Origin of the sequence: Aedoeadaptatus coxii, assembly GCF_001553115.1 — a bacterium.
GTDB classification, from domain to species: Bacteria; Bacillota; Clostridia; order Tissierellales; family Peptoniphilaceae; genus Aedoeadaptatus; species Aedoeadaptatus coxii.
In genome coordinates, this window is sequence record NZ_KQ960155.1 from 1 (window position 1) to 57,671 (window position 57,671).

Here is a 57,671-nt window from a genome sequence, read left to right on the forward strand (position 1 = left end):
TTGAAGGTTACTTTGTATTCAATGTCTTTCCAGGTAGCGGTTAGGGTTACGTCGCCAGAGATTTTTATTTTATCCTTGGCTTGTTTTACGCCATCTTCATTGTTGACTTGCCAACCGGCAAACACTTTGTCTTTCGGTGCTGTAAATGTTGGAGTCGGAAGTTCAAATTCGCTACCCTTTGTTACAGTTTTCTCTTCCATCGAGCCGGTCGCGCCTTCTCCGGGTAAGAATTTTGCCTTTAATTCAATGGGTTTCCACGAAGCTTTTATGACGGTGTCCTTGGTAATGGTGATGTCAGTTCCGGGTTTGGTAACTGTCGTCGCCCCATTAACTAACCATCCTGCAAATTCTTGATTTTCGTTTGGCGGGGTAAAGGCATTATCGGGAAGTTTATAGGTGCCGTTTTCTTTTACTTGTGCACCAGCCATATTTCCGTCACCACCATTAGCCTCAAGCGTTACATTGTATGCCTTTGTCGCCGTAGCGGTAAAGGTTTTGTTTGTTTTTGTTGCGGTGAAGTCTTCAGTATTCCATACGGGTTCTACATAGCCTTCTTGTGCCGAAAGTTTTATCGAATCTACCACGGATTGGTTAATCGTGGGAAGTTTGTAGTCCTTTAAGTTCGTATTGGGTTTTACCTTGTATTTTTGGTAAAGGGTCGGAGTGTCTTTATTTCCTTCAACAGCTCCGGATCCGACATTATTCACCTTCGTCCCTTCGCCTAATTGGAATTCTACTTCTAAAGCATCATCAGGTAAGTTTTGTGCATCCTTATTTGTTACATGGTTGCTGACGTACAGGGTTTGATTGTCGACAACAAGTTCAGAGTTGTCGTCAAACTTAACTTTTATCTTGCCCGCTCTTGTACCTGCTGAATCGGTTTTCCGAGCCGTATCAGTTGCATCTTCAAAGGTGGCGCCTTCTAAAAGCTTGTTGACTTCAGTTTCTTTTGTAGATTCTTTTGCCTTAATGCCGTCTTTCCAGTTTACGTCATCGCCGACCCATTTTTTTATATCTTTCGGGTCGAGACCGCCAAGGGCTTCAACTTTGTCAGCTTTTGTTTCTTCTACAGTTAAAGATCCCTGTTCTGATGTAAGTGGTGTTGTATCGTCATCTGCTATTCCACCCTTATCTGTTACTGTAGCTGTTACATCTGTTCCGCCTTTTACCTTGTCTTTAGGAATCGTTACAACGCCATTTTTATCGACGGAACCTTCGCCTTCAGTGATAGACCAAGTTTCATTTTTATCTTTTGTTGCTGTAGTCGTTTTTGTTTTACCATCTTTTCCTGTGTAGGACACAGAAATGCTATTAGCATCTGTATCTTTTTCATTTGGAGTGATTGTGATGCTTTTCTTATCTCCACTTAAGTCAACTTTAGGTGCATCCGGTTTAAGGTTTTTTAAAAGGTCTTTGGCCGGAATTGTTATTTTTGGTTCAGCTCCGTCTTTTACCTTGTATGAACCATCAGCATTTTTTTCCGGAACAAATTTATAATCATTTTCCAGAGGCCAAGTACCTGCTACATCATTACCGCTAAATATCTTAACATTTCCGCTGTCATCAATTTGTATAACTGCCGGTACTCCATCCCAGTCTCCGGTTCCGTTTGGTAATTTAGATTCGCCATTTACTGTATATCCTTTTCTTATGGCAGCATCAATTGCTTTTTTGTCATCAGCAGTTAATTTTCTAGGGTCTTTAACTTCTATTTTATCTACTTTTACAGGTTTAACAGTAGTTTGAGAACAAGATTTGAATTTATGGGGTTCTTTTACTGTAACACCAACTTTTTGATCAAGTTTTAAGTCAGGGTTTGGAATTGTATATGTGAATTCTCCTGTTTCGCCATTTACAGTTGCATCTACCGGATCAGATGTGTCTTTGTCAACTAAACACTTCCCTCCATCACAATAGCTATCTTTGACCGCATCGCTAAGTTTAAGAAGTATTTGAACTTTTATGCCGTCAAATGGTCCCTCTCCTGCTAGCTTTCCCTTAATTACATTGTCTACAATGGTAATACTGCCAAGAGTAGCTCCTCTCGAATGTTCTGTAACTTGTTTTATTTGTAAATTTGTAGCTTCTACTTTGCCTGATGTCGAACCATCAGTATAAGTTACTTCATAATAAGCATGGGCAGCAGTATCAATGGAAAACTTAACTGATTTAATATCACCAGCTATTGCAGTGTTTGCATTGTTAAACATTTCAACAGCTTCTGCTTGTTCGTCATCATTGACTTGGTTGGATGAAGTTTGTTCTATCCAAATTTCACCTTGCGGCATTTTTAGCTTGTCTTTATTTTGTATAGCAAGTGAGTCCATCGCATTTACAGTTACAGGCTCAGAATTACTTCCATTAAATTCTTGATAAGCAGTAACCGTATCTCCTTCTGCAATTGTAACTCCTTCAGGTAAGTTTACTGTCCAAGTTGTTCCACTTTTCGGTGTAACGAAAACAGTGGCTTTTTCATTCCCACTACTATCCTTTAATGTTACATGAACTGTTCCTCTTGCATTCTTGCCATTAATTTTACCTCTGTGTAAATTTCCTCCAGAGATAGTATTTGTTCCAATAAATGCTTTTGTAATTGTAGGTGCCTCTATCCCGTCGGCCGCATACACTTCCACCGCGCCCAACACATTGGTGAAGATCATGACGAACGCTAAAAAGCTTGCACATAAGGATTTATAAATCCTTTTCCTCGCTTCGCTTCCCTTCATTTTTCCTTTCCTCCTTTTTGTCTGTACTTTATCGGTTTGGAAAACTATAGAATCACTCTTATAACCCCTATCATACTTTGCTTTTTCAATAGAATCAAGGGTTCCGAGATGATTCTTTTTATGTCTCTTTCTGTTTTTTGATTTAATTTCCTTCTGTCCCTATAAAATTTATTTTATCCAAACCTTTTCCGTAACTTTCATTTTGTTTTGTATGTTTAATGTTGAGTATTCCTTTAAATAGCGATGCGAATAAGAAATTTTATTTTTAGTCTAAAATAATCTATTGCAAGAAAAAAGCCTCAACGTTCGGATCGTGAAATCCAACGTTAAGGGCTTTCTTTTTATTCCGGTTCGATGGGCGTATCGAATGTTTCGTTTTCAGAAAAATCCGTGCCGTCGTTTACGTTGCTTTGGAAGGTGCCGAAGGTGGAAATGTAGTTTTCCCCGTCGATGGTGTAGTGGATTTCCACTTGCAAGTATTCCAGGAAGTATTTTTCGTATTGGCGGCTATAGCGTTTGGTGGCGTAGCTGTAGCCTAAATCGCCCTCGTCTTTTAATTCGCCGGCGATGATTCTCGTTTTTTGAGGATCGTTATAATCCGATGCGTGGGCGATGATTTTTATGTTTATTTTTTCAGGCTTGACGGATTTTTTGTTTTTCTCGAATTGAAAAAACATGCGCGGATCTTTGTTGAGGTCGATGCAGGGTATATCCCCTTCGATTTTTCCGTCGATAATGTCGCGGACGCTCGCCAGTTCGTCGTCGGTTAAGGCGAGGTATTCTTTTTCTTTATAGGTTCTGATAATGGGCTTGCGCTCGTCCCACGCCACGACGGCATCCATGCGCACGCCGTCCACGGTTTTGTTGCGCACACTATTCGGCGTCGGCGAGAAGACATAGGACACAAAGACCGCAAAGGTCGCCCCCACCGCTAAGATAATCCAGAGAGCGATCAAAATTTTCTTTCTCATGCCACACCTCCTTTGGAATGATTGTACCAATTTCTTTTTTTCGCCGCAATAAAATACCGGCGCGAGGCCGGTGTTTTAAAGATTGATTAAGTGAGTTGCCACTTCAAAGTAGATTAATAATGCAAAGGTGTCCACGAGGGTGGTAATAATGGGCCCCGCCATAACTGTCGGGTCTACGTGGACTTTGTCGGCGATCAAAGGCAGGATGCCGCCGATGATTTTCGACAGGGTGACGGTTAGGAGTAAGGTCGCCGATACGGTTAGGCTAATGGAAAGGCCGTGGGCGCCGATGATCGTCATGCGAATAAAGTTGACGACGACGAGGATGCTGCCCGTAATCAGCCCTACTTTTAATTCTTTGCTCATCACGGCGAAGATGTTTTTAAAATGCACTTTGCCCGTGTAGAGGGCGCGAATAACAGTGGTGGACGATTGGGTGCCCGCGTTTCCGCCGGAGTCCATGAGCATGGGAATGTAGGCGGCCAGGGCGACGCTGGATGCCAGCAGGGATTCGTATCGCTGAATGATAAAGCCCGTCATGGTGGCGGTGATCAGGCAGATGATCAGCCATGTGGTGCGGTCTTTGGCGATGGCGAAGCAGGAGCGCTCCAGGTAGTCTTCGTCGGATGTGTCCTGTACCCCGTGGATATTGGAAAGGTCTTCTTCGTATTCTTCGTGCATAATGTCGATGGCGTCTTCTACCGGCACGATACCCAGGAGTCTGCCTTCGGAATCGGTAACGGGGATTTCCGAAAGATCGTAGCGGTAGGCGATTTTTGCGACGATTTCCTGGTCGTCTGTCGCCTCGATGGAGCCGGGCAAGGGCTCGAGGATGTCTTCCATTGTTTTGTCCGGCGATCTTAGGATGTCGGCGAGGTAGACGTAGCCGAGTAGCACGAGGGATTTATCCGTTACCCAAATTTGCTCCAGTTTGTCGGCGTCGAGATCCGATGCGATGACCCGTTTTAATACGGTTTCGCAGTTGCTGCCGGCTTTGGCGGAAAGGAATTCCACGGTCATAATGGAGCCGACGGAATCTTTCGGGTAGCCTAAGAGTCGGTTGATGACTTTACGGCGATCGCCGACGACGAATTCATCCATGACGCGGCGCACCATGTTGGCGGGGAGTTCCTGTAATGTGTCGACAAGTTCGTCTTCATCGAGTTCGGTAATGAGTTCTTCCACGTCGTCGTCGGAAAAGCGTTCGATGATTTCCCGCTTTTTGTCCCGATCCATTTCGGCGAAGGTATCCGCCGCCAGGTCTTTGTCCAAGAGTTTAAAGCGGAGCATAATTTCTTTGACGCTCATCTCGTCGAATGATTCCGCAAGGTCCACCGGGTCCATGTGGTTGATCTCCGATTTAAGAGAATTGATTTCGTCAATGTCGTAATTGCGTTTCACGCTATCCCCCCTTTTTTATCACGAAAAAAGGATCGAGGGTTCTCAATCCTTTTTGTTTTCTTCTTATTGTATAGCCAAATTATATCATAGCCGCGGAAAAGAAGATAGTTTTCATCTTTTGCGCAAAAAAACAGACCGATTTTGAATCGATCTGTCTTTTTTGATGCCTTTAGAGGTCGCCTAATTGGTAGATGACTTGTGCTAATTGCGCACGTGTAAAGGTATCTTTCGGCGCAAAGGTGTTGTCTTTGTTTCCGTGTAGGATTTCGTAGCGACTCATGTGCATGACCGCTTCTTGTGCCCATTTGGGAATGGTGTTGAAGTCGGTATACTTCGGTACTTGCTCCGCTTCTTTTAGTTTGATGTTTAAAGTGTTGGAGTATCTGTAGAGGATGGTCGCCATTTCCGCACGGTCTAATGTTTTATCCGGTGCGAAGCGATTGTCGCCGACGCCGTAAACGATTTTGTTTTCAGCTGCCCACGCAATGTAGGGGTTGGCGTAATCTCCCGCTTTCAAATCTTTGTAAGTGGGTGTTTGATATTTGCTGATATCCACTTTGGCGTGGCGTCCCAAAACGGTGACGAATTGCGCCCGTGTAATGGGAAGGTTGGGCATAAAGACCATATCCCCTGCAATGTCGTTGAAGTAGCCTTTTTGTAAGGCGATGCGAATAGCGGTTTCGCCCCAGTGTCCGGTAAAGTCGTCTTTTACATTGGGCGCTTTTTTGGATTCCTGAGGAGCTGTTTGAGTGGAGTTTCCACCGCTCGGCGTTAGGTTGATCCAGTTGCCGGTCGATTCGCCATTGCCGCTTTCGGTTTGCGTAGAGGGTGTCGGTTCGACGGGGGCAGGTTTTGCCGCGTCTTTCCATTTCGCCGTAATGGTCATGCCGTTTTTAACGATTACTTCTTGTCCGGGTTGCATAAGTTTGCCCGATACGTCCCAGCCTTCAAATGCTTTTCCGGCCGGTGCTTGCAATCCGTTTTTCGGCAAAATAATTTTATCGCCTTTTGCCACTTCCGTGGATTGTGTCATGCCTTGTCCGCCGTTTTTTTCAAAGTTGACGGTTACCTTTTCTACAGGTTTGGCGTTTTTGAATACGGCGGTAATGTCGAGGCTCTTGGTTGCGTTGAGGACTTCGCCCGGTTGGCGCAAACCTTTAAGGTCTTCGTTTACCGTCGAACGTACGCTGCCACGTGTTCTCGCCACGCCATCCATAAAGGCGTTAGCTTCTTCTACGCGCCATCCTGCAAATATTTTGCCTTCCGGCGCCGTCAAGGTGCATTCCGGCAAGGCGAAGTCTTCCCCTTGGGCGACTTGAATGGGCGCCATGGTGCCTTCGCCACCATGGAATTGAATGGTGACTTTTGCGTTTGGTGTTTCAACAAGTTTGTCTTGATCGGGATGGAAGGATACGATTTTCACCGTCGTGTTCCGCGCGTAGTCTTTTGCCACGACTTTGATTTCATAAGGAGCGTCGCCGTATTTTTCTAAGTTTGTGTCGGCGATGTAAGGATTGCCGTTAATGAAAATTTCTTTTTCTTGGATTTTTCCTTCTTTTCCATTGGTGCGCTTATCCGTTACGCCGACATAAAGTTTTTTGTCGGTGTCGTAGGGAATGGCTTGGCCGTTCTCTACGGAATCCTTGGAAATAGTGACCTCGGGTTTTACATCATCTAAATAGAGATGGTATTGGGTTTTGAGGGCTTTTTGAACGATATTGCCTTCGCCGTCTTTAATATTGCCGGGCATGCCGTTTCCGGAGTAATCTTTTGCCGCCCAGTCCAGGCGATCGCCGTCTTCGAAGGGTATTTTCACTTCAAAGGGTCGGCTGTTGTCGCTCTTAAGGTCGCCATAGATCAAGTGTTCGCCTACAATGCTTTCGTTGATGCGCAGGTGCCAGTTGAAGCCGCCTTTATCGCCGACGACACCTTTCATCACCAAGGGGCTCTTGCGAACGTAAAGATTATTGTCGTCGGTGGGGTTAAAGAAGTTTTTATCCATATTTAATTGCACGGCGTCTTTATCGAAGTAGACGCATTTGCCTTTTTCGGAAATGAGATTCTCTTCTTTCAGTTCCACTTTATCGTTCACTTTTATCGCGTTGCCCTTTTCATCTAAGGCAATTTTGTACACCTTGTAGTTGATGTGGTTAAAGCCTTGGAGAATATTGAAGCGGACATTTTCGTCTTTTCCGTAGTCCTCGCCCTGTTCGCAACGGGATGCGTCGCAGTAATATACGTCGGAGCTTAAGGGCTTTAAGCCGTTTTTGCCCGGGTTGAAGGATGTGATCTTTACGGCGTAGCCTTTATAAATCTTCAGTTCTTCCCGCATTTTAAACACGGTGTTGCCGTTAACGTCTTTTTCGGCTGTTACTTTTCCGTTTAAATCGCCGTTGCTAAGTTCTTCAATATCGCCGACTTTGGATTCGACGGGGTGGAATACTTTCTCGGCTTTTTTCTTCTTTTCGGGCATTCTAAAGAAAATGGGTTTGCTGTCGCCCTGTTGATCGACGACGAAGAGTTTAATATCCCGTTCGTAGTTGGTTCCCTTATCGTTATTGACGTCGTCTTTGTTGCCGTAGAAATCGAAGGAAAGGGTATTGTTTTTGTCGTCGTAATTAAAGGTCATGACTTCGGCCCGTTTGCCGGTTTTCATCATGGTCGCCGATTGATAGTAAAGTTTGGCTTTTTTCGATACGTTTTTCAGGGTACCGGATACGCGGAAGCCACCGTCTTCATCGGGGGTAATTTTGCCTACATAGCCTTTCTTGTTCAGACCCTCCATGGTTTCCTTGGCGTATTCCATAGAATCTCCGTTTTCATAGAAGAGGGGGTTGCCGTCGGCGTCCAGTTTGTTGTTGTAGTCGCCGTAATCGATGTAGGGCTTTTCTTCGCCGGTAACAAAGTCGTATTTGTTATAGGTCTTGGGTTTCGGCATTTTCCGTAAATCCGTATCTTCTATTTTTCCTGTAGTGGAATGTGTTTTGTCCAAGAGGATTTCAGGCGTACCTTCGACTTTTTTGTCGTCTTCTTGTTTTTCTTCTGCCGGTTTGTTTTCAAGGGGGGCAGCGGTCTTTAATTTGCTGCCGTCGATGGCGTACTTGTCATCTGCCTTGTAGCCATCTTCGTCCTCGTTTGCCTTTGCGTTTACTTCATATTTCAGCTTACCGTCGGTAAGGTTTTTGTCGAATTTCACGCGGAAGGTATCGGAGAAGTTGGTGGCGCCGTCGAGAGCCGCCAATTCCAAGGTTTTGCCTTGAAGATCGCTGTTGGCGCCTTTAATGACGTAGTGTGTTTCGCCGGTATTGGCATCGTAGCCTTTGTTGAGAACTTTTAGGTTCGGCTCTTTGATTAAATCGCCGTACTCATCCACAAAGGATGCGCCTAAGAACCAAAGTTTGTTGGAAACTTCTTTAAAGGCCTCGGGATTTTGTTTTTGATCGTAATTAAACCACGTCTTCGATTTGTCCGGGTTTTGGTGATAGGTGTCCTTCGCCACGACCTTAATTTCATCGGGGTTGGAGCAATCCACGGAAAGAATTTTCGGCGCCGTATTGTCGACCTTCACGGGAACATAGGACACTTGATAGGGGTAATCCGGCGTGAGGCGATATTGGAATTTGTAGTAATATTGCCCTTCCGCCAAAGGTGTCAGACCCGGCTCGATATAGTTTGCGCCGAATTGCACTTGTTTCGGCGAGTATACTTTGCCGTCCCATTGCATTTCGGGGAATACTTTCATCTTGGATTTTTTCAATCCCTTTGCCGTGTTGCTCTTACAGTTTAAAATGCCTTTTATAAATTGTTGTACGGAAAGGACTTTAAGGTTCCGTTGACCTGCTTCTTCCTGTTGGTTTACGATGGCGACTTTCGCATCGTAGGCGGAACGTAAAATAAGGGGCGTAGGCGTTACCATTTTATCGGTGGTGTAGCCGTCGACGATTTTACTGTCGCCTGTAGTTTGTTGCGTAAAGTCCATGCTGTTATTCAAGGAGAAGAAAGCGGGATCTTGTTCAAAGTTCGGGTTGCCGTCTTCGGTGTTTTGAATAACGCCTGCCGGGTTAAAGAGGTCGATACCGTGTTCGCCGCCGCGACCGCGGTTCATGGTGCCGGGGCGTTTTAAGTTGCCTTCGTCGTCGTGGCCGACGATGCCTTTGGATTTAGATCCATCTTCCCACGCCCATTTGTCGATAATGGTTTCTTTGTTCCAGTCCCCCGCAAAGCCCATGACCGGCATAGAAAGGGAAGGTTGTGCGTTTTCGTTTTTGCTGTCGGCAGCTTCTTTGGATTCAAAGCTCAAGAAACTTTCCACAAATTGATTGTTCGCCTTGCCCGTTTCCATTTTCGCCGCTAAGTTGTAACTGCTGTGAGCGGGAACGGTAATAGTTTCGGAGCCGAGGCTTACGCGTGCGCCCTCTACTTTTTTCGGGTGAATTTCCGCTACGATTTTTTGTCCGTCTTGGCTCTTTTCGTCTTTGTATTCTTCGTCCAGTTTTTTCACCGGCGTTTCCCCGTCGGTGGTGACCGGGCTTGCGGACACGTTAAATGTCAAATCGCGATCGGAAATATTGCGCAGGGTGACGGTGAAATCTTTCGATCCGTCTTTAATTTCTCTGAGGGAAGCGGAGCCGTAATCGTTGTATTGGCCGTCGCCGCCTTTGGCTTTTACCGACACGATGACGTTGTTTTTCAACGCTTTATCCACGTCGATAATCCCTGCCCCTTGTTGACGCGGCGATGCAAAGAGTGTTTGATTCTTTTCATCTTTCGTCGTCGGGTCTTTCATGGGGCGCGCCGTATTTTGAAGCATGATCTTCGTCAAGGATACGAGGTCGATGCCCGATCCTTTAATGAGGGGATCTTTTTCGATTTGTTTTAAGCGCGGGCGAATCAATACGGTGGATGCGGAGACCACGGGGGTCGCCATGGAGGTGCCGCTCATGTATTGATAGGTGCTTACGCCGTTAATAACATTCAGTGTAGAGTAAATGTTTTTACCGGGAGCGGACACGTCGGGTTTTAAGAGAAGGTCGGTACGGGGACCCCAGGATGTGGAGCCTGCCGGCACTTCTTCGTCGCCCCATTTGATTTTGTCATTTAAAAATTCCACGGGGAGACGTTTTTCCTGTCCGACGGCGGGTTTGTGCGCGTCGAATGCCTTCATGTCGATGCGGTAATCGCCTTTTTTATTTTGCTTATCCTGAGCATCGTGGAATTGCTTGCCGGTGATCATATCCCAAAGATCGCGGCCGTCGTAGCCGGATAGGGAGAAGACTTGTACTTGTGTACGCTCGTCTTGTTCGTATCCCATAGCAGGTACATTTTCCCAGTCGTCGCGGTTGTAATAGTTTACGGTGTTCACGACGATAACGCCGACGGCGCCTTTGTTTTTAACTTTTTGGAAGGCGTATTTCATGTCGGTGGAGAAAATACGATCCATGACGACGATTTTGCCTTTAACGTCTTTTCCGGCAATGTCTGCATCTTGGCATTTGCCTAAGTAAATAAAGTCGTAATCTTTTTGGGTGAAGTGTTTTTTGTCGAAGAAGGCGCCGATTTGTGCATAGCGCATATCTTTTCCGCCGATCTTCACGCCGTTAAATTCCACGACGGTGTTTCTCGACGAGGCGACGGCGATTGCGTCTTCGTGTGCCGCCGTACGGGTAACGTTCCCCGTGTCGGTCATGTTCAGGGCGTTGTTGCTGTAGCGATCCCAGGAGGAATCCGACGCGGATGTGGCGTAGTTCCCCGTGGCGACGCAAACGGGAATGTCGGCTTTTCTCAAGCCGCGAATGGCTTCCCAGTATTTCTCCCCTACGAGACCGGTTCCCGTAAAGCCCGACGAAATGGAAATAACGTCGGCGCCGTGTTGGATACAGTCTTCAAAGGCGTGGAACATGGTTTCGTCGCCGGCAAAGCCGTCGCTGGCGTCGGAGTACATTTTGTACGCCATTAATTGGGCGTTGGGGGCGATGCCGCGAATCCCGTTTTTAGCCTGTAGATCTTGTTCCGTAGCGTTGGCCGCTAAAATCCCGGAAATGTGCATGCCGTGGGGATCGTGATAATCGCTACCGTCGTCGTACATTTCCTTGGTAATGGCGCCGCCGCTTAAATAGTTGAAGCTGCGGGGCACTTTCGGGGATAAGTAAAAGGGCTTGTCTTCAGGCTTTAAATTCTTTTCCTGAATTTTTGCAGCAGACAAGGCTTCGTCATCTAAGCGCATGTCCTTGTGTTTGTAGTCCATCCCCGTGTCGATATTGGCGATGAGCATGCCGCGGCCGTCGTAATGTTTCCCGATTTCGGGATTGGTGGCATTAATGGCCTTTAAGTAATCGGTGGCTTTATCCACTTTGACGACTTTGCGCGCGTTTTCCATTAAAGGCTCGAGGGTTCCGCAACGCTCGACGCTCTTGACCCCCGGCAAGGTGCGAATTACTTCCGCTTGCTCGGGATAAGTTTGTATGGAAACAGCCTTAAAGAGAATGTGGTAATCGTAAAAGATTTTTACATCCTTCATCTTTTTCAATTTTTCCTTCACTGAAGCGCGCATCCCTTCTTGGGAAAATTCCACAATGTAGGAAAATTTTTCGTTTTTCACCGCCACATTATGTTGTGACGCCTCGAATTTTTTAACGATGGCGCTGGTCTGCGGCGTTTTCGTATGTACCGCCATTGGTTTTTCGCTGCCAACAGCCGCTGCAAGGGCGCCTTCCGCCGATGAAAAAACCATCGTCGCCGCCAAGAGCAGGCTAAGTGTCTTTTTCTGCATCCATAACCTCCTTGAATGGATCGTAAAACAATAAGTTGCATTGATAACAGTTATCGCACGAGTGTGATTATAAATTTAACGCTCTTCTCGCGTCAAGAAGATTTTTATTATATTAAAAAATAGATAAGACTTTTCGTTTTGGAGTTATAAATGAAGCGTCTTTTTTGAAAAATATTATTTTCGATTAAATTCTGCTGATATAACTTTATTTTTATTTTTATATGATTATCCACTCAACTTTTTCTGTTGTATGTAAAAGAAATAGTTTTCGAAAGGATCATCCTTTTCCAAGAAAGGAAAATATTCACCGCGTAAAAGTTAATATATTAACTTTTCTGGGGTGTATTTTAACTCCTTATGGAAAAGCCGTAATCGGCATCGAATGGAATTAGAGATTATGTTTAAAGCCATTGCTTTCGTCGCAATGGCTTTTCGGCTCTTTTCAATTAAAAATTCTGTCGGAAAAAAAACGGGATGTAGGTGTAGGAACACATTATGTCGCTCGCATATGGTTGTCATAGACCGATTAAGCGCATGAAAAAAGCGATCGGCTCTCACCGATCGCTTTTATTTTTGGTCGAGATGACAGGATTTGAACCTGCGACCCCATGTCCCCCAGACATGTACGCTACCAAACTGCGCCACATCTCGACGTCAACAAATAGATTATAACAAGTTTGTAAATTCTTTGCAACTCCTCTTTTAAAAATTTTTCCGTGTCATCCTATAGTCATCTGCCCCTATAATAGGATATAATTGTCTACATTCTACAGAACACAGGAGGGCTTTATGACGATAAAAGTTGACGGGGAGCGGATTTTGCATTTGCTCGCCCGAAATGAACGAGAGATCGCGAAGGTTTGTCGCCATATTCAAAAGGATACAGCCATGGGCGGCTCTTATTTTGAGCAGATGGCGAAGGACGGGGATCGCCACCGCGATGCCTTTTTGCAGCTTGCCGAGCGGGCGAAAAGTGACGGCGGCTGGGTCATCGACAGCGACGAGTATGAATTTTTCCGCTTGCGTTTTGAACGGAGTTTGCTCGCCGATCCGGATGATCTTTTGAAAATGGCGACAGGTATCGGCGATCCTTTGGCAATGTATGAATTTGTGGAGCGTATGAAACGTGAAGCTGTGGAGATCGTTCGGGAATTGCAGGATATTATTCCCCGCTTTGCGCCTAAGGTGTTAAAGAGCATCGAACAGGATGACAAAAATCATCTTAAAAAAGTAACCGAACGTATTCTCGATCATTTTCGCGCCAAGGAAAGTGTATAAAAAATGAGCGTCCCCAATAGAGGGACGCTTTTTTTATCCCCGATCCCGCTCTTTGCGATACCTTGTAAATTCGTCTTGGGTGTCGATGACGAGGAAGGGGTTTATTTGTTTTTCTTTGCCCATGGTAGTGGGGAGGGTTACTTTTCCCTCTTCCCGCAGTTTGCGCACCCGTTCCAATTCTTTTCGGGTGGCGTCGTTTTGCAGGTACTTGACGCTTTGTTCCAAATTGGAAAGGGAGTATTCGTGAGCGGAATAGATTTTAACATCGTCGTCCAGCGTCTTCAGTTTCTGCAGCGTTTCAAACATGGACTTGTAATCTCCCGTAAAGACGCGGCCGCAACTTGAAAGGAAAAGGGTATCGCCGATAAAGAGATCGTTCCCCTGCAAATAGGCCACGTGTTCTTCCGTGTGCCCCGGCGTGGCCATGACGCGAAATGTTTCACCGAGAAGGCTCAATGTTTCGCCCCCTTGTACGATGTTTGTGGCGATTTTTGTTTCGGCGGGTCCGTAAATCGGCGCAGGATGATGTTGAACGAGTTTTTCCACGCCACCGGTATGATCCGGATGCCAGTGGGTTAAGAGGACGGCTTCCAATGTGTAGCCTTTCGCCGCCATAATATCCAAGAGAAGATCGCTCTCTCCCGGATCCACGACGAGGATTTTATTTTCTTTTTCTATTAACCAAATGTAATTGTCCGACAGTGCCGGCACGGGAATAATATTCATAATGTCACCTCGTAAAGTGTATACCCCTTTCTTCTCCTTTTCAGCACGATAAAAGCTCCCGCCGTAACGGGAGCCTTTTTTGTGTTTAGAGCATTTCGACGAATGCGGTTAAGCGGGTATTGAGTTGGCCGACGTCTGCTTGGGAGTAGTCGGTTTCCACTGCAAGATAGGGAATGCCCTTTTCGTCGTTGCAGAATTTTTGAATCGCGGAGGATTCGATATTGTAGGTGTGGCATGCGGTCAAGACGATTTCCACTACGCCGCCGACTTTGTATTTGTCGATCAAATAGCTTAAAAGTTCGAAGCGGTTCGGGTTCGGCGTCATTACGGAGCATCCGATGTTGATGTAGCGGTTTGCCAATGCGTCGATTAAATCGTCTAAGGTTTCGCCGGTATCTTCGACGAAGTATTGAGATTGTTTTTCGCCGATGCAGTTTTCAAAGCTTACGACGACGGCGCCGTTGTCTTCTAAGGCCTTAATGACTTTTTGCGGTGCGCCGCCGGAGGGGCAGCCGGTAATTAAGATTCTCGGTTTCTTTTCCCGTTTGGAAGGATCGTATTCCTTCATGATCTTTTCTTTTAATTCGTCGAGCTCTCCGGGGATGGCTTCTTTATTGAAATTGTAGAAGTTGGAGTTTAATACGGAGTGGATGTCGAAGCCGTCCACGGGAGTCGGGTCGTTTTCCATGACTTCGCAAAGTTCTTGACGGGCACGACGAATGTCGTTGGTCATGTCGATGGCTTTTTTAAGATTGTCGTAGGTAAGTTCGGTGTCGAATCGTTTGGCTAAGAAATCGGCAACTTTGTAAACTTCTTTCTTCCAAAGTTCGCGGGCATCGGCGGATTGGGTGTTGGGAAGTTCCATGACGTAAACGTCTTTAAAGTCGCTCATCATTTCGTACATTTTCTTCTTGCCGTCGCAAGTTGTTTCGCCGATGACGACATCGGAGAAGTGGAAGAATGGGCATTTGTCGGTTTTACCGAAACCGTAACTGGATTTAATAAGGGGGCAGAGGTTTTTCGGAAGGTCTTTTTCCGCTTCGGCAATGGGTTCGTCGTTTGTGGAGCAAAGGCCGACGGTGGCAAGGCCCATTGCGTTGGCGATTTCTTGAGGGAAGTACGTACAATAAGTTCCGACGACGGGAATGTCTTGATCTTTGATCTTTTTAACATTCATGAAGCCTGTTTTTCTCGCATCTGCAAATTCATCGAAAATTTCCGGCAAGTCTTTAATGATTTTTTCCATGGTTTCCTCCTACATTCTGTTAACGTTGTTTCTTTTCCTTCGCTAAGCAAGCCGCTCCAATGGCGCCTGCAAATTGACCTTTTTCGTGATTGATGACGTGGCGATCCAATTTTTTGGAAAGCACTTCGGCAAAATAAGGCACATTGCTGAGCCCGCCGGTTAAAATCACGGTTTCCGGGAAATCTATACGCCCGGTAAGGGTCACTACTTTGTTCGCTACCGAGTCCACGACACCTGCGGCAATGTCTTCTCGGCTTCTGCCTTCGCCGATATAGGAAATAATTTCCGATTCGGCAAATACCGTGCAAAGGGAACTGATGGAAATTTCTTCCCCCACCTTTGCCAGTTCAAAAAGCGTGGGCATATCCACGCCCAGGCGATTGGCCATAACTTCCAGGAATTTTCCCGTGCCTGCGGAACACTTGTCGTTCATCAGGAAGTCTTTAACCATATTTTTTTCCACGAGGATCACTTTCGTATCCTGTCCGCCTACGTCGATAACGCCTACGTCGCTTCCGGCGAGTTCCCTCGCCCCGCGACCGTGACAGGTGATTTCGGTGATGACGAAATCGGCAAATTCCACGGCAATTCGGCCGTAGCCTGTGGCTACGACGCGAACATCGTCGCTGTGAACGTCGATTCCCATCTCCATCAGACGGCGGGCAATGTCGCGAGAGGTATCTACCGAACTCCATCCCGTGGGCTGTACGAAATGAAGCTCTTTATCGCCGAAGCCCCAAACTTTTGCGGCCGTCGATCCAATATCGATTCCAATGTACTCCACAGCTCAACGCTCCCATTCTAACAATTTGTCGTAGTCTAATGCTTTTTCCCCTATGAGCGCTTCCAACGGTTCGCGCTCAGCCAAAACATGTTTCCATGCGTAACCGCAACCGGCGGAAAGTTCATCGGGCAAGGGGATCAGCATACCGTTAAGCCCCGATCCTTTCACCGCTTCTTCCATGGCCATGGCGTCGGTTACACTTTCAAATGTGACGATAACGACTTTCTCACTCATTTCCCAACTCCTTTGCAAGCTCCTTTAACGCCGATGCGGCGCACTCAATTTCCTCTTCCGTCGTAAAATAAGAAAGAGAAAACCGTACCGCCCCTTGGGTTGTCGTGCCCATGGCCTCGTGGATTAAAGGTGCGCAATGGGCGCCTGTGCGAGTTAAAATGCCGTAGCGGCTTTCCAAAAGCTCGCCTACCTTTGACGAGGAAACCCCCTTAATATTCACACTTAAAACGGCGGTCTTCCTACTTAAATCCTTGGCACCGTAAAGAATAAGATTCGAAGTATCCTTTACGCTTTCCATAAGTTTTTCCAGAAGCTCCATTTCCTTTGCGTGAATTTTTTCCACGGTCTCCCGTTGAATAAAGGTCAACGCACCGTGTAAACCGGCGATGCCGTGGCCGTTTTGCGTGCCCGCTTCAAGGCGCGTGGGCATGGCTTTCGGATGCTCGTGATTATACGAATCGATTCCGCTGCCCCCGACTTTTAACGGCTCCACGTCGATGCCCGGCGCCACGTAAAGCCCCCCGGTGCCCTGAGGCCCCATAAGGGATTTATGTCCGGTAAAGGCGAGAATGTCGATGGCCGCCTTTTGAACGTCGATGGGGTATGCCCCCGCCGTTTGCGATGCGTCGACGATAAAAAGCAAATCGTGGGCTTTACAAAAAGCTCCGACCCTTTCCAGATCCAACACATTCCCCGTTACATTGGAGGCGTGGTTTACCACCACGGCCTTCGTGTCCTCTCGAAGAAAATCTTCGAGACGGGAAAGGTCGACGATCTGTTCGTCGTCTACGGGTAAAAAATCCAAGGGGCAGCCGATGCGGAAAAGGGGACGCAAAACGGAATTATGCTCCGTCACCGTCGTAATCACGTGATCCTTTTCAGTCAGCGTGCCGAAAAGTGCCGTGTTCAACGCCTCTGTGGCATTTAAGGCAAAAGCGATATGCTTGGCGCCTTCTCCGTGAAAAAGTTCGGAAAGCATTTGACGGGTACGATACTCAATGCGCGCCGCCTCCAGAGCACTTGCACCCGTTCCCCGCCCGGCATTACCGAGATGAGATAGGGCCGCTACCATGGCTTCCACAACGTCGTCGGGCTTGTGCATGGTGGTGGCTCCATTGTCTAAATAAATCAACGGATCCCTCCTTTCGAATCTAATTCCAATATAACAAATTTTAATCAACTATAGCTTAAAATCCTGAACTATTTAAAAATTCTATACGGCATTTATTTTTCTTTCGTTTGCCTATTACGCTGCATCAAAAAAACTCCCTTTCGGGAGTTTCCATTGCTTTTATTGTATGCGGTCCACCACGCTTTTTAAATATTTCCCCACGACGACGGAAAAGCGATTTAAGTCTTTAATCCGCACGAAGTCGGTGCCGAAGATTAATCGTTCCTGATCCAGTTCGTCGTCTTCGCCGGTAAAGACGCCGAGGACGGCTTTTTGTTTCAGTTTGCCTTGTAAGACTTCCGCCGCCGTATCGTAGACGGCATCGTCGCCGTCGTAATCCACTACTTCTCCTTTGGCGGCATCGAGGCCGATGGAAAGGAGATCGTTGGGCATGCCGTCGGATAAAACGATGAGCACTTGTGTGTCCGCGTCGATGGTGTCCATGGTGTCGAAGACGTAGCGCAGGGCGAAGCCGTCGCGGTTGGATCCGCTGGCTTTGTAGTTAAAGATTTCCTGATTTTCTTTTCGATCGTCTTTATAATCGCGGAAGATGCGAATGATTTGGTAATTGAAAAGATTGCAAAAGCCCATAACTCTTGTGGGGATGCGCAGTGCCGTAAGGGCTTCGGCGATTAAAAAGCCTTGAATGGCCACGGATTCCTGGCGATCTTGTTGGGAGCCGCTCATATCCAAAAGGATATCCACGGCGAAGGAGTTTTCTTCTTCGAAGTGGTTCTTTTTAAAGATGCGCTCGTCGTTTAAGATCAGATGTCGCCAAAGAAGGCTCGTGTCGATGGCGCCGTTGGCGGAGCGTATGGGCGCTTCCGAGGAATCGTCTAACAGGTTTTTCCTAAGGATTTCTCGAAGTTCGAAGATGGCGCGCTCGTAAAGGTGGCGGTTTTTTTCGTAGGCTTCTTCGGTTTCTTTTCGCTGGGCGAGGATTTGATCTTCGAAAAAGCGGGCGCCCATGTCGTTTTCAAATTGTCCGCGGGTAATGTGCAGGTGCATGGCCTTATGCATTCCCGTAGCGATTTTGTTTTCCAGGGCGCGTATTTGTCCGGGAGCGCCTACTTCCAAGCCGAAGTGTTTTCGCACGCGATCTTGAGTCTTGCTTTCCGTGTCGCTTTGGACGCGGGAAAGGTTGGCGTCGCTTTCCACGGCTTTGGAAGTATCGCGAATGACGCCGGAAAATTCCGCCGATTCGATGATTTCCGTGGCGGCGTCCTCTTCTTTCGGCTTCATGTCCACGATGCTCCGCGGCTTTTTCTTAGGCGGCTCTTTGTATTCCTCTTTTGGTTCGTCGGGCTCGCTTATTTTTTCCTTTACCTCGAAGGTGAGGGTAGGGTTTACGTGGAAATGTTCTTTCCATATGGCGGAGAGGGTTTCGTAAAATTCCCCTTCCGATTTTATCTCGCTTCCCTTTAAAAGTTTGCGCATAAGGGGCTCGAGGAAGGTACCCGCCGTCATGGGCTTGTGGATCCGATGGGCGGCGTATTGCATTTCGATTTCTTCGGCGAGATCTCGTTTGTTTTGAAATTCCAAAGCTCGAAAGCGATCGCGGTAAATGCGCTGCTCTTTCGACGCCACGCCGGGGCGTTCTTTAAATAATTCCCTTTTAGTGTATTCCAGGGCGAGGATTTTCGCCACGGCGCGCATATCTTTTCCGTTGCTTTGCTTTTCCGCATTTTTCGCCACGAAATTCGTCAGCCGATTTTTCGGAAAGGCGCGATCGATCATGGCCTGTTCCGCTACGGCAAATCCGTTGCCCTTGCCGTGGTAGCGTCGTTGGTAATTACCGCCTACGGTCCAATAGATATTTTGGCGACGTTTTTCGGAAAGTTTCATCGAAACAACTGCTCTTTCGTTACATCATCTGAGAACAAAGTGTCGATAACATCTTCTACCACTTCTTGTTCGAAGCGGTCGAAGGATTTGTTGACGATGCCCATGGTAAGGGCAGGTTTGACGCCGAGGCCTTTTTCGATCATGGTCAGGGCGCCGAAGAGTCCGCGCATATCCACGGCTTTTGAGGAAATTTCGCCTTCCAAGCTTTTGTTTTGCAAATCGGTGAAAAGGCGGGCAAAAAGGATCATTCCCTCTTCGTTAAGATGGGTTTCTTCTCTTAAAATTTGCTTGAGCCCTTCCCCTTCCAAAATGGGCATGTCGATGACCATAAAGCGGCTGATCAGGGCTTCGTTTAATTCCCGCGTACCCATGTAGCCGTAGTTCATGGTGCCGATAAAGCGGGTGGCGTCGTCTAAGGGGATGCGATCGTATCCGGAGACGTCGATCATACGGCGAAAGTCCAGCGCCGAGTGCACGACGGAGAGGGATTCGTTTTTCGCCATGTTGATTTCGTCGAATACGGCAAAGCCGCCTTTTTCCGCCGCCAGTGTGACGGGGCCTTTTTTCAACACGACTTCCCCGCCTTTAAAGGTGTCCACGCCGATTAAGGAGGCGCTGTCCACGTTCACGTTTAGAGACATATTCCACATGGGGCGGTTAAATAATTGGGCGAGGTTTTCGGAAAACACATTTTTCCCCGTGGCCTTAGGCCCGGAGAGGAGGATGTGGTAGGCGGATAAAATAGCGTAAATGGCTTTTTCCCAAATGGTTTTTCCGTAGTAGCGGTAAATGGATTCGGGAATCCGATCCTCGTAGGCCGGATCGACGGGATGTTGTTTAACAAATGCTTCCACGTCGTCCAGGAGTTTTTGATCAATGCCTTGTTTTTGTAAAAATAACAGTAATTCTTCTCTCTTCATCGCTTTCCTTTCCGTATCGCCGAGCGATCTATCGTTGTTTCTTTTTCGTTATAAAGCTTTTGACAGCTTCCAATTCTTCAAATCCCATAAGAAGGGCTAAAAGTGCGTAAACAGCTGCGCCGACGGCCATGGCCATAAGCAAGCTTATATTGGGAGATAAGCGACCCAGTAAAAGGCCTTCGGCGAATTTTGCGGCGAGCCCCATGGCGACCGATGCCAATAGGATTTTCGCCATATTTTTTCCGTATGCTCCGATGCCCAAGGTGGACATGGATTTTTTTAAATGAAGAAGCATGCCCACTCCCCCGACCCAAAGGGCGATGAGCGTTCCCATGGCGAGCCCTTTTAAGCCGAAGATTTTTCCTAAGATTATATTCAGCGCAATGTTGATGACCACCATGTAAACCGAATTTATAACGGGCACGGCGGCCTTTTTTTTGCTGTAAAAAATGCGGATGCCGATTTCTCTAAGGCCGATGGCTAAAAAGCCCAGTCCGTAATAGAGGAGTACTTTCCCGGTCACTGCCACGTCTTCCGCCGAAAAGGCGCCGCCTTGAAAGAGGAGCCTGACGATTTCTTCGTGAAATGCCACGACGCCGACGGTGGCGGGCAATATAAGAGCCGCCATGAGGGAAAGGCTTCTGCCGAAAACGTGGGCCAATTCCTCGCCGGCCTCTTCTTCCACAAGCTTCGCCATTTGGGGATAGATGACGGTAATAATACTCGTCACCACGATGCCCGTTACAAAGCCTTGTATTTTGGTGGCGTAGTTTATGACGGGCACGCCGGTTTCCACAATGGTAGAGGCTAGGGATTTACTTACAATATTGTTGATTTCCAAAACCGATGTGGATATAAAGATGGGCAGGATTAATATGAGTAATTTTTTCAATCCTTCATTTTCTTTATAACCTTTTAAGCGGAAGTGAAAACCGCTTTTTTTAATATAGGGCAAAAAGAAAATGTATTGGAAGGTAAAGGCGAAGAGAATCCCCAAGCCTAAAAGAGTAATGTCCCCTCCTCTTCCTAAAAACATGGCGAGAATTAAAATGGAATTCATGACCACGGAGTGGAAGATGGACACGATAAAGTGGTTGTGGATTTGCAAATAGGCTTTAAAAATGGAAAATACCGCCATTGCGACGATGCTTAAAGAAGTGAGCCGCGTCACATAGACCGTGCGCTCGAAGAGGGATCCGTGAAAGCCTCTGGCGAGAAGGCGCACCAACGCAGGGGCAAAGATCACGGTGAGTAAGCTTAATGCGAGGGCTGCAATGGCCAACATTACCGTTAAATGAGATGTAAATCCGTCGGCTTCTTCTCTTCCCTTTTCGTGGTTGATCTCCGTGTAAACGGGAATGAAGCCGCCGGCGAGGGAGCCGGAAATTAAATTGCTCACCATCATGGGCAGGGTAAAGGCGATGAGAAAGATATTGGCAATATCCGATGTACCAAAAAAATGGGCTAGGGCTTTTTCCCTAGCCAATCCAAAAAACTTCGTGCCCACGGTAATGATCATGAGCAGGATGGATGTTTTTTGCATATGCACCTACTTTAAAATTCCGAATTCGTAGCCTTCGCTTCGAAGGTGATCGATGATCTGGCCTACGGCGTTGGCTGTAAGTTGTTTGTTTTCAGCATCGTGCATTAAGATGACGATGATCGACGAGTCTTTGTTCGCTTTAATGGATTTGTCGAGAAATTCCACGAGGCCCGCTTCGGTGGTGGGGCGACGGCTTGCAGGTTCCGCATCGCCGTTTAACGCGTTCCAATCGATCCAGGTGACGCCCATGTCCTTCAGTTTTTGATCGGCAGCTTCCAGATTTTTCCAACTCATGTGGCCGCCGGGATAACGCCAAGCGCCGGCGTGGAAATCTTTCCCTAACACTTTTTGAAGAGCGGCTTGGGTGTCTTTCGCTTCTTTTTCAATGCGCGCAGTATCGGCTACCCGTCCCGGATAGAGGAGATGGTAATCGTGTGTATAGGAGTGCATGCACACGGCGTGGCCTTCGGCCAATTCGCGCATTAATACGTCCCGCGTCTTTTCCGACACGATTTTTCCTACGACGAAAAAGGATGCGTGGGCATTTTTTTCTTTCAGCGTATCTAATACTTGAGGCGAGATTTTATGATTGGGCCCGTCGTCGAAGGTTAAGAAGGCGATTTTTTTCGAACCGGTGTAATCCATTTTGCCTTCGATAATGTCCGCAACGTCTGCGGCGGAATAAGCATAGCTCTTGGCGCGGGTAATGTGGTTTTCCCCTTTTACCAAGCGAATGGCGATGCGATCGTTAATAATATTATTCCGTAAATTGCCGATCTCTTTCGGCGTGTAGGCATTTTTGTCGTTTACGGCACCTAAATTATTTAAGACAAACCATTCCGCCTGATCCCCATAGGCGAGGGCAACATTATCATCGCCGCCGATGTTTTTTAATTTATGAATGGCCAAGGTGCCGAGGACGAGAATAAGCGCGACGATACTGAAGGCTCTGATCCGCGCCTTGCGTCGACGGGCTTTAATGCGCTCTCTTCTTTCCCGTCTTTCTTTATCTCTTGTTTCTTTATCCATTTGATCCTCCTTATGGATGGACTGTGATACACTGGGCAATTTTTTTACCCTCGGCGTAAACATAGCCTTTTAAACTGTTTCCATTCCAAAGCCAATCGATATGTCGTTCTCGAATCGTCGGCTCTATGTTCATCATATCCAACAGACGCAAATTGGCGCTGTTTAAATCTAAAAGTTGCACCTTATTCCCCTGGCCTATGGCGATGTAGCGATCGCCTACGAGTCGAAGACTGCGATTTTTCGAGAGATCGTAGGCCAAGGTGTAGGCGATTTTTCGGCTGTTTAAGTCGTATATTTTGACGATGCCCATGTCCCCGTCGTCGACGACGAGGTAGGAGCCGCTTAAAATATAATCCCGCACATCGCCGTCGGGCAAGAGCCAGCCGCCGTCGTCTTCCTGTACGGACAGAAAGCCGTCGATTTCATAGGCCAAGCGACCTGATGACACGCTGTAACTTTCCACGGCGCGATGGAGCACGCGGCTTAAATTTTTCTTTTCCGCGTCGTAAAGGTAAATTCCCCTCGGCGTCTTAAAATAAAAGTTTTCGCCGTCGAGTTTAACGTCGCTCGCCTTTCGCATACTGTAGGGAATGGTGTATTTCTCGACGCTTCCCCTCCCCATATTATAACGATAGAGGGTGAATTTATCCATGGCCACCGCCGTCTTTGTTTCCTCGTCGTAATCCCGAGGCTCTTCTAAGGAAAGATCGTTGCGATACTGAAGCTGGCCGTTATTTAAGACGCTGAAAAAAGATCCCATGCCGCCGGGCACTTTTTCGCCCCAGCCCATAATATCTTCTCCGCTTACATCCAAAAGTTTCGTCGCCATGTTGCCGTCTACATAGGGAGACAAGCTGTCCACTTCGATTTGACGAAGGGGCACGATTTTTTCTGTGCTCGCAGGCGGAATGATGAGGGCGTTTCCCTCCGTGGAACTGAAGTTGACGGTGTAGCCCAGTTCTTCCAGCAAAAAGCGAAGGGGCACATAGAGGATGCGGCCGCAATAGGTAGGATAAATCGTAATGCCTCTGCGTTCCGATTGCTTAATGTACACCGAGCGGTTCAACCCCATTTGCACGCGATTGATTTTGTTGACGGAAAGTATTTTCTCCTTTTCGTCGTAGGTGACGGTGTCTTTTCCCACGATGGACTGAAGGTCGTCCAGGGCAATCAGGTAGCCGCCCTCCGCTTTTCGCGGCGGATGTTTTAAATAGACTGTCCCCGTTCCCTTTTTCGGCGAAAGGTAAAGGTTCAGGGAAAAATTCCAAAGAGGTTCGGAAAGCTCCAGAGGTTTTTCCTCGACGCCGTCAAAATAAAAATCGCCGTTATCTACGGGAAGGGCCGCCGTAGCAAATAACATCGCCAATAAACTGATGACGAGTAACAATTTTTTCTTCATGGCCTCACCTTCTCGTTTCGGGAATGCGCTCCTCTTTTAACCAAAGAGCGATACGACATTGTCTTTTTTTAATGCGCCGATGCGACGAAATACCGCATCGCCGAGGGGCGTTAAATCCACTTGATACTCGCCGGCATAGACCAGGCGGTAAAGTTGTAAATCCTGCCCCAGCTGCGCCGTAAGGGATTGAATCCGATTCTTTTTATCGGCAGCCTGAGGTACGGTTAAAAGGGAGGTGAGGTATTTTTTGTCGAATAATTTCGCCCACCATTTCCCCACGGGCCATTCTTTAAAATAAGGCGCCGCTTGTACCAAATTCGGATGGAGAAGGGTGCTGAGCCAAAGGGAAAGTTTTTCCTGATGAGAAAGTTCCAAATAGCGTTCCATGGCCGTGGTGTGCATGTAGCGTCCTTCATCCAACACGATCATATGCTTCAGCTCCGCAAAGGCACGGTAAAATACGAGTTCGGGATAGGTGCCTTCTCTTAAATGGGTGCTCCCCGGCGATGCCATAACGCCGATTAGGGGAAACACCATATCCAACGATTTTCGATTGAGGGCGCCGGTTTGAGTGGCTTCCATTTTATGGTTCATAAAGCATTGCAAATAGCGATCGTATTGGGCAATCCATGGAATGTATTCCTCCGGCATGGTGCTCAATGCTCTGTCGAATTCCGAGGCGCGGTAAAATCCGCCTACGGATTGTTCCAAATGGGCCTTTAGACTCAGGAGACGTTGTTGGGATTTCATTACCGAGTAATAGGCTTCCCTCTCCGTTCCCGCCTTCGTCCACACTTTCAAACATTCCAACACGCGGAGAAGCTGTTCGTCGCTTGAAAAAACGCCTTCTTTTGCGGCTTCTTCAATGAGCGGATCGTATTCCGTAAATTCGTCTTCTTCCATGGATTGGCCGCTCGTGATATATAGGCGGGATTCCATCCATTCCAAGACGTGAATATCTTCCATAACTTCTTCCCGCGTAACGCCTAAATGGGCGGCGAGACTGTAGAGATCTTCCCCTTCCTCGCCGTCATCGTCTTCACCGATCCAACCGTAGTAAAGATCTTCATTTTGATCTTCTCGCGATTGTTCGATGCCCAATGCGTAGAGAAACATTAAATCGGGATTGCCGTCTTTTAAGCTCTTTAAATAGCCGTCGGGATCTTGGCTTAAGAGGGGTTGCAGATTCAGCATGGATTTTACTTTTTCCGTAAAGCGCTCCTCCAAATCTTCCGGCACCATATTGGCGATGTGGAAGGCGTAATGTCCGCTTTCCGTGTGAAGTACGCGGCCGAAAAATAAACTGCCTTCTTTTAAAACCTTCGTCACGTCGGTTTTGCGGATCATGACCGCCGGCTCCTGAATGACGAGGTTTTGAATGTAGATCCCCTTTTCCGCCACGTGATTGACGCGATAAATGGAAAGATAGGAATCGAAAAAGGGCTCTAAATAATAGTCCACGCTCCTCACTTTATGGAGATGGCGCCAAAATTGATGCATTAAGCCGCGGGTGGTCTCCCTGTTTTCCATGGTGTCGAACATAAGCCAGCTCGCCATGTCGAAATCGGAAACGGCTTCGCGAATAGGCTCGTAAAGCGCTTCATCTTCAAACATTTCGTCCATGGAGATGCTGTAACGGGCGGAATCGACGATGGTTGCAAAATCGTCCAGTGTCTTGATCCAGCTGTTTTCATTAGACATGGGTTACTCCTTCGTCGTACAGATGTTGAATTTCTTCTAAATGAGTGAGTATATCGTTGACGTGGTAATTTACCATAAAATCAGGTACGGTTTGATCCTTACTCTGAAACATTTCCGTGTAATGGAAAATGTCTTGAACCCTCAATTTATTTTCCACGGTAAACCTGGCATCTGCAATATTAAATTTAAGCAATACTTGCAGGTCTACGAATACTTCTGTAAAAAGTTCCAGTAAACGCTCCACACCCTCGATGTTTACGTCTCGAGAAAAGGGCTCGTCGATTTCTTTTCGAATCAATTCGAAGGAATCTTGAGCCTTGTTCAGCTCCTTTTGAAGGCCGTCCAGTTTCGGCTTTTCGTCGGCGAGCAAAATGCCTTCGGAAAGATAAAAAATATCGTCGTAGGTTTTTTCCAAGAGCGCCTCAAAACTTACTTTGGGCGTGGGTCTGGCGATGAGGTAATTGATGATCATGGACACGGTGATCCCAAGGAGCGTACCGAGCAATCGGTTGACGCCGTAAACCCATTGGGATTGTGTCGATGAAAAACTCGCCACAAAAATAATATTGGTTAAGTTGATATAGCGATTTAATTTAAAATGCAGGAGAGTGAGGATGATAATAATAATCCCGATACCCGCAATCAAAGGTCGAATGTAATGATTGTCCGTAATCAGGGACAAAAAATAACCCAAGACGACGCCGATGACGCAAGTAAACATTCGTAGGCGCACGGCTTTGTGGGTTTCGTGAACGGATGGCTGCATGGTCGTCATAGAGGCTATGGCGACGAAAAGCGGCGTATTGAGGCCGATCACATTGGATATAAACAGACTCACCACGACGGAAAGGGCGGTTTTAAAGGTGCGCATTCCGATGAGGGGAATCTTTTTTTCTTTTGGCATATTGAACTTGTATCCCTCCAGAATCGAGTATAGGAAAAGTATAGCAAAACCAATGAATACTTCAAGTTAAACCGACGTTTCAATTATTTAATATAGGGTACATAATAAAAAAGAAGTGAGAGGAGTTGTTTATATGCGTATTGAATTTTACGGCAAAAACATCGAACTGACATCGGCTCTTAAAAATCAAGCCGAAAAGAAGTTAGCGAAGCTGGACAAATATTTTACCGAAGAGGTGAAGGCGAAGGTTACGTTCGCAGCGGTAAAAGGCGATCACACCACTGAAATCACCGTCTTTTTACCGAACACCATCGTCCGCGCAGAAGAAACGACGGAAGATATGTACGCTTCCATCGATCTCGCCGTCGACGCTTTGGAACGCCAAGTTCGCAAATATAAAACACGTTTGAAAAAACGCCAACACGATACGGCATCCATTCGTTTCGAAAACTTCGAGCAAGCTCTTCCCGAAAATGAAGAGGATCACCAAGGAAAGATTATTTCCAAGCGCAAGGAATTTCATTTAACGCCTATGCTTGAAGAGGAAGCTCTTCTTCAAATGGAACTCTTGAACCATAATTTCTTCGTATTCCTAGACGGCGACACCGGTGAACCGGCTGTCCTTTACAGACGCCGCGACGGCAATTTCGGCCGAATCGATTACGATTACACACGCTAAACGCATAGAAAGTTCCCTGTACCGATCGGTCAGGGAACTTTTTTTACGGGTTGATTTCTTTCGGAAGCTCGACAAATACTTGGAATTGATCGTCGTCGACGACGATGCGAAATTCTCCGCCTAAAATTTCCACGAGGTTTTTGGCGATGTAAAGGCCGAGGCCGCTGCCTTCAGTAGTACGGCTCTTGTCGCCGCGAATAAATTGATTTTGGAGCTCCTCTTTGGAGATGTTAATTTTGTTTTTCGATTGATTCTTTAAACTGAAGAAGATTTTATCTCCTACGACGGAAACGTGTCCCAAGACGTCGGTGTCGGGCTTAGCGTATTTATACACATTGCTGAATAGATTTTGAATCACGCGGCTCAACACATTGCCGTCGGTGTAAATGGGAATATCCTCCACGTCGGTTTCGTAAATAAAATTCAGATTTCGCGATTCGTAATCTGCAGCGCTGTCGCCGTAAATTTGATTTACAAGTTCGTTAAATTCGATAATCACAGGTTCCAGCGTAATATTGCCGCTTCCCGTTTTCGACGCGTCGATTAAGTTGATGATCATGCTTTTAAGGCGCTCGGAGTTGTTGCCGAGAATGCGAATATAACTCCGGGCCTCTTCGTCCATAGTTTCTTTTTTGCTCAAAATATCGGCGTAATTAATAATACTCGTCAGCGGCGTCTTTAAGTCGTGGCTTAAATTGGTAATCAGCTCCGTCTTCATCTTTTGAGACTTCACCTGATCCTGAGCCGCCTGATACATAGAGTCTTTAATGCGAGTCAGATCCATTAAACATTCGTAGGTTTTCTCTTTCATCATGGGAGAAAAGGCCGTAATGTCCACGTAACTTTGGGTTTCGGCGATGGCGGCGCGCAGAATTCTGTTTTGAATGACTTCGTCTTCCCCCATGATCATGAGGCGAAGAACGGGCATGAGAAAAATGCCGTACAAAATAGGAAAGCCCCAAAACACCATCATGCCGTAAAGGGCGAGCACCATGTTCACCAAGGCGAAGTATTTGTAAATCTTCTCTTTCTTCCGCTCCCGAACCAAATAGCCAAAGAGCCACGTGCGGGAGGTGGTGGTCATAAATAATTTAATCAGCCAAAAAACGATGACCACCATGGTGGCGATAAGCAAATACCAGGGGGACATGGAAGGATCATATGCCGCCTGATCGCCGAAAAAAGTGTCGAGAATATTAAAGAGGGCAATTAAAAACCACGTGTCCAGCCAGACAATTTCCAAATAGCTTTCTCGGCTGTATTTAAAAAACCATCGCTTAAAGCGTTCTTTTAATCCGAAGCCGTCTTCAGACATTAATCCAAGTCCTCAAATTTGTAGCCCATGCCGTAGACGGATTTAATATAGTCGGGCTTTCTCGGATTGATTTCCACTTTATCCCGCAAATGGGAAATGTGAACGGAAATGACCTTTTTTACGTCGTGGGCACTTTCTTCCCATACGATTTCGTAAATTTCGTCGCTTGAAAATACGCGCCCTTTGTTGCGAATTAAAAGTCGCAGAATCTTATATTCGTGGGGCGTGAGATTGGCGATTTTGCCGTCGACTCGCACTTCTTTTGCGTGGTCGTCTAATGTAATGCGGCCGCCGGTATAATTGCCGTCGTCGATTTCCGCTGCGCCTAAGGATGTGTAGCGGCGAATACCGGAATTAACTCTCGCAATAAGTTCAACAGCGTTAAAGGGCTTGATGATGTAATCGTCGGCGCCCATGTTTAGGCCGATAATCTTGTCGGTGATTTCGCTTTTCGCGCTTAATATGATGATGGGAATATTACTCGTCTCGCGAATTTTAACGATGGCGCTCATGCCGTCCATTTTCGGCATCATAAGGTCCATCAGGATCAAGTGAATATCCTCGTTTTCCATAATGTCGATAGCTTCCAGGCCGTTGTACGCTTCAAATACTTTGTAGCCTTCAGCCTCTAAGTAAATTTTGATTGCGGAGACGATATCCACCTCGTCGTCACAAACTAAAACATTGTATTGCATATGTCCTCCTTCATTATATTGCCTCTATTTTATCACAACTATGGTATAATCGCTCTATGGAGGAATTCGTAAACATGAACTTGTGGAAAAGAAAACTTAAAGGTTTGGTAAGAAAAAAGCCCTTCGCTTTTTTCGATATTTTTTTATACCATACTTTACATAATGATTTGTTCCAGCACGCCGCCGGTCTGTCTTACTTTTTAATTTTGGCCATCTTTCCATTTTTTATCGCCTTGTTAAATATCGTAAGTTACATTAACGACGGTTATCTGAAAAAAGTTTTCGACGGAATCAATCAACTGCCTCCCTCGATTAAAGATATTATCTTCGGCTTTATCCGCGATCTTCAGTTGAATTCGTCTTCCACATTGCTTTCCATTTCCCTTATCGGCTCGGTGTATATTGCCAGCAAGGGCATTAAGCAGCTCATTCGTACCATTAACGATGTGCTGAATCTTACGGAAAAGCGCAATCCCCTATCCCTTATGGCGCTGGCTTTTGTAATGACCATCGCCCTATTTGCCCTTATTATTTTAGTCTTTGCCACGCAAGTCGTAGGAAGCAATCTTTTGGAATTTATCTTTAATCTATTGGAATTCCCCCCACGACTTTATCGCGTGATTAATTTTTTAATGAATCTCGTACCGCTGATGTTTATGTTTATCAGCTTCTTCGTTCTGTATTATCTCTCGCCGAAATGGCCCGAAGGCTACAAATCGTCGAAGCGCATTACGGCCATTAGCGCCGGCTTTACGACGCTGGTCATTATTTTGGCGACACAGGGTTTCAGTTTTTACGTATCGAATTTTTCGAGCTACTCCAACACCTACGGCTCTCTCGCCGGAATGATCATTTTTTTAGTTTGGCTCTATTTATTCGGACTTATGCTTTTATTCGGAGGCGCCCTTCAGGCGACGCTCTACACCATAGAAAACGGCGGCAATACCTGGCCGCGAAAAGAAACGTTATTTGACGGTATCGTGTCTCAACACGAACGTATATGTTAGGAGGATCTCATTATGAAACAATTTATAGTCGACGCTTTTACCGATGAAGTGTTTAAAGGTAATCCCGCCGCCGTCTGTCTTCCCGATCGGCCGGTTACCGACGACACCATGCAAAAAATCGCCAAGGAAAATAATCTTTCCGAAACCGCCTTTATCGCAAAGGAACGTGACGAGTATTTGCTCCGTTGGTTTACGCCGAAAGATGAGATCGATCTTTGCGGCCACGCCACTTTGGCCAGCGCCTTTATCGTCTTAAACATTATCGAGCGGGATCGGGACGATGTCGTATTTAATACGAAATCGGGAAAACTGAAAGTAACGCAAAAAGGCGATCTCTACGAATTGGATTTCCCCGCTTACGATTTGAAAAAAGTAGACGTGACGCCGGAAATGGAAGATGCCGTCGGCGGAAAGCCTTTAGAAGCTTACCTCGGCCGTGATCTCGTCCTCGTCATGGACGAGGATTTCGATATTCCCGGCGCCGATCCGGACATGCGCAAAATCGAAAAACTCGACGGGCTCATCGTCCACATTACCCAAAAGGGCAAGGGCGATTACGATTGCATCTCCCGCTCCTTTGCGCCGAAACTTCTCGTCGCCGAAGATCCCGTTTGCGGATCGGGCCACTGCCACATTTCCGTGTACTGGTCGAAGGTGCTCGGAAAACCCGACATTCTCGCTTATCAAGCCAGCCCTCGCACCGGCGTTTTGCACACGCGTGTGGAAGGCGGTCGTGTGTTCCTCGCCGGAGAAGCCGTGCTCTATTCGAGAGGACAAATTCATTATTAATATAGTTTTGCAAAAATGCCGAAGTCCAAAGGACTTCGGCATTTTTTACAACTATTAACTTAATTGAAAGTGATACACTTTTTTACTTCAAATCAAGGGTAAACTCGCTGCCCATAGCCTGTTCCCCATGGGATTCCTTTCCGCTATGGTCGGCAATTTCCGATCGATACAATTGACATTTTAATGATGCGATGTCGTTTAATAATTCATCGGCAGTCACTTCGCTGATAACCGGCGAGAAGTAGAGGGTCGATGTGTTTTTGCTTGCTTCGATCGTTTCAAAATATACCAAGCGACCTTTGGAATCTCTCGCCTTTACCGAAAAAATAGTATCCTTTGCCGATGGCGGGTAGGTGAGTATCATTTTTTGCGAAGCCGGGCTCATGGCGAATTCCTTAATCATCATCCCATTTGAATTCGGTACGGCAAGATCTTTTGCGATGATCCTTTTTTCCATTTTCATCTTCCCCATATCCACAGGGGTAGCGATGGAAATTTTTTTGTTATTTCCCAAAAGTTCATTAAAGGTAAATTCCAATTGTGCAGTACCTTCTTTAGGCAGGGGATTGTTCAAAGAATACTTTAAAGATATGACGTTAACATTGGGATTGCCCGGCAAATTTCCTACCTGGCCGCTTGAGCCGAGGACTTGTACCTCTTTGCCGTTTACTTTAAGTTCCGTTAAGTGGGCACCCTCCGACAGCTTTTCACCTGGACCATTGAAGCTCAAAAGCACGGCGTATAAATTATTGTCCTCTGTCGTGATTTTATCCAAAATATATTTTTTGCCGTCGATCTCAAAAGGTTCGCTTATATTGACGCTGTACTTGTCTACATCGGCTGAAAGACCCATTGTGCTCGACAAACTCAAGGTGATGTTGTCGGTGATCTCCCTCGTCTTGGCCAAAACGTAGCCGTCGGATGCGTAGTTCGTGACGCCAAATGCCAACAGTAATACGGCCGCCGTCGCCCCTATTTTTCTCGCGAAAAGCCGTCTCCTATTTTTGTATTTTAAACGCTTCACCGTTTCTCTCAACCTTTCTCTTTCGACATCTTCGAGAGGAACTTCTTCGTATTTTATTTTCATATTATTCAATTGATCGTACAGATTATCTTTCATATATTTTCACCTCGCCATCTCCTTAAAAACTTTCTCGCTCTGCTGACTTTTTGATAGGCATTTTCCGTAGAAATATATTGTTCCGATGCCGCCTCCCCGTAGGAAAGCCCGCGAATAAAAATATTTTCAAAGAGTTTTTTATCCTCGTCGTCTAAGGCGGATAGAATTTCTTCTATTTCTAAATTGGAATGGAAGTCAGGATCATTTGTCATAGAATTTTCGTCGAGAATGACGTTTTTAAATTTACTTTCTCTTCGGAGCAAATCGATAGCTTTGTATTTTGAAACCGCAGCGCACCAATTTTTAAAAGAAGACTTCTGCGGATCAAAATGGTCGATATTTTGCCAAATACTTAAAAGAGCATCATTCATCGCCTCATCCCAAAGGCTCGGATATTTCCAAAGTGTTTTTGAGATAACGCCTTTTAACACTTTCCCATACACTTCGATGACGACGTACAAAGCGTCTTCATCTCTATTTTTCAACCTTTTTATCAACTCCTTGTTCTCCATATTTCCTCCTTTCACTAATGTATTCGTAATGCCCATTGTGATTCTGACATTTTCCCCATAGGTTTTTCAAACACGAAAGACTCATTTATTTTTAAATCAAAAAAGACGAGTGGCCCTCGTCTTTTTCATTGCGTAAAATTTTCAAATTCCCGTTTTTGTTTCGCCCTCTCGTCGAGCCAGCGATGATCTTTCGCTCCCTTACGTTCCATTCCCTTTTCTTTCATCTTCTCGACGAAAAAGGCAGTGAATTTTTCTCCCCCTACGGTGTTTAAATGGTAGCCGTCGTAGTAATCTTTCGGTGTTAAACCCATGGCTTCTTTCCGGGGATTGAAGTTCATGTACGTAAAGCCTTCGTCGTTTATAAAATCTTCCAGCTCTTTTAAGGGCTTTTCGTAGCTTGCCTCTTCCCAGGTCGGCGTCTTTACCAAAATCAGTTGAATATTTCGCTCGTTGCAATAGGTTCTCATGGCGAGAAGTTCCTTTTTTACCTCATCAGAAATCCTCGGCGCCATGAGGTTTCTAAGTCCGCCCTTCATGTCCTCCCGAAATTTGTCGCTATGGCCTTCCAAGGCCACATAACCTCGATAGGGATCGCGATAATCTCTGTAGCGCACGTGATAATCCTTCGGCTCCAGCTCGCCCCAGCGATCGTGGTATTTGATAAGGGGCAATATGGCCTCGGCCTTCATTTCCCGCGGCACCACGCGGTAAATCATGGCCAGCTTGTTGAAGCTCATGGCCATGTCGTCCACATAAGAATGAACCACGCCCTCGTCCTTTTCATTTTTTAAGAGACAGCCGAAGACGTCGACGACGATGTATTTCGGCTTATGTTTTTTAATGACGTCTTTCATGTAGTAAAACGTGGCACCCAAAGGTTGTCTTTGCGTGGCGAAAACATAGGACTTCATTCCCGTATTGTCATAAATCGCCAAGGGGTTAAAGGAGCAGTAGCTGTGGCTCGTGCCGAGAAAGTAAAGATCGTAATCGTCGGCGGAATTATAAAAGCCGCCGATTTTATTGCTCATATCCCAGGGCTTTTCCAGAGATTTGCGGATGAAAATCCTATTGAGTTGTAAGACCATGCAAAAAACGAGAAGGCAAAAAAGAAGGGCTCTCCCCATTTTATAAAGCTTTCGACTCATGGACATCTCCTAAAATTGAAAATAAATAAATTGCGATTCCGAATACCCCGGCCCGTACACGCCGAAGACCAATGTGCAAAAGAAGAGCGCCAAAAAGAGCGCCATACGCAAAGGCCACGACGTGTTGGCGATTTTTTCCCGCAAATTTACGCCCTTGTACTTCATAGCATCAACAATGACGAGTAAGCCCACACCGCAGAGGGCGGCGTAAAGCCCCCTCGTTCCCATTTGGCTCTTGGCGATTTCGTTTAAAAACGTTCCGCCGCTCCATGTGCCGGTGACCATATTCTTTATAAGCCCCAGCCCTTGAGATGTAGAATCGGCGCGGAAGAAAACGAAGGCGAAGACCACGACGGCGAAGGTATAAAGATGTTGAATGGCCGCCACCAAAATATTCCCACGCTCTCTCTTCCCTCTCTTCTTTTTAATCACCGCCTCGAGGGCGTTAAAAAATCCGTGGATCATACCCCACAAGACGAAGGTCGTAGCCGCTCCGTGCCAAAGACCCGACACGGCGAAGACGACGAGGATGTTCACCAGATGACGAATGTTTCCCTTGCGATTGCCGCCGAGGGGAATGTAAAGATAATCTCGAAACCATCCGGAAAGAGATATGTGCCAGCGTCGCCAAAATTCCACAATGGATTTAGAAAAGAGAGGCTCTTTAAAATTATCCATTAAGTCGATTCCCAACACTTTCGCCGAACCCTTGGCGATAAGGGAATAGGAATAAAAATCGCAATAAATTTGCACGGTGAAAAAACAGGCGGCGAGCAGTAGGCTTCCCGAGGAAAACTCCCCATACCGCGGAAAGACTTCGTTGACGAATATGGCCACTCTGTCGGCGATGACGAGTTTTAAGAAAAAACCCCAAATTAAATCGACACCGCCTAAAATCAGATTATCGTAAGTAAAGCTGTGATCTTTTTTTAGTTTAGGCAGCAAATGGGTGGATCGCTCGATAGGCCCCGCCACCAGTTGAGGGAAAAAGGAGACGAAGAGAGCGTAGTGAAGCAGGTTTTTCTCCGCCTTTAAATCGCCGCGGTACACGTCGATGGTGTAGCCCAGCGCCTGAAAGGTATAAAAAGAAATTCCCACGGGAAGCAGGACGTTAATGCCTAAATTAATAGGCGATGCGCCCCATAGGGTTCCGATGCGGTTCGCGGTTGCTACGGCGAAGTTGAAATATTTAAAGATAAATAAAATGCCGAGATTGGCGGCGAAGCACAGGAACACGTAGAACTTTCGCCTGTTAATATTTTCCGTTCCCTCCACCATGCGACCGGTTAAATAGGTGAGCACAATGGAAAGCATCATGAGAAGCGTGTATTTCACATTCCAGCAGGAGTAGAAAAAGAAGCTCGCCCCCAATAAAAAGGCTTTCTTTATTTTTCGCGGGCACAGAAAATACAAGATCACCACGAGAGGAAAAAAGATTAAATACTGAATGGAATTAAATAGCATAAAACCTCCCACGGTTTTCGTCTAAAGGATGTCGTCCTGTGGTACTTCCGCCGCTTTCATACATACAAAGCCTATGACGTCATGGGCGCCTGATGCCAAAAGCGCCTCTCCACACGATGCCAAGGTGGCGCCGGTGGTGTAGGTGTCGTCAACCAACAGCACCTTTCCCTTGACGGGATCAGCGCGGAAGCCGCCGCGAACATTGTCTCTCCGCTCTTTCGCCGAAAGGCCGATTTGATCTTTCATCTTTTTTTGAAGATGCAAACCCTCGAAATAAGTTAAATTTAAATCCGACGCGATTTTTCGCGCCACAAGCTCCGGCGGATTGTAGCCTCTAAGACGCCGCTTTTTCGGCGATGTGGGCACGGCACAAATAAAATCCACCTTATGGAGCTTTTTGCGAATTAAAAAATCCGCGCCGAGCCCTCCGAACACATCTTGCCAGTAACGCTCTTCTCTGTATTTCAACCCCTGAATCATTTTCGCCGTCAGGGGATTTTCTCTAAAAAGAGCGTATACGGGAAGTCGCTTTTCTGTCAAGAGCCTTTCCCCTAAAAAGGGAAGAGCACTCAAACATTCCTCGCACAATCGAAAGCGGCTAGCCTCACGCTCCATACAGAGAACGCAGCCGCCGCGATAAAATAAACCCCTTACCACTTCGATTTCTCCTTGAGCAAATAATCTAAATCGGAATAACGCCATTCGATGCGATTATTTTTAATCATATTGGCCATCATATGGCGACTGCCTACGAGTACCACCGCCTTTTTCGCCCGGGTGACGCCGGTGTAAAGGAGATTGCGGGTGTAAAGCATGGGCGGCCCGGGGAGCACGGGAATGATCACCACGGGAAATTCCGATCCTTGGGATTTATGAATGGTGGTGGCGTAAGCGGGCTGAAGCTCGGAAAGATTTTCGCCGCCATAGGTGCAGACTTTGTCGTCGTACATAACGTTTAAAAAATTGCCGTCGCCATCCGCCACCGTTACCCTGCCTAAATCGCCGTTAAAAACGCCGGTGCCTTCGTTGTCGAAAACCGAGGAATGGGATTTCCACTCCATTTGGTAATTGTTTTTTATCTGCATGACCTTATCGCCGACGCGATAAGAAAATCCTCGGTAATCCAAACCCTTTTTCCTGTCGTTTAAGGTTTTTTGCAGCGCGATATTTAAGTTTTCAATGCCGCACACCCCTTTTTTCATAGGCGCCAACACCTGAATGTCGTCGAAGGGATCGATGTCGTAAAAATCGGGCAGACGATTTTTCACGAGGGAACAAATTAAATCCACAGCTCGCCCGGCGTCCGGCTCTTCGATGAAAAAGAAATCGCCGCCCTTTTCGTTGACGATCGGCGCCTGCCCATGATTAATTCTGTGGGCATTTTTGACGATGTAAGAGGTTTCCGCCTGGCGGAAAATTTCATCGAGGCGCACAGACTCAATGGTTCCCGACGACAGAATATCCCGGAGCACATTCCCCGCCCCCACCGGCGGAAGCTGATCGCCGTCGCCTACGAGGATTAAGCGTGTATCGTCTTTCAGGGAATCCAGGAGATCCCGCATGAGCAAAAGATCGATCATACTCGCTTCGTCGACGATGACCACGTCGGCGTCGATCTTATCGCCGGATACTTGGGAATCTGTGCCCTCTTCGTCGATATAATCGTATTTCAAAAGTCTATGAATGGTGGAAGCCGATCGTCCCGTCGTCTCTTCCATGCGCTTCGCCGCCCTGCCCGTAGGCGCCGCCAAGGCGATTTTAAGATTGAGCCTGTCCATGGCCTCCACAATGGCCCTGAGCGTCGTCGTCTTCCCCGTACCGGGCCCGCCGGTGATGACGAGGAGATTGGAATCCACCGCCCGCGCCAAAGCTTCTTTTTGCTTGTCCGCAAGTTCCATGGATAAATTTTCAGAAACCGACGACACCATATCCTCCGCCATGCCCTCGGCGAGATTGACTTTGCCCCGCTTTTTAAGCGCTTCGGCGACGAAAGTTTCCGCGCGGTAATAGGTGAGAAAATACACCTTCACCCCTTGGCGATCGGCAATGTAAATATCGTGATCCACGGCGAGGCGGGTAACGTAATCCTCTAAAAATTCTTCGGTTACATTGAGCAGCTCTGCCGAGAGAGCGATGAGCTCGTCTTTTGGCAAATAGGTATGGCCGTCTAAGACGGCGCGGGAAAGAATATGCTTCATCCCCGCCACCATGCGCGTGCCGTCGTCTCTGGCGACGCCGACTTTTTCGGCAATGGCGTCCACCTTTAAAAAGCCCATGCCTCGCACTTTCCCCACTAATTGATAGGGATTTTTTTCCACCATGTCCATGGCGCCGTCGCCGTAGACTTTGTAAATGGCCAGGGCCTCTTTCGTCGACAAATCGAAATTCGCCGCATCGAGCAGGAAATTGCGCATATCCTTTTGCTTTTCCAGGGATTCCAAAATAATGTCGAGCCGCTTTTTGCCGATGCCCTCCACTTCTTTCAGCCGTTCGGGATGCTCTTCGATCACATCCAGGGTTTCGTCGCCGAAAGTGTCCACGATCCGCTTCGCCGTCACTTTTCCCACATGTGGAATAAGGCCACCGGAAAGATAGCCGATAATCGCCGCCTTTCCCCGTGGCCTTATTTTTGACACCGATTGAAATTGAAACTGCTCACCGTATTTCGGATGGTAAATCAATTCCCCTTCCAAACGTAAATGCTCTTGTTCATGTAAGGCAATATGGGATCCCACTACGACAATATCGCTGTCATCGGTTATGAATTGAGCGACCGTGTAGCCATTGTCTTCATTTCTGAAAATAATGTGATCCAATACACCTTCAATTACCAAAGAATGCCTACTTTCTGTTTTCCAATGCTTTTTTAATCGCGTCTACTTTATCCGTGCGTTCCCAAGGTACATTTAAGGATTCGCGACCGAAGTGGCCATATGCCGCTACGTCTTTGTAAATGGGGCGAAGCAAATCTAAATCCTTAATAATGGCCGCCGGACGAAGATCGAATACTTCATGTACCAGGTCTTCGATTTCGTTATCCGTTAAATCGGATGTGCCGTAGCTTTCCACGTAAACGGAAAGGGGACGGGCGATGCCGATAGCGTAGCTCAAGCCGATTTCGCATTGATCGCAAACCCCTGCCGCTACTAAGTTTTTAGCCACATAACGAGCGGCATACGCTGCGGAGCGGTCTACCTTTGTCGGATCCTTGCCGCTGAAGCAGCCGCCGCCGTGGCGAGCGTATCCGCCGTAAGTATCGACGATAATTTTTCTACCCGTTAGGCCCGCATCGGCGACGGGGCCGCCGGTAACGAAACGTCCGGTGGGGTTCACGTAAATCTTCGTGTCCTCGTCGATCCATTTTTCGTCGACTACCGCTTCGATAACGTATTGTTTCATATCGCGACGAATCGTTTCCAGATCCACTTCTTCGTCGTGTTGCGTACTGACGACGATGTTTTCGAGACGCACCGGTTTGCCGTCTTGGTATTCCACCGTCACTTGCGTCTTGCCGTCGGGGCGAAGGTATTTAAGCGTGCCGTCTTTACGCACGTCGGAAAGTTTTTTCGCCATTTTGTGGGCGAGACTAATGGGAAGGGGCATGAGCTCTTCCGTTTCGCGGCAAGCGTAGCCGAACATAATCCCTTGGTCGCCGGCGCCGAATGCGTCTAATTCTTCCGTGTTCGCTTCCTTAAAGCGGTCTACGCCCATGGCGATGTCGCCGCTTTGTTCTTTAATGGCGCTGATAACGGCGACGGAATCTGCTTCAAATCCCGTTTGTACCCCTTGGGTGTAGCCGATATCTTTAAGCGTCGAGCGTACTACATTTGTAAAATCCACGTACGCTTCGGTGCTGATTTCGCCGGTAATGACGACCATGCCCGTGGAAACTAACGATTCACACGCCACGCGAGCGTTGGGATCTTTTTCGAGAATTGCATCTAAAATACCATCGGAAATTTGGTCGCAAACCTTATCGGGATGCCCTTCGGTTACCGATTCCGATGAAAATAACCATCTATCCATAATTCCTCCTCTTAAACATTAAAAAAAACCTGCGCGCGGCAGGTTTTCTTCTTATCTTTCAGACCTGACGCGCCTGTAGGATGTAGCACCTTTACAGGTTGCCGGGTTTCATAGTGCCTAGTCACTCCACCACTCTTGATAAGAAATAATTAGTGTCTAATATTATAGCCCTATGGCTATAGAATAGCAAGAATAATCTACCGCCACACGCCTTTTGCCTTTGCCCCGCGAATTAATTCTTCTCTGCATTCCGGGTGAGCGATGGCGATTAATGCTTTCGCGCGCTCGTAAGTAGACTTGCCTTTTAAATTGGCGACGCCGTATTCCGTAACGACATATTGGGTCACCGGCGCCACCATGGTAACGATGGTTCCTGCGGAAAAATCCGGCACAATATTGGAATGACGCACGCCGTTTTTATCCACTCGCGACGAATGTAAGCAGATAAATCCCTTCCCATCCGGCGCGAGGTAAGAGCCTAATGCGAAATCCAATTGTCCGCCGGCGCCGGAAATATGGCGAAGTCCTACGGTTTCGGAACTTACTTCGCCTCGTAAATTCACGTGGAGCGCCGTGTTAATACTCACCATGCGGTATTGATCGGCGATCACGCGCGCATCGTTGACGTAATCCACCGGCGCCGACATGAGCTCGGGGTTTTCGTCGGCAAAGCGATACAGTTTTTCGCTGCCTTCTATAAAGGCGAAGACCTGCCGCCCCTTGTCCCGCGTCTTCATAGCGCCTGTAATTTTTCCGGCGAGGGTCATGTCCATAAAACTGTCCACGTACATTTCCGTATGCACGCCTAAATTCTTCAAGCTGCTGGAGGCGATAGCGTCGCCTACGGCGCCGGGAAGGGCGCCGATCCCCAGCTGAAGAGTGGATCCGTCTTCAATACGCTCCACGACGAAGGCGGCGATTTTTTCGTCCACTTCCGTGTAGCTTCGAATGGGAAGGGCGGCGACAGGGTATCCCTCCGTTTCGATAATAAAATCCACATCTCGCAAATGGATTTCGCTCTCGCTTCTCCCCGCCACTCTCGGCTGGAGGGGATTCACTTCCACCACCACCGTCTTCGCCATGCGGGCTTGATCTAAAAAGTGGCTGGAATCTAAGCCGAAATTAAAATAGCCGTGTTCGTCCATTTCGCTTACGGGAAGGACGAGGATATCCGTTCGTACATTTTCCCGAATATAGCGGGGCATTTCGCTGTAGCGAATGGGAATGTGATTGGCCGTTCCCCTTTCAATGGCGCGGCGCACATCGGGGGTGGCGTGCCAACTTTGCCATTCAAAAGGCTCCCCGACTTCCAAAAGTTTCGATGGGTTGGATAAAATGCCGTTTCGAATCACCACGTGGCGAAAATCATCTTTCCGCGCCGCTAAGGCTTCGTCGAAATGCACGGGGAAAATAGCGGCAAAGCCCAATTCTAAAACATCTCCCTCTTTTACGAGAGCCGCCCCTTCTTCCGCCGTGATCACTTTTTGTCTGTATTCTTTTTCTAAATCCATAATCGTCCTCGCTGATTAAAAAAAGCCGACCCTCGTCGGCTCTTTTCTATCGTTTATTGCTCTTGCGCCAAATATTCATTTCTTCGGCGTCTCGAATTAACCCGTCGCGGAAATCCGGGTGCGCTAAGTTAATAATACCTTCCGCTCTTTCCCAGGTCGATTTACCCTTGCAGTTGAAAATGCCGTATTCCGTGCAAATATATTGGGTGTTCGGACGTGCCACGGTAATGGCGGATCCGGTTTTAAAATTGGGAAGAATTCTGGATTCCACTTCGCCTTGTTTATTTTTAAATGTGGAGCTCAAGCAAATAATACTCTTGCCGCCCTTGGCCAGGTATGCGCCGAGGGCGAAGTCCAATTGTCCGCCTGCACCGGAGATATGTTTCATACCTGTCGATTCAGAGGAAACTTGTCCCCAAAGGTCGACGTTCAATGCGTTGTTAATGGAAATAAAATTATCGATTTCTTTTACTACGTCGGCGCCGTTGGTATAGTTGACGGGAGCCGCCATACATTCCGGGTTTTGATCGACAAATTCGTAAAGCTCTTTACTGCCTGCAGCAAAAGCGTAAACTTGGCGATATTTATCGATGGTCTTTTTAGAGCCGTTGACCTTGCCCTTTTTCGACATTTCCACGAAAGCATCCACGTACATTTCCGAGTGGATACCTAAATCCTTTAAATCACTGTCGGCAATTAATGCGCCGACGGCATTGGGCATACCACCGATACCTAATTGAAGGGTGGCACCGTTGGGAATTTCATCGACGATAAATTCAGCAACGGCGCGGTCTACATCGCCGAAGCCCGCCACGGGAATTTCAAATAAAGGCATGGAGCCCGCTTCCACGACGTAATCTACATTGTCGATATGAATTTCAGATTCGCTTCTGCCGTAGCAATAAGGAAAGGCTTCATTGACTTCCACAATAACCGTCTTGGCTTTTTCTAAAATCGCCATTTGATGCGACGCATTTAAACCGAAGTTAAAATAGCCATGTTTATCCATGGGGGTTGTCATGACGATGGCGACGTCGATGTCCACTTCATCGCGATAATATTTGGGAAGTTCCGAATAACGGAGAGGAATATAAAAAGCACCGGATCCTGCGTTAATGCTTTTCCGTTCCGGTCCGCCGGCGTGCCACGTATTCCACGTAAAATGTTTCCCTTCCGGATCCGCCTTCATGACTTCCGGCGCTTCGAAAGTAAGGCCGCCATAAAATAAAACATTATCCAATTCGTCGACACGTTTGGCGAGCTCTTTGTCTACAGCCTTGCTGATACCCGCTGCCCAGCCCATTTCCACGCGATCGCCGGATTTTACGACACCGGCCGCTTCTTTCGCCGACACTAATTTTTCTTTATATCGTTTTGAGTAATCCATTCTATCCTCCATGCATGCCATGTAGTAAATTGTTCTTATAAAAACAATATACACGATACTATATAATTTTTCAATTTAAAGAACACCCTTCAACGAAAAACTTTCCACAGAAAAACGCCTCGACAAAAGTCGAGACGCTTTCCTATTTAACGATGTTGATCGGCTTGGCGTACTAATTGATCTAAAGTATATGCCAGTTCCGCTCTAGTATATTCTCTCTTGGGTTGAACCTTACCGTTGGTATCGGTTGACATCAGGCCGAGTTCCACCATGTGCATGACGGATTCGCGGCTCCAGCCGGCGACATTAGCAAAGTCCTTTTCGTTAACTGCCTTCACCTTATTAAATTGAATGCCATATTCTTTTAGGAGGCGATCGAGAAGAGAAGCAAATTCTTCGTAGGTGAGTTTTTGATTAGGCTTAAAGCTGCCATCGGGATATCCTGCGACTAAACCGTTGTTGCTTGCCCATTGAACGGGATCGGCAAACCAATTGTTTGTATTAACATCTGCAAAGCTTACGGAGGAGCCTACAGCTTTATCTTTCGAAATCATTCTGAATACTTGGGTTACCATCGCTCTAGTGATCGTCGTGTTCGGCTCGAATTTTCCGTTGCCCATGCCTTTTAACACGCCGCGGCTTACCATATGGCGCATAGCGTCGCCTTCAGCACCTGCGGGAATATCCGTAAGGTTTACGGGGAAATCCGCCTTGGGTACGTAAATACTGTTGCGTACCTTTGCTTCGGGCTTCGATTCGGGAGCTTTTGCCTTGGGAGCTTCCACTTTATTCATCGGCATTAAGGTGATATAACCTTTCGATTTGGGAGTGGAAGGCTTCACATCCGGTTTTGCTTCCGGTTTTGTGTCGGGTTTTACTTCGGGTTTCTTGTTTTCTTTTAATACTAATTGAGCCATGCCTTTTTTAATATTGGCAATATGCCCTTCCACATAATAGGGAATGGTTTCAGCTTTTTTAAGTTCCTCTTTACCGCCTTGAACAAAAGTTTTTAACGCTGCCACCGATTCAGGTGTATAGTCGCCACTATTAATACGTTGTTCCGCTTCGGCAATGATTTTTCTTAAATCATCTCTCAAATAATTTCTGTCATTTTTGGTTACTCTAAAGATATTTTCTTTATTGGGGTTACCTTTCGAATTTAAAATTTCGTAATGATCTTCATAAACTTTAACCTCGATTAACTCGGGTTCAAACTCCCACATAAATTGTCCGTTCTTTGAAACGGTCATAGCGTAGATTTTACCGCCTTGCACGCCCTCTAGTTGGAAATGAACATTTCCATGCTCGTCAGACGTCGCATTACGATAAGAACTCAAATTCGGATTGATTTGATTGGCGGTGATTTCTACATCCTTCGCCGGTTGTCCATCCTTTTTGTAAACAGTCTTGAAGTCGATAGAGACTGTCTTCTCTCCTTGTGACCGTCTATCTTCGGCTTTTACAATAAAACCGTCTGCATATTCAGAAGCATTTTTAGACCCTATGGTCTTAATTTTTCCGTTCTCATCGGTCTTAAATTCAAATTGATCCGGGTTAAAACGGTATTCTTTAGTCTCTAATACAACAGTGTATTTCGTATTTTTCTCTAAATCCTTTAGCGTAATCGTGCCGTTGCTGTCAGTTTTCGGTTGAGCAATAACGGAAGGAATTCCACGTTTATCCCATAAGTTCAATCTGATTTGAATGCCTTCTTTCGGCTGTCCGTTGTATAGGACTTTAATTTTAAGTTCCGAAAGAGCTTTAGAAGTTTCAGGTTCCGATGGCGTCGTATCAGCACGATCTTTTAATTTTAAAACTCCTTCGTTATCTGATGAAATAGCTTCATCTACGGTTTTTAAAAAGTGAACACCTACGTTCCCGTTGCCTTCTACAATTTTTGCATAAGGCGTTACGAGTTCCAATTTGTCATTGTTTTTAATGCGAAGAGTGTAAGTTTTTCCTACTTTATATTTTCTAAGAATACCCATGGAGTTTTCAAGCGTAATAGTATCAAGTACTTTATCGCCATCTAAGACTTCGATATCAACCGGAGAATTTAAAATATCATTCTCTTTTGAAACCATAAATAGCAAAGGATTTTGAGGTGCTTCCGGCTCGGTCACTTTATCTTTTACTTTAATAACAGAAGCATTTTCTAAACCCAGTGCTTGATCTTCTGTTTCTAAAAAGTGGACACCTGGCATTCCAGGCTCACCTACTATTTTGGCAATACCTGACACAAGCTCATACTCGTCGCTTCCTTTTATGCGTAGCTTATAGGTCTTCCCGACTTCATACTTTGTCAGTGAGCCCCCGCCATTCGTAATTGAAACTGTTTCGATCACTTGATCTCCATCCAAAAAATCTACTTCGAACGTCGGAGAAATGATATCTTCACCTTTGGCGACATAAATAGGTAACGGTTCTTTTGCTTCTTCTTTAGGGACAACTTTGATATTAACCACTACGAATTTTCTAGAACTGTCGGAAAAAGTAATCTTTACCTGCTGTTGCGTGGTCCCTTCCTTGGACATATCGGCATTTTTCAATCCATTTTGAATTTCAACTGTGGCATCACTTGGCAAATTTTTAATAGCAGGCTTTAATAAATCTGCTGTTAACTCCGTTCCGAGCTCAAGCTCAATCGTTTGAAGTTGCGGAACAAATTTATCCGATTCAGTTTTGATAACTTGATCGTTTTTTCCATTAACATTTTTTACGTGGTCAACAGGCGAGAAATCTTCAATTGCGTTATTGTTCAGATAAACCGTCCCTAAATCCTTCATGTTTTTTAGAATCGAAATATCTGAAATATCATGTCCTGTCGCATGAAATTCTTTTAACTTCGTCAAGTTCTTTAGCGGTTCAATGGATTTTATCTTCTCCGGATGAATATTTAAACCATAATTTTCCGCTTTGTTATTGATGTTTAATACTTCTAAATTGACTAACTTGCTAAAGGCTTCAGCACTATTTTCTTTAAAAATATTTTTGTCTAAATTTAAATACTTTAAATTGACTAAATTGCTCAAAGGTGAAAAATCTGAAATCTCGCAGGAATCGGCATCTAAAAAGTAAAGCTTCTTATAATTTTTTAATGCGTCAATGGTTTTTACTTTCGCCATGCGAACATGGAGTTCTTCCACATTGACCAGCTTATTTAAAAAACTAAAATCTTGTACTTTTCCGTTGCCGGTAATATTGATGTAGCGAATTTTTGTCAAATTGGCCAAGGGCGACAAGTCTTCAATCGGCTGATAGGGCAATGAAACATATTGGAGATTTTCCGCATACTCCATTCCCTTGATTGATTTACATTTATGAAAATCTTCTCCGGGATTGTGCGGCAGACATTTTTCCGGACTTAAAGTGATGACGTGTTTCAGCATCTCCTTCGTTACCGGTTGATCTGCCGTGCGTTTATAAGACGCATTGATCGCTTCTTTCAACACGGGATCTTCAATTACATTTTCTCCTGAAAAAAGCGTGTCGCTATTTTTCTTAATGTACTCTTCGTTTATATCCAGTATGTTTGGAATTTCCATTTGCCAAGCATTGCTACCACCTTGTGCAAAAGCATGGGGTACATTGCCAATTAGCATGACAAATGCCAATATTAGAGCTAAAAATTTCTTCATGATTCCTCCTTAAAAATCTGGTTTCAACTAACGTTTTCATCTTATCTATTTGATAACAATAACACCAATAGAAATTCTTAGAACCCTTATCGAAATTTTCTATATAAAGTTCGTTAAATATCATTTTTAAATTTATGCTTTTATGTCTGAATCGTTAAACTAAAAAAGAACACATTGCGCGTTCTTTTAAAATCCGTATTTGCGGTAGAGATCTTCTCTTCTGTCATCTAAAAAGTGTTGCCATTTTCGCGCGGCCATTAGTGTTTCTCTGTCCGCTTTTCCCGTCAACACGCCGGGTTCTTGTCCCGCTTTTTTTATAAAGTCGCCGTGGGGTCCGGCAAGGGACGTGCCGCCGCTTCTGTAATGTCCGTCCCCGTCGGATTTGCACAGGCCGGCGCTTGCGACGAAGCATTGGTTTTCCAGCGCCCTCGCTTTTTGCACCATATCCAAATGATGCATCCACTTGCTGGGCCAGGCGAAGGGGGCGAAGAGTATGTCCACGCCGTGTATGCCGTAGCAGCGAATCCATTCGGGAAAATCCATGTCGTAGCAAATGGCCACGCCGCAGGAAATGCCGTCGAGGGTAAAGAGGCCGATGGCGTCGCCGGCGGCATAATAATTTTTCTCCTGCTCTTTGTAAAGATGAACTTTGTCGTAAACGAGAACGTCTTCTCCTTCCCGATTAAAAACGTGGCAGGTGTTGTAAAGTTTGTCTTCTCGCTCCTCGGTAATGCTTCCGCCGACGATGTTGACGTGATGTTTTTTCGCCAGGCGGCTCAGTAACTTTTTCGTCTTGTCGCCGCTCGAATCGCTTTGTGCTCGGTGGGTCGTCGGATGACCGAAGGCGTTCCATTTTTCCGGCAAGAGTATGGTGTCGGGATTTTCTTTTGCCGCCTCCTCGATCATTTTTTCCGCGTATGCGTAGGGATCTCCCTCGGCGGCCAATCGCGCGTCCAATTGTATGCAGCTTATCTTCATGGCATATCCCTTTCTATGTAATAAAAAAGACCCGCGCGGGTCTTTTTATTATTCTTCGTCGTCTTCCCAGCTTTCCTCTTCTCCCTCGTCGAGAGGTTTCATCGTGGGGAAGAATAGGACGTCGCGAATGCTCGATTGATCGGTTAAGAGCATGATCATTCGATCGACGCCGATGCCGAGTCCGCCTGTGGGAGGCAAACCTACTTCGATGGCATTGATGAAGTCGTGATCCATGGGGTGAGCTTCGTCGTCGCCTTTTTCCTGATCTTTGACTTGCTCTTCAAAGCGTTCACGTTGATCGATGGGGTCGTTCAACTCGCTGAAGGCGTTGGCAAATTCCCATGTGTTGATGAAGGCTTCGAAACGGCGGGTAATGCGCGGATCCTTGGGATCTCTCTTCGCCAAGGGACTTACTTCTACCGGGTGGCCGGTGACGAAGGTCGGTTGTACCAGTTTTTCTTCGCAGTATTCTTCAAACATTTCGCTGATGACGTGGCCGCGTGTCCAGAAAGGTTGTACGTCCAATCCCTTTTCTTTGGCGAGTGCTAATGCTTCTTCGTCGGTTTCAATTGCGGAAAAGTCGATTCCTGCGTATTCTTTAACCGCATCTTCCATGCTGATGCGTTTCCACGGCGGCGTCAAGTCGATTGTCGTGCCTTGGTATTCGATGACGGGAGAGCCCAATACTTTTTCGGCGGCGTAAGCAAACATGTTTTCGGTGATGAGCATCATCTCGTCCATGTCGACGTAAGCTTGGTAAAGTTCGATATTGGTAAACTCGGGGTTGTGGCGCGTATCCATCCCTTCGTTTCTAAACATTTTGCCCATTTCGTATACTTTGTCGAAGCCGCCGACGATGAGGCGTTTCAAGAAAAGTTCGTTGGCGATACGCATTTGAAGGTCGATATCTAATGCGTTGTGGTGGGTTAAGAAGGGTCTTGCGTTGGCGCCCCCTGCCACATTGCCGAGGATCGGGGTTTCGACTTCGAGGAAGCCCTTGTTATCCAAAAATTCGCGAATGGCTTTAATAATGGCGCTGCGTTTAAAGAAGGTTTCTTTTACTTCGGGATCGACGATAAGGTCAACATAACGTTGGCGATATCTTAAATCCATATCTTTCAAGCCGTGGAATTTTTCCGGAAGAACTTGAATGCTCTTGGATAAAAGTTCCACTTCTTCCGCTTCCACGGAGATGGCGCCGGTTTCGGTGCGAATAACCTTGCCTTTTACGCCCAGGAAATCCCCTACGTCTGTAGCTTTTACCACTTCGTAGTTTTCTTCCATAATGTTTTTCTTGGCGAAGATTTGAATTCTTCCGTAAGTATCTTGTAAATCTAAGAAGGCGATTTTTCCGTGGCGACGCTTACTCATAATACGGCCGGCGACGGATACTTCTTTTCCTTCCATGGCGTCGAAATTGTCAAGGATTTGGTTGGTGTAGGTATCGACGTCGTATTTTTCCGCCAGATAAGGGCTGTTGCCTTCGTCGATTAAGCCTTGAACTTTTTCGAGTTTTCTTTGTCTTACTTCACTGCTCTTTTGGCCTTTTGCCATTGTCATCCTCCTGACTTTTATTGGACCGAAATTTTCTTCACTTTCAGTCGAACTTTTCCTTGAGGTACGTCGATTTCGGCAATTTCATCCACGCCTTTTCCCATAAGGCCTGCGCCGATGGGGCTTTCGTTGGAAATTTTGCCTTCCAAAGGATCGGCTTCGGCACTGCCTACAATACTGTAGGTGTCTTCGTCACCGTTATCTAAATCTTCCACAACGACTGTGGAACCGACATTGACTATTTGATCATTTAATTCGTTGCCCTTAATGACTTTTGCATTGCGCGCCATGTATTCCAATTTGGCGATGCGCTCTTCCACTTGAGCCTGTTCGTTTTTCGCTTCATCGTACTCAGAGTTTTCCGATAAATCGCCGTAGCCTAAAGCCACTTTAATACGCTCTGCTACTTCTTTTCGTCGAACGGTTTTTAACTGCTCGATTTCGTCCTCGATTTTTTGTAAGCCTTCTTCTGTAATTAATACTTCGTTATTATTTTCCGTCATAGCGTCACTCCCTTAATGTGGTTGTTCTTATTTATGAAGAAAGGACCCGCATCGGGTCCGCATAATCATTCGCCCTATTATATAAAAGTTCCCTTTTTCTGTCAATTCCGAGGCTATATTTGTAATAGATCGTCGAGATAGCCTTCGATTTCCTTAGGATCGGTTAATTGTAAAATGGCACTGCGATGGCGCTTGGCGTGTTCAAATCCCTTTAAATAGCCGATGAAATGTTTCCGCATTTCCACGACGCCCAAGTGTTCGCCTTTTTCTTCGATGCTCATGCTTAAATGCTCTTTCGCCACCGCGACGATTTCTTCTTCCCGTAAAGGGGTTATGTCCTCGCCTTTTAAAGCTTCACCGATGTTGCGAAAGATAAAGGGATTGCCGATGGCGCCTCGCCCGATGGCGACGCCTAAAATCCCTTCCTCTTTAAAACGAAGGGCGTCTTCTCCCGTCGTAATGTCGCCGTTGGCGATGACGGGAATGGAAAGATGTTTCGCCACGCGATCAATAAAATTCCAATCGGATGCGCCGGAATAATAGGCTTCTCTGCTTCTGCCGTGAACGGTAACGAAAGCTGCTCCCTCTTCCTCGGCGATTTCGGCGATCCTCATGCCCTCTTCATCCCCTTCTAAAAAGCCCTTGCGCACTTTCACGCTTACGGGCACGGGAGAGGTTTGAACCGAGGCGCGAATAATGTTTCGCGCCTTCTCCGGTTCTTTTAAAAGGGCGCTACCGCTGCCGGTTTTGACAATTTTCGGCGCCGGACACCCCATATTAATGTCGATGCTTCTGTAGGCTTTCAGCGTATCTCCCAAGGATTCGATGACCGACGCGAACTGATCCCCGTCGTCGCCGAAAAGTTGCAGGGAAACGGAGGCTTCCTCCGGCGAAACGGTCATTAATCGCTTGGTTTTTTTATCGCCGTAAAAAAGGGCTTTGACGCTTACCATTTCCGTCGTGGAATAATCCATGCCGAAACGGCTGCAGATGACGCGAAAACTTCTGTCGGTGTACCCCGCCATGGGGGCCAATGCAACTGTAAAACCCATTAGTTGTTCATATCGTAAAGGATGCGCAACCCGTCCATGGTCAGATCGCGATCGATGATAATGTCGTAGGCGCTGTCGGAGACGAGGAGATTGGAAAAGCCCCCGGTGGCAATGACGTGCACGTCGGAAGGATCCATTTGAATTTCGTCGCAAATGTGTTTGACAATGCCGTCGATCATGGAGGAAAAACCGTAGTAAAGCCCGTTTTGCATACTGCTCACCGTGGTTTTGCCGATGACTTTTTCAGGCTTAATGATTTCGATTTTCGGAAGCTTCGACGTTCTGGAGACGAGGGCGTCGGCGGAAATGCTGATCCCTGGCAAAATAAGGCCGCCTAAGTAATTTTTCTTGTCGTCTACGACGCAAAAGGTAATGGCCGTTCCGAGGTCGATAATAATACAAGGCCCGCCGTAACGTTCCACGGCGGCGATGGCGTTGACGATGCGATCGGCGCCCACTTCCCTCGGATTGTCGTAGCGAATGTTAATCCCCGTTTTGACGCCGGCGCCTACGATCATCGGGTATTGATGGAAGTATTTTACGATCATGTTCTGCATGGTATGCATAATGTTCGGCACCACCGACGACATAATGACCGCTTCGATGTCCACCGGTTTTAATTGAACATTGTTGAGCATTTCCGTCACCAGCATGCCGAATTCATCGCTGGTCTTTTTTTGATCCGAGGCGATGCGCCAGTCGTGGATCAGTTCGCGGCCCTTAAAGGCGCCGAATACGATATTGGTATTTCCTACATCGATTGCTAATAACATAATTCACCTGATTCTTTAGATTTATTTTTTAGCATACCACGCGCTCACCACAGCTGTGGAGACGATGGTTGCGATAATGCCTTCCGGCACGCCCGATGTGACGATAGTTCCGAAAATCACTGTGTTGACTAATTCTTGGGAAGCCCCCATGGCTTCCACAAATCGCTGAGCGAAGAAAATGTAAATGCCGCTCATAACCATGGCAGAGTGGATCACCGTGGCGAGAAAAGACGCCAATACCACCGCCGCGCTTTTCGCTTCGGAACGGGCGAGCAAATATAAAAGCCCGAAGGATAATAGGAGGAAGGCGACGTTCAAGGCGAAGCCTGCACCTAATGTATCTGCCGCCACATTTTTTACAATGCCCACCACTAAAAAGCCGATGACCGCCACCCACGCCGCCATGCCCAACATTTTTAATCGCTTGCCGTCGATGCGTTTAAATGCGGCAAAGAGACCGTAGGCGATAAGACCCAATAAAATGCGAGGGGCGATGGAAATCAAGGGATTATAAAATACAAATGAAATCGGCGTCGGCCGCGTAATGGCGTTAAATAGAGAGCTTAAACCGAATATAAGCCCGACGAAGGCGCCCACGACGGGTCCTTCGATAAAGGCGGCTATTAAAACGGGAATGTGCATGGTCGTAGCATTTAAGGGCCCGATAGGCACAAAGCCCAACGGTGTCATGCCGAGCACCACGGTAATGGCGCCGAGAATACCGATGACGACGATCTGCCTCGTGGACAGTTTATTGGATTTTTTCTTCACTTGTTACCTCCGATCCGGCTCGTTCCGATGCCGGTCATATACTTAATAAAGCGTTGGCCACCGCCCGTGCGAGTACTTTCGGCATATAGACTTCCGCCAATTGTACGTCACATTCTTTTGCATTGGTGGCGACTGTAAAAATCGTGTCGCCGTCCAGGGATGTATGCACGGGCACGATGGATCTAGCCAAACCGTTGTGACTAATGGATGCCAGCTTGCAAAGTTCGGTCTTTGAAAAGGTTCCGTCGGTAGCGACGACGGCGAGCGTGGTATTTTGATGTTTGCCTTTTTCAAAATCCACGCGACCTTTGGCGAGAGCTTCTTCAATAGAAACAGCTTTTCCGTCCACTACGGGCTCGGCGAGCCATTTCTCTTCTTCCACATCGTAAATATTGCCGAAGGCATTTACCGCTACTATGGCGGAAAATGTAACCCCTTCCACTTTTATAGAAGCACTTCCAATCCCGGATTTTACGGCGTGTTCCACGCCCATGCTTTTGGCGACAGTCGCTCCCGTTCCCGCGCCGACAATGCCCTGTCTGTTTTCTTCCGTGCTCGCTTTCTTATGAGCTGAAAGCCCCATAGCCTGATCGGGCCACACATCAGCTGATTTATACGTAAGATCGAATAACACCGCCGAGGGCACAATGGGCACGACGCCTACGCCGACATCGAAGCCGATGTTGTCTTCTCTCAGTCCGCGCATCACGCCACTCGCCGCTTCCAAACCGAACGCGGAGCCGCCGCTTAATACGAAACCGTGTACTTCATCCACGGCGTAGGCGGGATTTAAAAGCACACATTCCCGTGTGCCGGGCGCGCCGCCGCGGACGTCGACGCCGGCGGTATTTCCTTTCGGCGGCAAAATCACCGTAACGCCCGTTCCCTTTTCTCTATTTTCTTCGTGACCTACGGCTATGCCTTTAACATCGGTAATATACCCACTATACATGGAATCCCTCCAAACGTTTCGATTATATCAAATTATAAAAAACGCCTGCAACCGTAAAGCTCATGGCATTTTCACAATTATAGAGGATAATAAGCCTAATCATCTTACCATTTTTGAGAGAAAAAAGTATTTTTTTATCTAAGCTTTAGAATTTGTCGGAATCCCTCTACTCTTCAAGGCGCCTTTTGGTATAATAAGACATTATAAAGGAGGTTTCTATGCCTAGAAAACGCGGACAGACGAGGCGCGAAGATCATAATCTGCGCTGGAGCTCTGCCTTTAAAATCATCTTTTTATTATTTGTTATTGCGGGCATTACATTAGTAGGCATCGCCTTTTCTTATGCCATTACCGCCATTAGCGAATCCCCGGAAATCGATCCGAAAAATGTTCGCGCCGCCATTGCCGAAACGTCGGTGGTGCGGGATAAAGACGGTGAAAATGTAGAGCGGCTCGTTCAAAATGAATACAGCCAATGGGTCTCTATCGATCGCATGCCCGACCATTTACAGGAAGCCGCCATCGCCATCGAGGACCAACGTTTTTACGAACACGGCGGTGTGGATTTCCGTCGCCTGATTTCGGCCACCCTCAAAAACTTAAAAGACATGGATTTCAGCCAAGGCGGATCCACTATTACCATGCAGGTGGCAAAAAACTTATACACCTCGCCGGTTAAAAGCTATGCCCGTAAGTTCCAAGATATTTATTACGCCTTCCAATTGGAAAGCAATCTTTCGAAAAAACAAATTTTGGAAGCTTATCTTAACTCCGCCGCCTTCTCCAAGGGCACCATCGGCGTAGAAGCGGCGGCAAAAAGTTTCTTCAATAAAGATGTAAAAGATCTTACCCTCGCCGAATCGGCTATGATCGTCGGCATTACCAATCGCCCTTCGGAATATACGCCCTATAATGTAGCGCCTATTGAAGATGGAGAAGATTTGGAATCCATCGATCTCGCCCTCATTCCCGCTACGGAAAATAAAGGGGAAAAGGCGGGTAAAGATACTCGCAAACTGGCAGACAAACTCGCCGAATTAAATCTCATCGACGCCTTTGAAAAGAATCAAATTAAATCCGGCGACATCGTCGTCGGCAAGGCCGTTCCCAATCCGGCAAGTAAAAAACGTCAAGAGTTGATTCTGCACAAAATGAATTCCCTCGGCATGATCGACGAATCCACGATGAAAGATGCCATTAACGAACCCATCGACTTAAACTTAGGCGTTCGCACCACAAAAGGCATTTCCTCTTACTATGTCGATGCCGTAAAAGACGAAGTGCTTTCCATTTTACGGGCTCAAGGCCACAAGGAAGAAGAAGCGCAAAATATTCTTTACAACGGCGGCCTCACCATTGAAACGCCTTTGGATTTAAATGTTCAAAAAATCCTGGAAGACAAGGTAGCGCAAAACAGTTTCTTCCCCGGTCGCCACACGGATAAAAACGGCATTATCCAACCCCAAGTCGGCATTACGGTAATGAATCACCAAACGGGCCAAGTGATCGCCATCGTCGGCGGACGGGGCATCGGTGGAAACAATATTTTAAACCGCGCCAAAAATCCGAGACAACCGGGCTCGTCGATTAAACCTATCGGCCCCTATCTCGCCCTCTTAAATGATGGAGGCACGGCGGGAGATGTCTACCGCGACCTTCCCCGTCCCGGCGGATGGCCGAAAAACTCCACAGGTTACCAAGGTTACGCCACGGTGCGCAATCTTATTCGCAATTCGTCCAATGTGGGCGCTTATCTCGTAGGAAAAGGCCTGGCAAGTGACGAAAATGCGGCCAGCCAAAAGATGATCGACAATTTGAAGAAGATGCAAATTTCATCCATCGTTACGCCGGAAGATGACGATCGCTACGTCAACATCGACACGCAAAAATACAACGACGTCAACTTGGCTTCCCTCACCTTGGGCGGCATGACCGTGGGCATCAGCCCCTTGGAAATGGCGGGAGCTTTCAGCACCTTCCCCAACGGCGGCCAATTTATTAAACCTTCTTTCGTCGATAAAATTACGGATAAAACCGGCAAGGTTATTTTTGAAAATAAACGAGAAGCTACGGAAATTACCTCGCCCCAAAACGCATACATTATGACGTCCATGCTCCAAACCGTCGTTAAAAGCGGTACGGGTACCTATGCTAATTTCGGCGGACAAGCCATCGCCGGTAAAACCGGTACGACCAACCGCAAACGCGACAGCTGGTTTGTAGGCTTTACGCCCTATTACACCGCATCGGTTTGGATCGGTAACGACGACAACACGCCTCTTTGGGATTACTCCCGTATGGCGGCCAATTTATGGCGTTCCATTATGCGCGATGTCCACAAGGATTTGGAATACAAAGACTTTAAAGAACCGGAAGACGGCTTATACAAGAAATATATCCCCGTCGCCGGCTACACGGAAATCTTTGCCGAAGGCACATCGCCCAAGGGACTTAAAAATCTCTACCGCAATGTTCCTCCGAAACCGAAGACGGAAGATAAGAAAGACAACGAAAACAAAGACAATAAGGATAATAAGAACGGAAGCGACAACAGCTCCGGAAAAACGGGACAAAGCTCCGGCAAAAGCGGACAAGGTTCCGGTAATTCCAAAGGCAAAGGCGGCAGCTCTTCTAAAAAATCCCAATAAGCAAAAAGGAGTCTCCTTCGGGAAACTCCTTTTTTTCATGTCTATTTTTTGTAAAATCCGAAACAACGCGCGCTGAATCCGGGTCCGTCTACCATATTGGGATACCCTACGGAAATAACGCCGCCGGTAGGAGGCATTTGATCTAAATTGCGCATAAGTTCCACTTGATAAATATCCTGTGCCAAAACATAAGTCTCTACGGGGAGATAGCCCTCTTTGTTGGAGATCGCCGACGCATCGGTGTCCGACGTTTCGTGACCGATGGCCTTTACGTGTCGCTCTTCAATTAATAAACGACAAGCGGGAATAGACCATCCCGGGTAATGGCTAATGCCGTCGTCGTCGATGTTATCGAAATTTTCCGTGCGCTTCGACCAATCGGTGCGCAGTGCCACAAAGGATCCCTCGGGAATTTTACCGTGACGCTCTTCGTGCCGTAAAATATCCTCTTCGCCTACGATGTAATCGGCATTTTCCTTCACTTTATCCGACACATCCACCACGACGAGGGGCAAAATCGTGTCTTTCGGATCGAGTTTATCGAGCATACGACCGCCTTCTGTAAAATGGCCGGGCGCATCGATATGGGTGCCGTATTGACTCACGATCTTGTAAACGCGAGCCGTAAAGCGATGCTCCTTAAAATTATAAAGCTCTTCAGATGTCAGGGATGTAAATCCCGCCCAGTGCGGCGTTTTATCCGACACGGGATGAGAGAGTTCCACCATTTCCGTCTCGGATTTAAACTGTTCCAATTGTTTCCATAGTGATGTCATAGCACGTTCCTCCCTTTTTTGAATATCGGATAGTATAACACAATTTACGGAAAAAGTTCACAAAAAAAGGACCTCTCGGCCCCTTTTTCTATCTTTTATAAAATGTCCACTTCTTCGCCGGCGAGGGCTTTGTTCATGCTGCGCACGGCACAGAATTTGCCACACATGGAGCAGGTTTCTTCCACTTCCGGTGCCCGTTCGTCGCGAACGGCCTTGGCGTGTACGGGATCCATGCAATTTTCAAACATCGCATCCCAATCTAATTTGCGACGCGCCGCGCCCATGCGATCGTCTATATCCCGCGCACCGGGAATTTTCTTCGCAATGTCGGCGGCGTGGGCGGCGATTTTCGACGCCATAATGCCTTCTTTAACATCGTCGGCGTTGGGAAGTGCCAAGTGTTCCGCCGGGGTTACGTAGCAGAGGAATGCCGCTCCGCTCATAGCGGCGACGGCACCGCCGATAGCAGCTGTAATGTGATCGTAGCCTGCGGCGATATCGGTGACGATGGGCCCTAATACGTAGAAGGGGGCGCCGTGGCAAAGGCTTTGTTGAATTTCCATATTGGCTTTTACTTGATCCAAGGGGACGTGTCCCGGGCCTTCTACCATAACTTGCACGTCTTTTTCCCATGCGCGGAGGGTCAACTCGCCTAAGCGCACGAGCTCTTCAATTTGAAGAATATCTCCTGCATCGGCAAGGCAACCCGGACGGGCGCCGTCGCCGAGGGAAATGGTCATGTCGTATTCTCGGCAAATATCTAAAATCTCATCGTAGTATTCGAAGAAGGGGTTTTCGTTGCCCGTCATGCTCATCCACGCGAAAACTAAGGATCCGCCGCGGGAGACGATATTGGTCGTGCGGCCGAAGCGTTTTAATTGTTCCACGGTGCGTTTGGTGAGGCCGCAGTGTAGGGTGACAAAGTCCACGCCGTCTTCCCCGTGGGCACGAATAACATCGAGAAAATCTTGTGCCGTCAGTTGTCCTAAATCTTTTTGATGATAAATCACCGAATCGTAAATGGGTACGGTACCGATCATGGCAGGACATTCGGAGGTCAGTTTACGGCGGAAAATTTTCGTGTCGCCATGGGTGGAAAGGTCCATAATGGCGTCGCCACCCAGGTCTACGGCGTATTGTACTTTTTTAAGCTCTTCGTCTAAATCGGAAACGTCTTTCGACACGCCGAGATTGACGTTGATCTTCGTTTTTAACATACTGCCGATGCCCGTAGGCTTAATGCACTTGTGGTTTTTATTGGCGGGAATGGCCACTTTCCCTTCCGCTACCCAGCGGCGAATGTCTTCCACGTCGCGATTTTCGTATGCGGCAACAGCTTTCATTTCGTTTGTAATAATACCTTTACGTGCGGCGTCCATTTGTGTCGCGTAATTCATTCTTATCTCCTAACCATGTGATGAATGGGCCCGTGCCCATGTCCTAAATTTAAGCCATCTGCGATGGCATCAAAAACGTACTCTTTACTTAACTTGACGGCTTCTTCCGCCGAATAGCCCAAGGCTAAATGGGATGCAATGGCGGAAGAGAGTGTGCATCCTGTGCCGTGTGTATTGGGATTATCGAGCATAGGCTTTTCAAAGCGATGCACGCTCCCGTCGTAAAAAATATCTACAGCTTCGCCCGTGCCGTGTCCTCCCTTTACGAGAACCGACACGCCGTAAGCATCGGCCATTTTTTTAGCGCTTTCCTCTTGCTCCTCGACGGAGGT

Annotated in this window: 42 protein-coding genes, 1 tRNA gene, 1 pseudogene and 1 riboswitch (1 of these 45 running past the window's edge); of the genes and pseudogenes, 5 read left to right on the forward strand and 39 right to left on the reverse strand. The window is 46.9% G+C overall.

Features of this window, described 5'->3' with window-relative positions; translation table 11 throughout:
* From HMPREF1863_RS00290 to HMPREF1863_RS00310, 5 genes and pseudogenes are all read right to left on the reverse strand, one after another.
* Nucleotides 1-2,726: pseudogene (locus HMPREF1863_RS00290) on the reverse strand (InlB B-repeat-containing protein); the annotation flags it as partial.
* Between the two features lie 341 nt (nucleotides 2,727-3,067).
* Entirely contained in the window at nucleotides 3,068-3,697 is a 630-nt protein-coding gene (locus tag HMPREF1863_RS00295) for a hypothetical protein (RefSeq protein ID WP_068366047.1), read from the reverse strand.
* 75 nt (nucleotides 3,698-3,772) lie between these two features.
* Nucleotides 3,773-5,098, reverse strand: a complete 1,326-nt coding sequence (mgtE, locus tag HMPREF1863_RS00300) for a magnesium transporter (protein WP_232300080.1) — start codon at nucleotides 5,096-5,098, stop codon at nucleotides 3,773-3,775.
* A 169-nt stretch (nucleotides 5,099-5,267) separates the two neighbouring features.
* Entirely contained in the window at nucleotides 5,268-11,867 is a 6,600-nt protein-coding gene (locus tag HMPREF1863_RS00305; protein WP_068366049.1) for a S8 family serine peptidase, read from the reverse strand.
* A 574-nt stretch (nucleotides 11,868-12,441) separates the two neighbouring features.
* Nucleotides 12,442-12,518, reverse strand: a tRNA-Pro gene (locus HMPREF1863_RS00310).
* Between the two features lie 138 nt (nucleotides 12,519-12,656).
* Between HMPREF1863_RS00310 and HMPREF1863_RS00315 the strand changes: the two genes are divergently transcribed.
* Nucleotides 12,657-13,145 (forward strand): hypothetical protein, encoded by a 489-nt coding sequence (locus tag HMPREF1863_RS00315; protein ID WP_068366051.1) that lies wholly within the window; start codon nucleotides 12,657-12,659, stop codon nucleotides 13,143-13,145.
* A gap of 33 nt (nucleotides 13,146-13,178) precedes the next feature.
* On the opposite strand, the gene gloB is transcribed toward HMPREF1863_RS00315, so the two are convergent.
* The 12 genes from gloB to HMPREF1863_RS00375 form a co-directional block, all read right to left on the reverse strand.
* Nucleotides 13,179-13,871, reverse strand: a complete 693-nt coding sequence (gloB, locus tag HMPREF1863_RS00320) for a hydroxyacylglutathione hydrolase (RefSeq protein WP_068366052.1) — start codon at nucleotides 13,869-13,871, stop codon at nucleotides 13,179-13,181.
* A gap of 85 nt (nucleotides 13,872-13,956) precedes the next feature.
* Entirely contained in the window at nucleotides 13,957-15,117 is a 1,161-nt protein-coding gene (locus HMPREF1863_RS00325; protein WP_068366053.1) for a double-cubane-cluster-containing anaerobic reductase, read from the reverse strand.
* 19 nt (nucleotides 15,118-15,136) lie between these two features.
* Complete coding sequence (locus tag HMPREF1863_RS00330) at nucleotides 15,137-15,901, reverse strand: acyl-CoA dehydratase activase (protein ID WP_068366064.1); 765 nt, start codon at nucleotides 15,899-15,901, stop codon at nucleotides 15,137-15,139.
* Nucleotides 15,902-15,904: 3 nt separating this feature from the next.
* Nucleotides 15,905-16,135 (reverse strand): putative Se/S carrier protein, encoded by a 231-nt coding sequence (locus HMPREF1863_RS00335; RefSeq protein WP_068366069.1) that lies wholly within the window; start codon nucleotides 16,133-16,135, stop codon nucleotides 15,905-15,907.
* Nucleotides 16,128-17,267 carry an aminotransferase class V-fold PLP-dependent enzyme gene (locus HMPREF1863_RS00340; protein WP_068366071.1) on the reverse strand — a complete coding sequence of 380 codons (1,140 nt, stop codon included), beginning with the start codon at nucleotides 17,265-17,267 and terminating at the stop codon, nucleotides 16,128-16,130. The genes HMPREF1863_RS00335 and HMPREF1863_RS00340 overlap by 8 nt, the downstream gene beginning before the upstream one ends.
* A gap of 159 nt (nucleotides 17,268-17,426) precedes the next feature.
* Complete coding sequence (locus tag HMPREF1863_RS00345; protein WP_068366073.1) at nucleotides 17,427-19,151, reverse strand: vWA domain-containing protein; 1,725 nt, start codon at nucleotides 19,149-19,151, stop codon at nucleotides 17,427-17,429.
* Nucleotides 19,148-20,071 (reverse strand): AAA family ATPase, encoded by a 924-nt coding sequence (locus HMPREF1863_RS00350; protein WP_068366074.1) that lies wholly within the window; start codon nucleotides 20,069-20,071, stop codon nucleotides 19,148-19,150. Before HMPREF1863_RS00350 ends, HMPREF1863_RS00345 begins: the two co-directional genes overlap by 4 nt.
* 28 nt (nucleotides 20,072-20,099) lie before the next feature.
* Entirely contained in the window at nucleotides 20,100-21,614 is a 1,515-nt protein-coding gene (gene murJ / locus HMPREF1863_RS00355) for a murein biosynthesis integral membrane protein MurJ (protein ID WP_068366078.1), read from the reverse strand.
* A gap of 6 nt (nucleotides 21,615-21,620) precedes the next feature.
* The gene (locus HMPREF1863_RS00360; protein WP_068366080.1) at nucleotides 21,621-22,643 is read right to left on the reverse strand and encodes a polysaccharide deacetylase family protein; all 1,023 of its coding nucleotides are present in this window, start codon (nucleotides 22,641-22,643) and stop codon (nucleotides 21,621-21,623) included.
* A gap of 10 nt (nucleotides 22,644-22,653) precedes the next feature.
* Entirely contained in the window at nucleotides 22,654-24,042 is a 1,389-nt protein-coding gene (locus HMPREF1863_RS00365; protein WP_068366082.1) for a hypothetical protein, read from the reverse strand.
* 36 nt (nucleotides 24,043-24,078) lie between these two features.
* Nucleotides 24,079-25,743 (reverse strand): hypothetical protein, encoded by a 1,665-nt coding sequence (locus HMPREF1863_RS00370; RefSeq protein WP_068366084.1) that lies wholly within the window; start codon nucleotides 25,741-25,743, stop codon nucleotides 24,079-24,081.
* Nucleotides 25,736-26,647, reverse strand: a complete 912-nt coding sequence (locus HMPREF1863_RS00375) for an FUSC family protein (protein WP_068366087.1) — start codon at nucleotides 26,645-26,647, stop codon at nucleotides 25,736-25,738. Before HMPREF1863_RS00375 ends, HMPREF1863_RS00370 begins: the two co-directional genes overlap by 8 nt.
* Nucleotides 26,648-26,780: 133 nt before the next feature.
* Between HMPREF1863_RS00375 and hpf the strand changes: the two genes are divergently transcribed.
* On the forward strand, nucleotides 26,781-27,326 hold the full coding sequence (gene hpf / locus HMPREF1863_RS00380) for a ribosome hibernation-promoting factor, HPF/YfiA family (RefSeq protein ID WP_068366089.1): 546 nt from the start codon (nucleotides 26,781-26,783) through the stop codon (nucleotides 27,324-27,326).
* A gap of 43 nt (nucleotides 27,327-27,369) precedes the next feature.
* Here hpf and HMPREF1863_RS00385 read toward each other — a convergent pair whose 3' ends face one another.
* Both HMPREF1863_RS00385 and HMPREF1863_RS00390 read right to left on the reverse strand, forming a co-directional pair.
* Nucleotides 27,370-28,641, reverse strand: coding sequence for a sensor histidine kinase (locus tag HMPREF1863_RS00385; RefSeq protein ID WP_068366090.1), 1,272 nt, complete (start codon nucleotides 28,639-28,641; stop codon nucleotides 27,370-27,372).
* Entirely contained in the window at nucleotides 28,641-29,336 is a 696-nt protein-coding gene (locus HMPREF1863_RS00390) for a response regulator transcription factor (protein ID WP_068366091.1), read from the reverse strand. Before HMPREF1863_RS00390 ends, HMPREF1863_RS00385 begins: the two co-directional genes overlap by 1 nt.
* A gap of 74 nt (nucleotides 29,337-29,410) precedes the next feature.
* Here HMPREF1863_RS00390 and HMPREF1863_RS00395 point away from each other — a divergent pair, with 74 nt between their 5' ends.
* Together HMPREF1863_RS00395 and HMPREF1863_RS00400 are read left to right on the forward strand one after the other, a co-directional pair.
* Nucleotides 29,411-30,343: a YihY/virulence factor BrkB family protein gene (locus HMPREF1863_RS00395; RefSeq protein WP_068366093.1), complete on the forward strand. Its 933-nt coding sequence runs from the start codon at nucleotides 29,411-29,413 to the stop codon at nucleotides 30,341-30,343.
* A gap of 12 nt (nucleotides 30,344-30,355) precedes the next feature.
* Nucleotides 30,356-31,132, forward strand: coding sequence for a PhzF family phenazine biosynthesis protein (locus tag HMPREF1863_RS00400; RefSeq protein ID WP_068366095.1), 777 nt, complete (start codon nucleotides 30,356-30,358; stop codon nucleotides 31,130-31,132).
* 82 nt (nucleotides 31,133-31,214) lie between these two features.
* Here the strand turns inward: HMPREF1863_RS00400 and HMPREF1863_RS00405 are convergent, their stop codons facing one another.
* From HMPREF1863_RS00405 to HMPREF1863_RS00485, 17 genes are all read right to left on the reverse strand, one after another.
* The gene (locus HMPREF1863_RS00405; protein WP_068366097.1) at nucleotides 31,215-32,252 is read right to left on the reverse strand and encodes a DUF4179 domain-containing protein; all 1,038 of its coding nucleotides are present in this window, start codon (nucleotides 32,250-32,252) and stop codon (nucleotides 31,215-31,217) included.
* Nucleotides 32,249-32,764, reverse strand: coding sequence for a sigma-70 family RNA polymerase sigma factor (locus tag HMPREF1863_RS00410; protein ID WP_068366099.1), 516 nt, complete (start codon nucleotides 32,762-32,764; stop codon nucleotides 32,249-32,251). The genes HMPREF1863_RS00405 and HMPREF1863_RS00410 overlap by 4 nt, the downstream gene beginning before the upstream one ends.
* 125 nt (nucleotides 32,765-32,889) lie before the next feature.
* Entirely contained in the window at nucleotides 32,890-33,909 is a 1,020-nt protein-coding gene (locus tag HMPREF1863_RS00415; RefSeq protein ID WP_068366101.1) for a hypothetical protein, read from the reverse strand.
* A gap of 9 nt (nucleotides 33,910-33,918) precedes the next feature.
* A complete protein-coding gene (locus tag HMPREF1863_RS00420) occupies nucleotides 33,919-35,373 on the reverse strand; it encodes an MBOAT family O-acyltransferase (RefSeq protein ID WP_068366103.1) in 1,455 nt (484 codons plus the stop codon).
* 21 nt (nucleotides 35,374-35,394) lie between these two features.
* Nucleotides 35,395-36,030, reverse strand: a complete 636-nt coding sequence (locus HMPREF1863_RS00425) for a ComF family protein (RefSeq protein ID WP_068366105.1) — start codon at nucleotides 36,028-36,030, stop codon at nucleotides 35,395-35,397.
* Entirely contained in the window at nucleotides 36,024-38,207 is a 2,184-nt protein-coding gene (gene recD2 / locus HMPREF1863_RS00430) for an SF1B family DNA helicase RecD2 (protein WP_068366107.1), read from the reverse strand. The genes HMPREF1863_RS00425 and recD2 overlap by 7 nt, the downstream gene beginning before the upstream one ends.
* Nucleotides 38,208-38,214: 7 nt before the next feature.
* Nucleotides 38,215-39,399 (reverse strand): methionine adenosyltransferase, encoded by a 1,185-nt coding sequence (gene metK, locus HMPREF1863_RS00435; RefSeq protein ID WP_068366109.1) that lies wholly within the window; start codon nucleotides 39,397-39,399, stop codon nucleotides 38,215-38,217.
* A 48-nt stretch (nucleotides 39,400-39,447) separates the two neighbouring features.
* A riboswitch (SAM riboswitch) is annotated at nucleotides 39,448-39,544 on the reverse strand.
* A gap of 52 nt (nucleotides 39,545-39,596) precedes the next feature.
* The gene (locus tag HMPREF1863_RS00440; RefSeq protein ID WP_068366122.1) at nucleotides 39,597-40,910 is read right to left on the reverse strand and encodes an acetyl-CoA hydrolase/transferase family protein; all 1,314 of its coding nucleotides are present in this window, start codon (nucleotides 40,908-40,910) and stop codon (nucleotides 39,597-39,599) included.
* Nucleotides 40,911-40,956: 46 nt separating this feature from the next.
* Nucleotides 40,957-42,297: a butyryl-CoA:acetate CoA-transferase gene (locus HMPREF1863_RS00445; RefSeq protein WP_068366124.1), complete on the reverse strand. Its 1,341-nt coding sequence runs from the start codon at nucleotides 42,295-42,297 to the stop codon at nucleotides 40,957-40,959.
* Between the two features lie 146 nt (nucleotides 42,298-42,443).
* The gene (locus HMPREF1863_RS00450; protein WP_068366127.1) at nucleotides 42,444-45,935 is read right to left on the reverse strand and encodes an S-layer homology domain-containing protein; all 3,492 of its coding nucleotides are present in this window, start codon (nucleotides 45,933-45,935) and stop codon (nucleotides 42,444-42,446) included.
* 186 nt (nucleotides 45,936-46,121) lie between these two features.
* Nucleotides 46,122-46,913: a nitrilase-related carbon-nitrogen hydrolase gene (locus tag HMPREF1863_RS00455; protein WP_068366130.1), complete on the reverse strand. Its 792-nt coding sequence runs from the start codon at nucleotides 46,911-46,913 to the stop codon at nucleotides 46,122-46,124.
* 48 nt (nucleotides 46,914-46,961) lie between these two features.
* Nucleotides 46,962-48,473: a lysine--tRNA ligase gene (lysS, locus tag HMPREF1863_RS00460; protein WP_083508447.1), complete on the reverse strand. Its 1,512-nt coding sequence runs from the start codon at nucleotides 48,471-48,473 to the stop codon at nucleotides 46,962-46,964.
* Nucleotides 48,474-48,484: 11 nt separating this feature from the next.
* On the reverse strand, nucleotides 48,485-48,970 hold the full coding sequence (greA, locus tag HMPREF1863_RS00465; protein WP_068366136.1) for a transcription elongation factor GreA: 486 nt from the start codon (nucleotides 48,968-48,970) through the stop codon (nucleotides 48,485-48,487).
* A 113-nt stretch (nucleotides 48,971-49,083) separates the two neighbouring features.
* Nucleotides 49,084-50,022 (reverse strand): tRNA dihydrouridine synthase, encoded by a 939-nt coding sequence (locus tag HMPREF1863_RS00470; RefSeq protein ID WP_068366138.1) that lies wholly within the window; start codon nucleotides 50,020-50,022, stop codon nucleotides 49,084-49,086.
* A complete protein-coding gene (locus HMPREF1863_RS00475) occupies nucleotides 50,022-50,795 on the reverse strand; it encodes a type III pantothenate kinase (protein WP_068366139.1) in 774 nt (257 codons plus the stop codon). The genes HMPREF1863_RS00470 and HMPREF1863_RS00475 overlap by 1 nt, the downstream gene beginning before the upstream one ends.
* Nucleotides 50,796-50,816: 21 nt before the next feature.
* Nucleotides 50,817-51,566 (reverse strand): ECF transporter S component, encoded by a 750-nt coding sequence (locus HMPREF1863_RS00480; protein WP_068366141.1) that lies wholly within the window; start codon nucleotides 51,564-51,566, stop codon nucleotides 50,817-50,819.
* Nucleotides 51,567-51,600: 34 nt separating this feature from the next.
* A complete protein-coding gene (locus tag HMPREF1863_RS00485) occupies nucleotides 51,601-52,518 on the reverse strand; it encodes a P1 family peptidase (RefSeq protein ID WP_068366143.1) in 918 nt (305 codons plus the stop codon).
* 218 nt (nucleotides 52,519-52,736) lie between these two features.
* Here HMPREF1863_RS00485 and HMPREF1863_RS00490 point away from each other — a divergent pair, with 218 nt between their 5' ends.
* A complete protein-coding gene (locus HMPREF1863_RS00490; protein WP_068366145.1) occupies nucleotides 52,737-55,166 on the forward strand; it encodes a transglycosylase domain-containing protein in 2,430 nt (809 codons plus the stop codon).
* Nucleotides 55,167-55,207: 41 nt separating this feature from the next.
* On the opposite strand, the gene HMPREF1863_RS00495 is transcribed toward HMPREF1863_RS00490, so the two are convergent.
* The 3 genes from HMPREF1863_RS00495 to thiD all read right to left on the reverse strand — a co-directional run.
* The gene (locus tag HMPREF1863_RS00495) at nucleotides 55,208-55,942 is read right to left on the reverse strand and encodes a cyclase family protein (protein WP_068366148.1); all 735 of its coding nucleotides are present in this window, start codon (nucleotides 55,940-55,942) and stop codon (nucleotides 55,208-55,210) included.
* 95 nt (nucleotides 55,943-56,037) lie between these two features.
* Entirely contained in the window at nucleotides 56,038-57,339 is a 1,302-nt protein-coding gene (thiC, locus tag HMPREF1863_RS00500; RefSeq protein ID WP_068366151.1) for a phosphomethylpyrimidine synthase ThiC, read from the reverse strand.
* Between the two features lie 2 nt (nucleotides 57,340-57,341).
* On the reverse strand, nucleotides 57,342-57,671 hold the final stretch of the coding sequence (gene thiD, locus HMPREF1863_RS00505) for a bifunctional hydroxymethylpyrimidine kinase/phosphomethylpyrimidine kinase (RefSeq protein WP_332309961.1). 450 nt of this gene lie beyond the right edge of the window; 330 of the gene's 780 nt are visible here — the last part of the coding sequence; its start codon lies off the right edge, out of view; the stop codon is at nucleotides 57,342-57,344.

Bases quoted from the DNA above. Each gene is read 5' to 3' on its own strand.
- HMPREF1863_RS00390 (WP_068366091.1), bottom strand. From the start codon at position 29,336: ATGCAATACAATGTTTTAGTTTGTGACGACGAGGTGGATATCGTCTCC.
- HMPREF1863_RS00350 (WP_068366074.1), bottom strand. From the start codon at position 20,071: ATGAAGAGAGAAGAATTACTGTTATTTTTACAAAAACAAGGCATTGAT.
- HMPREF1863_RS00455 (WP_068366130.1), bottom strand. From the start codon at position 46,913: ATGAAGATAAGCTGCATACAATTGGACGCGCGATTGGCCGCCGAGGGA.
- HMPREF1863_RS00315 (WP_068366051.1), top strand. From the start codon at position 12,657: ATGACGATAAAAGTTGACGGGGAGCGGATTTTGCATTTGCTCGCCCGA.
- HMPREF1863_RS00490 (WP_068366145.1), top strand. From the start codon at position 52,737: ATGCCTAGAAAACGCGGACAGACGAGGCGCGAAGATCATAATCTGCGC.
- HMPREF1863_RS00370 (WP_068366084.1), bottom strand. From the start codon at position 25,743: ATGTCTAATGAAAACAGCTGGATCAAGACACTGGACGATTTTGCAACC.
- HMPREF1863_RS00385 (WP_068366090.1), bottom strand. From the start codon at position 28,641: ATGTCTGAAGACGGCTTCGGATTAAAAGAACGCTTTAAGCGATGGTTT.
- HMPREF1863_RS00325 (WP_068366053.1), bottom strand. From the start codon at position 15,117: ATGGAAAAAATCATTAAAGACTTGCCGGAAATTTTCGATGAATTTGCA.
- HMPREF1863_RS00495 (WP_068366148.1), bottom strand. From the start codon at position 55,942: ATGACATCACTATGGAAACAATTGGAACAGTTTAAATCCGAGACGGAA.
- HMPREF1863_RS00305 (WP_068366049.1), bottom strand. From the start codon at position 11,867: ATGCAGAAAAAGACACTTAGCCTGCTCTTGGCGGCGACGATGGTTTTT.
- HMPREF1863_RS00345 (WP_068366073.1), bottom strand. From the start codon at position 19,151: ATGAAACTTTCCGAAAAACGTCGCCAAAATATCTATTGGACCGTAGGC.
- HMPREF1863_RS00395 (WP_068366093.1), top strand. From the start codon at position 29,411: ATGAACTTGTGGAAAAGAAAACTTAAAGGTTTGGTAAGAAAAAAGCCC.
- HMPREF1863_RS00335 (WP_068366069.1), bottom strand. From the start codon at position 16,135: ATGAGTGAGAAAGTCGTTATCGTCACATTTGAAAGTGTAACCGACGCC.
- HMPREF1863_RS00410 (WP_068366099.1), bottom strand. From the start codon at position 32,764: ATGGAGAACAAGGAGTTGATAAAAAGGTTGAAAAATAGAGATGAAGAC.
- HMPREF1863_RS00450 (WP_068366127.1), bottom strand. From the start codon at position 45,935: ATGAAGAAATTTTTAGCTCTAATATTGGCATTTGTCATGCTAATTGGC.
- metK (WP_068366109.1), bottom strand. From the start codon at position 39,399: ATGGATAGATGGTTATTTTCATCGGAATCGGTAACCGAAGGGCATCCC.
- HMPREF1863_RS00485 (WP_068366143.1), bottom strand. From the start codon at position 52,518: ATGTATAGTGGGTATATTACCGATGTTAAAGGCATAGCCGTAGGTCAC.
- HMPREF1863_RS00470 (WP_068366138.1), bottom strand. From the start codon at position 50,022: ATGGGTTTTACAGTTGCATTGGCCCCCATGGCGGGGTACACCGACAGA.
- HMPREF1863_RS00405 (WP_068366097.1), bottom strand. From the start codon at position 32,252: ATGAAAGATAATCTGTACGATCAATTGAATAATATGAAAATAAAATAC.
- HMPREF1863_RS00365 (WP_068366082.1), bottom strand. From the start codon at position 24,042: ATGAAGAAAAAATTGTTACTCGTCATCAGTTTATTGGCGATGTTATTT.
- HMPREF1863_RS00400 (WP_068366095.1), top strand. From the start codon at position 30,356: ATGAAACAATTTATAGTCGACGCTTTTACCGATGAAGTGTTTAAAGGT.
- HMPREF1863_RS00445 (WP_068366124.1), bottom strand. From the start codon at position 42,297: ATGGATTACTCAAAACGATATAAAGAAAAATTAGTGTCGGCGAAAGAA.
- HMPREF1863_RS00440 (WP_068366122.1), bottom strand. From the start codon at position 40,910: ATGGATTTAGAAAAAGAATACAGACAAAAAGTGATCACGGCGGAAGAA.
- hpf (WP_068366089.1), top strand. From the start codon at position 26,781: ATGCGTATTGAATTTTACGGCAAAAACATCGAACTGACATCGGCTCTT.
- HMPREF1863_RS00420 (WP_068366103.1), bottom strand. From the start codon at position 35,373: ATGCTATTTAATTCCATTCAGTATTTAATCTTTTTTCCTCTCGTGGTG.
- greA (WP_068366136.1), bottom strand. From the start codon at position 48,970: ATGACGGAAAATAATAACGAAGTATTAATTACAGAAGAAGGCTTACAA.
- HMPREF1863_RS00295 (WP_068366047.1), bottom strand. From the start codon at position 3,697: ATGAGAAAGAAAATTTTGATCGCTCTCTGGATTATCTTAGCGGTGGGG.
- lysS (WP_083508447.1), bottom strand. From the start codon at position 48,473: ATGACAATGGCAAAAGGCCAAAAGAGCAGTGAAGTAAGACAAAGAAAA.
- gloB (WP_068366052.1), bottom strand. From the start codon at position 13,871: ATGAATATTATTCCCGTGCCGGCACTGTCGGACAATTACATTTGGTTA.
- HMPREF1863_RS00475 (WP_068366139.1), bottom strand. From the start codon at position 50,795: ATGTTATTAGCAATCGATGTAGGAAATACCAATATCGTATTCGGCGCC.
- HMPREF1863_RS00375 (WP_068366087.1), bottom strand. From the start codon at position 26,647: ATGCCAAAAGAAAAAAAGATTCCCCTCATCGGAATGCGCACCTTTAAA.
- HMPREF1863_RS00360 (WP_068366080.1), bottom strand. From the start codon at position 22,643: ATGGATAAAGAAACAAGAGATAAAGAAAGACGGGAAAGAAGAGAGCGC.
- murJ (WP_068366078.1), bottom strand. From the start codon at position 21,614: ATGCAAAAAACATCCATCCTGCTCATGATCATTACCGTGGGCACGAAG.
- HMPREF1863_RS00415 (WP_068366101.1), bottom strand. From the start codon at position 33,909: ATGAGTCGAAAGCTTTATAAAATGGGGAGAGCCCTTCTTTTTTGCCTT.
- thiC (WP_068366151.1), bottom strand. From the start codon at position 57,339: ATGAATTACGCGACACAAATGGACGCCGCACGTAAAGGTATTATTACA.